Genomic DNA, 57,671 nt, shown 5'->3' with positions numbered 1-57,671 from the left:
AATCCATTTTTATTGTTCCAACAGGTGATGCCCAACGAATACCCAATCCTGTTCCAGTATAGAATTTAGTTTTATCAACTTTGTCTATAGCTTCACCAGTATCTACAAACGCAGCTCCCCACCATGATCCAGATAAATTATATTGATATTCAAGAGAACCTGTAATGAGCTTAGAGGCACCTTTTAACTTGTCTTTTTTATCCTTAGGTGAAATAGACTGATAACTGTAACCTCGAATGCTGCGTTCACCACCGGCAAAAAACCTGAATGAAGGTGGAACTCGGTCAAAATTGTTTGCTTGTATAATGCCAAAATTACCGCGGGCTATAAATCGATGCGATTTTTTTAGTGATCGAATCCAAGTCTGCTGTGCTTGAAAGCGTACAAAATTAATATCTGAACCTAATTCCTTTCCAGCTGCTTCAACAGAGTAACGCTGCGAATCGCCCCACATCGCTAATAATTCACCATCAGAACGGATTCTTGATAAGCTCAGCGAAGGATAATACAAAAATGTTTTAAAACTTGCATCACCTTGGGTAAAATCATCTTGCAACACATTGAAACCTAATGCTGTTTGCCATCCATAAAAATTATCCCAGTTGCGTAAAGCTCCGAACGTATAAGATCGCGAATAGGTATCATTATTATCAATCTTTTTATAACCACCTTGGATAGTGTAATATTGTTCTAAAGGCGATTTTTTTAACGGGATTTTGTAACTCATAGTGACCATTTGTTCTGGTGAGGATAGCGATAAGTTACTTTGAAAACTTTGTCCTCGGCTATTGATCCAAGGTTTATTCCAACCAATTTTACCATGCACACCGTTATCAGTTGAAAAGCCTAATCCTAAATCCATATTATTTTTTTTGCGGGGTGAGGTTTCTACATCGATGGGAAGTACTTTATCTTCTGTTACATGAGGAAAATCTGGGACAACCACCACTGAATTAAACCAGTTTGTTGAGGTAAGGCGTCTATTTAATAATGACAACTGTTCAGCAGTATATTCCTCACCTTCTTTAAATGGCACAATATTAGCTAAATAATCATCACGGATTTTGGCATTATGAAAAGTCACTTTACCTAATCGGTAGCGTCTACCTGTTGTATAATCAATATTCCAAAAGGCCTGATGTTTAGACATTAAGACAGCTAACTGATGTTTAGGCATATTGGCATCAAAGTAACCTTTTTTTAATGATAAATTTTGCAGACTTTTCTTAAATGATTCGTAAATACCATGATTTAATACATCGCCAATTTTAGGTAAGTTGTTTGTTATTAAATATTCAAAATCAGGATCTTTTTGTCCGTCACCGGTGATATTGACATTGAGTTGCTCGACTAATACGGGGTCGCCTGGTGATATGCTAACAATAAGCACTTTGGGATTTTGAGCGTTGTATTTAAAAGTAGGAGAGTAGTAACCTAAAGCGCGTAGTGCTTTTTGGGCTTCACTTTCAAAATAACGCTTAAAATTTGGGGTATCACTAACTTTGTCTGGTGTAATTAATGAAGTACGCGCCTCAACATTATCAGCAAGTTCTCCTGTTAATCCCTTAATGGATAATTTCATATCAGCATAACTTGCTGTAGCTGTCAGCACTAAGAGAAAACCTAATGAACAGGAAAATCGCGACACATACACCTCGTATAATATTAAGATTCAAGTAAAGTGACATGACCAATATAGGGTAAGTGACGATAGTGTTGAGCATAGTCAATACCATAACCCACAACAAACTCGTCAGGAATGGAAAATCCGATATATTTAACAGGAACGTTTACTTCACGCCGTGAAGGTTTATCTAGCAGTGTACAAATTTCAATACTACGTGGATGTCGCAATTTTAAAATAGCCATAACTTTGCTGAGTGTATTTCCCGTATCTATAATATCTTCGATAATCAATACATCTTTATCACGGATATCTTCGTCTAAGTCTTTTAATATTTTAACATCACGGTTACTAATAATAGCATTACCATAGCTTGATGCTGTCATAAAATCAACTTCGTGTCCGACCGTAATTGCCCTGCTCAAATCGGCCATAAAAATGAAAGAGCCACGCAAAAGGCCAACTAAAATAAGTTCATTTTGGCTATCTTTATAGTCTTGACTTATTTGTTGACCTAATTCGATTACGCGCTTTTGGATATCATCAGTAGATATCATCATGTCTAATTTGTGTTTTCTCATTAATAATACTCAAATTAACTTTTAAAAAATTAAATGAGATTCTAGCAATATTCCTTGATAAAAAGAATAAGCGAACTCATTTTTTATTAAACTAACATGGGAATGGATTTTAATATTTTATACTCAAACACCTAGTTACCTGAAACTTTTTGACAACTATTTTTAATCATTTTTTTGTGTAAACGTCGTTTTTTAAAAAACTCACTTAAAATAGCGCTACATTCGTTAGCTAGTACTCCGCCTTTAATTTCTGCATAATGGTTTATACCTTGCTGAGCAAGAATATCGATAAAAGAACCTGCCGCGCCAGTTTTGTAATCACTTGCACCATATACTACACGTTTAATACGGCTATGAATAATGGCGCCAGCACACATAATACAAGGTTCAAGAGTGACATATAAAGTTGTATTAATTATGCGATAGTTATTCAAAAATTTACCCGCTTGTTCAATAGCTATTATTTCAGCGTGAGCAGTGGGATTATGCTTACTAATGGATTGATTAAAACCTTCACCAATAATTTGATTATTTTCATCAACAATCACCGCACCGACCGGGATTTCTCCTATCGATTCGGCACGATTAGCAAGCATTAATGCACGGCGCATCCAAATTTCATCTGACATTTTCAAATTACAAATTATTGAGATTTAGAACATCACGCATGTCGTATAAACCAACGGGTTGTTTGGCAAGCCAGAGTGAAGCTCTTACAGCTCCATTAGCGAATGTCATACGGCTAGATGCTTTATGACTAATTTCAACACGTTCGCCAATATCGGCAAAGATAGCAGTATGTTCTCCTACTATGTCACCGGCCCTGATAGTTGCAAAGCCGATAGCGCCTTGTGGCCTTTCACCTGTATGACCTTCGCGACAGTAAATAGCGCGATCTTTTAAGTTACAATCAAGAGCCTCTGCAATTGCTTCACCCATGGCTAATGCTGTACCAGACGGCGCATCAACCTTGTGACGGTGATGCGCTTCAATAATTTCGATATCAGTATAATCGCCCATAATTTTGGTGGCTTTTTCCAATAATTTTAGCACTAAGTTAACACCGACACTGAAATTTGCGGCAAAAACAATAGCAATGTTTTTAGCTGCATCAGCAATAGCTTGTTTGCCTACCTCATCAAAACCAGTTGTGCCAATGATTATCATTTTTTTATTCTCAACACAAAAAGCTAAGTGTGCAAGGGTGCCTTCAGGTCTAGTAAAATCGATTAATACGTCAAATTGGTCTTTAGCTTGTTCTAGATTATCGGTGACTGTAATGCCACAAGTACCGATCCCTGCAAGTTCACCAGCATCACTACCAATTAATGATGAACCATCTCGTTCAAATGCTGCACCTAAGGTAACCCCTTCGATTTGCGAAACAGCTTGGATAAGTTGCCGTCCCATTTTGCCACCAGCGCCAGTGATCGCGATACGAATCATGTTTGTTGACATATAACTTTCCTTAACTTTTTGTGAATGTAGATAAATAAATATTATAACGGAAAATAAAGAACTTATACACATAAGCTAAACTTTAATGCTACAATTTTTGATCCGTTTTCTATAAAAAATAATCGGGAGTTATTATGCGATCTCCGTGGTATTTTGGTTGGAACATCGTTATTGCAGCTTCTTTTCTTACTTTACTTTCCAGTGGGTTGAGAATGAGTATGGGGGTCTTTTTTCTTCCCATTGCAAATGATCTCGGTTTTAGCCGTAGCGTCCTTTCTGGCATTATTGCTATAGGTATGCTTTTTTCAGGTATCGCAATGCCAATAGCCGGATATTTAGTGGGTAAATATAGCACTCGTTTTGTCCTAATATTAGGCACGATCATTATTATTCTCTCGACAGTTTGGTCAGCTAACTCAACTGATTATTGGAGCTTTTTACTATCTTTCGGTATTGCATTATCTTTTGGTACTTCTTTTGTAGGGTCAGTTAGCTTTACGCCCATTGTAGCGCGTTGGTTTATTAAACGCAGAGGATTGGCCTTATTTATTTTATCAACAGGAAGTATGGCAGGTATTGCGGTGATGTTACCTGTTTTTGCATTCTTCATTCCTATTTATGGATGGCAAACAACGCTAATTTCGTTTGCTGTGATTTTTATGATTATCGCCTTACCTATTGCTTTGTTTATTATGAAAGATAATCAATCTGAGATCGAAAATTCTAGTATAGAGCCTGTTATCAATCAAAAAATAGAGCCTAGTATCAAACTTATAGATGTGCTAAAAACACGTCCATTTTGGCAACTGAGTTTTGGGCTTTTTACCTGTGGTTTCAGTATGAATTTATTAGGGACACATGGTGTCCCAATGCTTATCGATCATGGTTTTGATCCTATCACCAGTTCTAATGGTATTGGTTTGATTGGTTTAGTCGCTATTTTTAGTACCTTAGTTTTGGGTTATCTATCTGATATAGTACAACGAAAAAACATTTTGATGATGGTCTATTTAATACGAGGCTTAGGTTTTATTACTCTTGTTTTAGCATCAACTAAATGGCAGCTTTTTACTATTGCAGCAGCAGGTGGTTTGGTTTGGGCTGGCGCTTTGTCAATGTCTGGCGCTATTACAGCAGATATTTATGGTGTAAAAATTGTGGGATTACTTTCTGGATTAACCTATTTGGGGCATCAAATTGGTGCGATGATGGGTTCATGGTTAGGTGGATGGGCTTACGATCACTTACACACTCATTTAGTTGCGTTTGGTACGGCGAGTATTTTATTATTACTGGCGGCATTTAGCGCCTATCTTCTTCCCAAACGATAATACTTAAAACAAATGGACGCCAAATAGCGTCCATTCTTGCTTATAAAACTTTTAATAATTCAACATCAAAAATTAATGCGCTGTATGGTGGAATTGATGCGCCAGCTCCCTGAGCACCATAGGCTAACTCTTGAGGAATATATAAACGCCATTTTGAACCTTCAGGCATCAGTTGTAGCGCTTCAACCCAGCCTTGAATTACACCATTGACAGGGAACTCAGCCGGTTGTCCACGCTCTACTGAGCTATCAAATACAGTACCATCAATCAATTGCCCCGTATAATGGACTTGAACACGATCTGTTGCTTTAGGTAAAGCACCATCACCTTGTTGGATGATTTCATACTGTAGACCAGATTCAGTCGATTTAATGCCATCTTTATCAAGGTTTTTGGCAAGAAAATCTTTACCTGCTTGAGCAATTTTTTCTGCTTGTTTGGCTTTTTCTTTTGTTGCTTGTTCGTGTACATGACGTAGTGCATCATGTAGTTCTTGCAAAGGTAGTGCAGGCGGATGACCGGCTAAAACATCTTCCATTGCTTGTTTTAACGCATTAAGTTCTAAATTATTTAAGCCTGATTCTTTCAATTGTTGTCCAATTTGTAATCCAATAGCATAACTTGCTTTTTGATCTATTGTTTCTAGTTTCATTTTGTACCTTAATTGTTTAAAAAAAGCGTCTATTATGACTATATTAAATTGGTGGATACAAGGATAAAAGTCAAGTGATAATTGGTATCATTGCTTGACGATAACTTGGTTATTAGTTATTTGTTAAAGAATTTATCAATTTGGCTAGCACTCAGGCAAAATATCAGCGATAATATAGCCTATTATTTTTTTAATGGATAAAATTGATGCTGTTTCGTAAATTTACCGCCTTTGCAATTGTAACGAGTGTTTTATTAACTGGTTGTTCGGTTGTTGAGCGTTGGGTATATAGACCTGATATCAACCAAGGTAATTATGTGACACAAGATGCCATTGAGCTATTACAAGTTGGTCAAAGTAAAGAACAGGTTGTATTTATTATGGGATCGCCAATGTTAACTTCCGTTTTTGGTGATAACGTTTGGTATTATGTTTTTCGTCAACAACCGCAGCATGAGGCTGTTAGCCAAAGAACTTATGCTGTATATTTTGATGAAATGGGCATTGTAAAGGATATCAAAAATTCAGAGTTAGCAGGATCTAAATCATTAGAAGAAATGAATAAACAAGGTATATCAGACCCAATTGATACTAAGACTGAAGATGATAATTCTGATTCTAATTCTGAATCTTAATCAAAACAAAAACCTCGCTTAAAAACGAGGTCAGATTGATGACAAAGAGCTCGCTTTTTGGCGAGTTCTTTGATCTAATAGAGAGGAGTCCATTATAAGAGAAGTTCTTCTATGCTAAAAAAAACAACTCCAGCGACACCAGAAAAAATAGAGCAAATCTCGCTAGATGCGCTTGTCCCCCAAAATCATCTTGTTCGTAAAATAGCTAAAGTCATTGATTTTGAATTTATTCGAGAAGCGGTAGCACCACTTTATTGCCCTAATAACGGTCGTCCGGCAGAAGATCCGGTCAGACTGTTTAAAATCATGCTATTGGGGTATCTTTTCGGTATCCCCAGTGAACGTCGTCTGGTTCAGGAAATTCAGGTCAATTTAGCTTACCGCTGGTTTCTGGGAGTGGGATTAACTGAAAAAGTGATTGACGCCTCAACACTTAGCCAAAATCGTCGCCGTCGGTTTAATGACAGTGAAATCTATCAACAGATTTTTGATAATATTGTTGAGCAGGCCATTGCCAAAGGGTTGATAAGTGGTCGGGTATTATATACGGACAGTACTCACCTAAAAGCAAATGCCAATAAAGGCAAAGCACGTAATGAGCAGCGTATTGTTGAGCCCAGTCAATATATTGATGCGCTTAATCAAGCCATCAACGCAGAAAGAGAATTAAACGGAAAAAAGTCTTAAAGCCATCGACGGTAGAGAAATACAAGGATGTTAAAGTCAGTACAACAGATCCAGACAGTGGCTTTATGCATCGGGAAGGCAAGCCTAAAGGATTCTTCTACTTAGATCACCGAACGGTTGATGGCAAACATAATTTAATTACCGATACCTATGTCACAGCTGGAAATATCCATGATTCCCAGCCTTACATGGCTCGATTAAAACGCCAGTTAGAGCGGTTTGGCTTTAATCCGGTTGGTGTCGGTCTTGATGCGGGTTATTTTACGGCTCCCATTTGCCATTTACTGCTGGCAGAGCAGATATATCCGGTGTTGGGTTATCGCCGCCCCACCCATGGTGCGAATCCCATCAGAAAAAAGCAGTTTATCTATAACGGTCAAAACGATACTTATACTTGCCCAAACAGGCAAACATTAATATATAAAACTACCAGCAGGGAAGGTTATCGTCATTATCATTCTGATGCAACAACCTGCAAAATCTGTCCGTTATTGTCACAGTGTACACAGAGTAAAAATACACAGAAAGTCATCACACGGCATATCTGGGAAGTAGATAAACAGAAAGCCAACGAGATTCGTTTAAGTCATTGAGGTAAAAAAGTCTATGCTCGGCGAAAAGAAACGATAGAGCGCAGCTTTGCTGATGCTAAACAACACCACGGACATCGCTATGCACGATTTAGAGGAAGAGCGCAGGTTCAAATGCAGTGTTTATTGGCCGCAACAGCTCAAAATATCAAGAAAATAGCGATAAAGCTATTTTTGTTACGTTTTTTTAAGCTATTTTTTAATTTATTTAATAAAATCCAAATTAAAAATCCTATTTATGGTTTAAATAAAAAAATAAACCCCGAATTATATCGAGGTTTGTCATCAATCTGAAGCCACCATTAGGTGGCTTTTTTAAATATTGATTTGTTATTAACGACCAGGTAGCTTTTTCCAAGTAACTTCATTTCGTAAGTAGGTTGGCTCGACATTTTCAACATTAATAACTTCATTTTTCTGCCATTTATTCTTAGCAATAACAACAAGATCTTGTGCATGAGGTAACAAGATATCGCTTTGTTTCATATCGTTAATCATATCAGGATAAGTTTGCCACCCCGTACCAGCACAATAATCATTTTGGCTAATATGCTTCACTTTTTCGATTACTTTTTCAGGCTTAATAACACACTCAGCAATAACCGCTTGCCATTGGTCCTTAACGTACTGGAATTGACCTAAATAGACTTCGTTCATTCTAGCATCAATTGCGGCAATAACGTTTGTTGCTTGCATTGTTCGAGAAACACCTTGAGCCAAAGTCATCAGCGTTGATACACCTATCATGGGTTTATCAATACCTAACGCTAAACCTTGAGCCACGCCAATACCAATTCTAACGCCAGTAAAACTACCTGGACCTTGGCCAAAAGCGATTGCATCAACTTGCGTAAGTGAACAGTCTGATTGTTTAAGAAGTCTATCAACCATCGGTAATATTTGTTTAGTATGATCACGAGCTGATACAATAAAATCGTGAGTGATTTCGTTACGGTAAAGTAAAGCAACCGAACAAGCTTCTGTTGAGGTATCAATGGCTAAAATAGTACTCATTTTTTTTCCAAAATATTTTATCTATTATCATTTAGCTTTTCGTTATTAAAAAGTTTATAACTTTATTTATGTCCCGTGTTCTTGGTGAAGGTGGTAAGCTATTAATAAATGTTGCACCATAAGGTCGCATTACTAAACGATTATCACAGATGATAACCGCTCCACGGTCATTGTGATGGCGAATTAGTCGCCCTACACCTTGTTTTAAGGTGATTACCGCCTCTGGTAATTGTACATCATTAAATGCGTCCCCACCTTGCATTTGACAATCTTCCATACGGGCTTTAATTAAAGGATCATCTGGTGACGTAAACGGTAATTTATCTATAATAACACATGATAAAGTATCGCCTCTAACATCAATCCCTTCCCAAAAGCTGCTCGTAGCAATAAGTAGCGCATTGCCCGTATGAATAAACTGTTCAAGCAATTTAACTTTACTGGTTTCACCTTGTACTAATACTGGCAATTTGGTTAATTCTCGAAATTGTTTAGCTAGTGCATTCATCATTGCATATGAGGTACACAAAAAGAAACAACGACCATTATTAGCTTCAATAACAGGCAATAAAATATTGGCTAATTTTTCAGCATTTCCTTGCTCATTTGGCGATGGAATATAACGTGGAACACAAAAAATCGTCTGGTTAATATAATCAAATGGGCTTTCTAATATTAGTGAATCGGCATTTGTCAGCCCTAAGCGTTTAGTAAAATAATCTAATTGATTATCAACCGATAACGTTGCTGATGTAAAAATCCAACTGCCTTTTCGCTGTGTTAATAGTTCAGTAAATTTATCGGCAACAGACAATGGCGTTAGCGCAAAAACAAAATAGTTATGGCTACTTTCATACCAATAACTAAAACCAGTTACATTTGTCTCCTGCAAGCGTTTTAATAGCGTATTATATTGATTAATGCGTTCAAAACAGTTATCTAATGTTGTCGAACGTCCAACCGTCAATAACAAAACTTCATGACAAAAGTCTAATGCTTCGACAAGATAAGAAATCTCTTTTTTAACCGCTTCTTGGTTAAATAAAAAACGTAAGTTACCTTTGGGTGGCTGTTGGTTAATAACAATTCGTAAGTCTTGCGTACATTTTTGTAGTTTATCCGCACATTGCTGTAGCTGAGACATATCTTTAACTTCGGTACGATAAGCTAAATTAATTTCTTTAGCAAGGTCAAAAAGTTGCCGACTGGTTAGCTGTTCTCCAAAATAGTGACAAGCAAGATCTGGTAGTTGATGAGCCTCGTCAAAAATCATGACATCTGCTTTAGGAATAAGTTCACCAAAACCAGTATCTTTTACTACAACATCAGCTAAAAATAAGTGGTGATTAACCACAACAACATCCGCATTTAAGGCTCGTTTACGCGCCTTGACGACATAACAATCACTATAGTGTTCACAGTCACTGCCTAAACAATTATCATTTGTGCTTGTTAATATTGGCCAAATTAGGTTTTCTTCTGTGACAGTAGTGCATTTGCTAATATCTCCATCTTTGGTTTTAATTGACCAATTTTTTACACGAACTAAATCAACACGTAAATCTTTATCAAGATCTCCTGCTGCTGCATATTGATGATACAGGCGTTCTAAACAAAGATAATTAGCTCGGCCTTTAAGCAAGGCTATTTTTCCTGTGTAATTTAATGCTTTTTTGATTATTGGTAAGTCTTTACTGAATAACTGTTCTTGTAAATTTTTAGAGCCAGTTGAAAGTATTACTTTTTTATCGCTACGTAATGCAGGGACTAAATAAGCAAAGGTCTTGCCAGTTCCTGTTCCCGCCTCAACCACAAGAGAACGCTGTTTTTTTATTGATTCAGAGACTTTACTTGCCATGTTCCGTTGTGGCTCTCTTGCTACAAAACCGTCAATAGCCTTAGCAAGCAAACCATTCTCAGCAAAATCATCAATCACTTAAAATACCTAATAAAAAATAAGTTTAAAATACCAATAAACTTGAAAACTAATTTTGGAATTACACAATGTTATAAAAACAACAAGCCGCTAGTTGGAATAACGACTTATTGTTGTAACAGAATTGAATCACTAATAACTTTTAAACTGTTAGAACTATTAACAATAACTAAGTAAAAAAGATATATGGAAATATTGTCCAGGTATTAAATTGTTTCATAAAAATAATAATATATACCAAGTATGAGAAATAAATTTAATTATTCAATTACATTCCTAGTTCATTAAATATTAATACAAAGTCATTAAGGGATACTGAACAGTATAACTTAAAAAAGTTACAGTATATAAACATAAATAAATACTTATTTATGATTTAACCATTTCATATACTCTGTTGTGCCTTCAGTAACAGTTTTAAATTTGATTGGACAACCAGTTTGTCTGAATTTTGTCAAATCTGCTTGTGTAAAACGCTGATATCGTCCTTCCAAATGCTCTGGAAATGGAATGTATTCAATTTGACCTTTTTGATGATAGCTAAGTACAGCTTCTGCAACAGTTTGAAATGATTCTGCTTTACCCGTTCCGCAATTATAAATACCTGAGATTTTATTTTCCCAAAACCACAAATTAACATCAACTACATCTTCAACATAAATAAAGTCACGTTTGAATGAGTCACTACCTGCAAATAATTTGAGCTTTTCTCCTTTATGCAATTGTTCATTCAAATGAAATGCTACACTAGCCATACTACCTTTGTGTGTTTCGCGAGGACCATAAACATTAAAATAACGAAAGCCACATACTTGTAAGTTAGTTTTTGGTAATATTTCTCGCACGTATTGATCGAATAAAAATTTAGAATACCCATAAACATTTAGTGGTTTTTCATAAACTCTATCTTCAATAAAATTATCGCTACGTCCACCATATGTTGCTGCAGATGAAGCATATAAGAATGGAATTTCCAAATCCAAGCAATAATGTAACAAATCTTTAGAATACTGGTAATTATTTTCCATCATAAATTTACCATCCCATTCAGTAGTGGATGAGCATGCTCCCTGATGAAAAATAACATCAATACCTAAATTTTCATTTGATAAAATAGCCGCAATGAATTCATCCTTATCCATGTAATCCGCGATATCTAAATCAACAAGGTTAGAGAATTTTGTCCCGTCAGTTAAATTATCAACAACAAGAATATCTTTATATCCTTTATTATTTAAGCCTTTGACAATGTTACTTCCAATAAATCCTGCACCGCCTGTTACAACAATCATAGTAATTATCCTTTTTTAATTAATAATTGAGTAATTATATTCGAGTATTCTCATTAAAACTAACTAAAATGTTACTAATAATTTTTATCAGTATTTGAAAAAGTAAGTTTATCTAAGTAATGTTTTATAAAAACAAAATTTGGTACAATAAATAGCATTAAAATAACTTTTTATTACCCAACATGTTAAAAAAAACTATTAATATTATCCGTAAACTAAACAGGAAGAGAAACTACTTTATTAAAGATCTAAAACTTTTAATTTTGTCTTTTAAAATAAAAAGAACTAAATTAGATTTAACAACAATAAATAAAATCACGATCCAAGCGTGTAAAAATGGACTAGGTGATGCAATCATTATATCTGGTTTACCAAAAATTCTAAAGTCCCAAGGCTACCAAGTTACAATATTGACCAAGGAAAAGAATGCCTTTTTATTTAAACATAATCCTCATGTACATCAAGTTATTTACCTTGATAGACCTTTAACAAAAGAACAGGTACAGATTTTGAAATCTTTAGAATGTGACCTTTTCATTGATCCAAATAATAAAACAAGTTACTCCAATTGGATTTTCAAAGTAATAAAAAAAATAAAACCCAAACACACTATCGGTTTTAACTACCCTAAAATGTACCGAATATATGATACCATCATAAATTATTCTGAATATAGCTCTCATTTTAGCAAAAGATTTATACATATTTTCAAAAAAATGAATATAAAAATACTAGAAAATGAATATAAATATGACCTTTATTATCCGAACAAATATGATTTACAAATTGAAAAAATTTTATCTAACTATAAAGATAAAAAAATTTGTATTTTTAATCCATATGCCTCATCTGAACGTAGAAGCTTTTCGGAACAACAAGTGCAAGATATACTTAATTTATTGTCAAACTATCACAATTTACTCACTATTGTTGTAGGTTTACCTGACAAAATAAATAGCTTATGTAACGCTCCTAATATATTAATAAGTTCATTTGAACATTTTTTTTACGCGACCTCATTTGTAAAACATTGTGACTTTGTCATTTCTGTTGATACTTCGATTGTTCATCTTTCAAATGCATACAATAAGCCCCTGATTAGTATTTATAGTTCGGAAATAGATGACTTTGATCCTAGGTATCAAAATAATGATGTATATAAACCGAATTATAATAACGCAATACAGCTGATTGCGCCGGGAGATACAGCTAAAAATTTAGATACACAAATTTTGGAACAATATATTATTAAATATTTAACGACTTTATAATAAAAACTGATATTCATAACAGCTTATTAAAAAATTCTTTGAAAGATTTATAGGATTAATCTAAACAAGTTAGGTAATATCATTGCAGATAGCTTCGAAATTAAAAAATTTCATCATATGCTTTTTTCTCAAATATATGTGAGTCAAGCGCACTATCTAAAGACATATTTTTAATTTCTACATTTAATTTGTTCATAACATCACTTGCATGTTCAAAAGCAGGAAGTATATTTTTTTCAAAATCTAATTCTAATTGAGAGTAAGTAATATTATCTGGTGTCTCGTAAAATCTAGGTAAGTGAAAATTATTTAAATCAACTCCAGCCAAATATAGTTGTTTAAAGCCAAGGTATGCCGCAATTTGGAGAGTCCAATAAACAACAGTTTTAGCTGGGAATACACCATGAGCAATATTTGTTTCAAAAGCCAATGACTCATGCTCTTTATTTTTATTGCTATAAAAATAGATACTTTTATTCCTTTGAGAATCATTTTCTATTTCAGATAATGTCCTTAAAGGCTCATAAGTGCGTTTAAAGGCATCTTCTATCAACGCTATCTTACAAAGAATAGATTTATATCCAAATAAATTTATTATTTTCACTAATCCGTCAACTTGTAAAAATAGTAAAAGTTCTTTATTAGATATAATTTGCTTAACTATATCAGGACGCTGAGAAAAAAAGTGAATATCTGTTATAACATACAAATTAAAGTTAACTTTGTCTTTTAAACAATATGAGCCATTAACGCCTAATGTAGGAACCAATTGAGAGTGTTTAAATGTTATGCGATTAATCGAAGGTCCAGAGGCTATGATAACTAATTTACCACTATATGAGTTTTCTAACGATTTGAGATCAATTATAGGAACTTGTTTTCCTTTATAAGAAAAATCTATAATTTGGCCACATACTCCACGAGAGATTTTTACATATGGCCAACGCTTTCGATTATGTTTATAACGTTTTGAATGAGTTAACCTATATATTAATTTAAAAAATTCATCTCTTAACTTCATTATCATTAACTTCTTTTATTAACTTTTAATTTCACGTATAAAAAAGTATATTTTATGGCCTTAAATACATGACCTTGTTTTAGAAATCTTTTTGCATATATTCTATAATCAGTCATTCTCATTTTATCTTTATAACTTTCAAGCCGACAAGATCTCCATGGAGTAAAATGTTTATAAAAAACATACCAATCCTGAGCTACACCTAAATGTTCTAGGTACCAAGGTTTTCTTGCGCCTGTAAAATGAATAAAATAAGGTATAACGCTTTCGGATTCTAAAAACTTATTTTGATTTTTATCTGCAACCCAAGTAAATAAAAAATTCCAATTTGGCTCTATGATTAATACGTTATTTTGCAATACTATATTAAGGGCATCTTGATCTGGATAAAGTAACTGTTCCCTATGCTCTAAAATAATATCATTAACTTTTTCTTCAGTATGAAAATCATTCCATCTCTTTATATTTATATATAAAAACCCAGAATTAAAATAATTAGTTGTAGATAAATTTAAACGTTTCACATTGCTATGTACATTTTCTTTATTTAAGGAATCAACGCTTGCAGCACAAATAACATTATCAATATTAATATTATTAATAGCTGAAATATCTTTAAAACAAAGTATATCGGCATCTAAATAAATTAATTTATCAACTTTTTCTTTCAGTAATCGAGGAACAAGAAGTCGAATGTACATTGAGCGGTTTAAATGTTTAATAGCATGCTCATTATCATACTTATCCAAAAACTCTTTAGGTATAGAATAAATACTAATATCCAAACACATCTGTTTCAATTTATCTATATCTTCTTGTAAAACGTCATAAAGAAAAACATGAAATTTTAAAGAATTATTCAAATTGTTAAAATAAATTGATTGAATAGCCATAGCTACGTATTTTAAATAGTTTCTATCCGAACAAAACGCAATATTAATGCTATCTTTTCCATCATTCATTTAAAGTTATTTCCATTATCTCTCATTTACTACCTATAGCAGTTTTATTTAGGCATAACATAATGGCTCTTTCCAGATAAAAAAAGTAAAGTTTATCTATTTTTAGATGATAGACAACCGCTATAATTAGACTATTTAAACTGTTTCCCAGTATATAAATTATAATATATCCCTTTTTTATTTAACAACGTATTATGGTTACCTTGTTCAACAATATGTCCATTATCAAGTACTAAAATTTCATCTGCATTCTCAATAGTTGATAACCGATGAGCAATAACTAGACAAGTTCTACCTTTTTGCAATTCATCTAATGCTGTTTGGATAGCACGTTCTGATTCTGTATCTAATGCTGATGTTGCCTCATCTAATATTAAAATTGGGCTATCGCGCAATAATGCTCTTGCGATTGCAATACGTTGACGCTGTCCTCCTGATAATAATACACCGCTTTCTCCTACTTTTGTATCAAATCCTTTTTCAAATTTCATGATAAAATCGTAAGCAAACGCTTTCTTTGCTGCCTCTTCTATCTGAGATTGCGAATAACGATCAAGTCGACCATATGCGATATTATTTGCAATAGTATCATTGAAAAGGTAAACATTTTGGGACACTAATCCAAGTTGATTTCTCAAACAAAATAAAGTTAGATCTTTAATATTACATCCATCTATCAGAATTTCACCTTCTGTAATATCATAAAAACGTGCGAGTAAACTTGTGATAGTTGTTTTGCCTGATCCTGAGCGACCAACAAAAGCAACTGTTTTTCCTGCAGTCACTGAAAAATTAATATCTTGTATAGCTGGTTGTTGCCTAGTTTCATAAGAAAAATTCACATGTTTGAATTCGATATTCCCCTTTACACGATCAATATTTATTTTTCCATTATCTTTTTCTGTAGGTTGTTCTAAAATAGCGAATAACGTCTGACAAGCAGCCATACCTTTTTGAAAACTAGCATTGACGCTTGTTAAGCTTTTAATAGGTTGCATAAGTGCCACTAATGATGAAAAAACAACAGTAAACTCACCAGGTGTAATATTCAAATCAGGATTACTTGCAGTTAGCAAAACAAAAGCGATAGCGAAAGAAATCACTAATTGGACGATGGGAGTTGATAAAGCAGAAATAGAAACTAATCGCATACCATCGCGACGAAATTTATTACTTATCTTTTCGAAGTTTTTTGATTCTTCATTTTGAGCACCAAATACAATTATTTCTCGATGTCCTTTCAACATTTGCTCCACTGACATAGTCACATTACCCATAGAGTTTTGCATATTCTTAGCTAATCGCCGAAACTTTACAGAAATAAAAGTAATTAAAGCTATTACAATAGGAGTAATAATAACAAGAGACAACGATAGCTGCCAACTATTGTAAAACATAGTATAAAATAGACCGCAAATAAATGCTGATTCTCTAATAATAACTATTAACGCATCAGATGACGATGACGCAACTTGATCTGTATCATAAGTTATGCGCGATAATAATCTTCCATTTGAATTTTGATCATAATAACTCACAGGCGAATCAACAAAATGATTAAAAAGCCTTTGTCTGATTCTCATCACGATTTTACCTGAAATCAATGAAAGAAAAACAGAATAGCCATAATTGGCAAGTCCTCGTAATAACACCAAACCAAAAATATATACTGGTGCTATTAATAAGAAACTCTTATCACCGTCACTAAACCCTCTATCCAATAAAGGTTTTAAAATTGCAATTAAAGATGTATCAGCAAAAGCACTTAAAAAAAGCAATATAATAGATAGAAATAAAACCAGTTTATGCTCAATAACATATGGCCACAATTTTAAAAAAGTGTTCCACGTAGACGAATCTTTATCTATATCATTAGGTGCTTTAAGATTATTTTTAGTCATATTTTTCTTTATAAATAAATTATTAATATTAAGAATTAAATTGCATTTTATACATTTGAGAATAAAGTCCCTTTTGAGTAATAAGCGATTCATGATTACCATCTTCAACAATTTTACCGTCATTAATAACAATAATCCGATCTGCTTTTTTTATTGTCGATAAACGATGTGCGATAATGATAGAAGTACGATCTTTTTGTAATGTCTCAATAGCTTCTTGAACCAACCGTTCAGATTCATTATCTAAGGCAGAAGTGGCTTCATCTAAAATTAATATTGGATTATTGCGTAAAAGAACCCGAGCAATTGCAATTCTTTGCCTTTGTCCACCAGATAATAAAACACCATTATCGCCAATTTCAGTATCTATACCATCTTGTAATTTATCAATAAACTCTAATGCATTTGCTAATTTAGCTGCCTTTATTATAGCCTCTCGAGAATGTAGTCCTTTTTCGCCATAAGCAATATTATCAGCAATACTACCATTGAATAAATGTACACGCTGCGATACATAACCAATTTGTTCTCGTAATGACTTTAACTTATAATCCTTGATATTAATAGAATCCAAGAGAATTTCTCCTTGTGAAACATCATAGAATCTAGGAATTAAACTTGCAATTGTTGATTTACCCGCACCCGATCGACCAACTAACGCAACCGTTTGCCCCTCTTTGATACTAAAACTAATATCAATAAGCGAAGGCATATTTCGTGTAGGATAAGTATAAGTAACATTTTTAAATTCAATACTTCCTTTTACTTTCTCTTTTACAATAGTGCCATTATCTTCTTCCTGTGGAGCATTTAAAATGCCAAATAAGGACTCACAAGCAATTGCACCTTTTTGTAATTCAACATGTAGGCTAGTTAGTTCTCGAAGTGGACGCATAACAGCTACCATTGCCGAAAAAACAACAGTAAATGATCCCGGTGTAATATCTAAGCTTTCACTCGCAACAAGATACAATATGAAACCCAATCCAAGAGTTGCGATTAACTGGATAATCGGTGTTGATAATCTTGATACTAATTCTATTTTTAACACACCTCTTCGAACAATATCTGTTATTTGGCCAAAATTGCGCTTCTCATAATCCTTTGCATTAAAAATTAAAACTTCTTTATGTCCATTTAACATTTCATCAGCCGCAGTAGTTATTTCACCCATACCTTTTTGCATAGATTTTATTGTTTCTCTAAATTTTTTAGCAATAAATTGTGCAATAAAAATAATTAAAGGTACGATAATAAATAAAACTAATGCCAATCTCCAACTACCATAAAACATAACACAACATAAACCAATAGCATATGTAATTTCACGGACTAATATTATTAAAGCATCAGAAGATGCTTTAGATAATAACTGAGTATTAAATGTAATAACAGAAACAAGATCGCCGACAGAACTTTTATCATGAAAACTAACTGGACTTCTAACTAAATGGTTGAAAATCAACTGTCTAAATTTAGTCACAACTTTACCAGATAACCAAGAAAGACAATATGTTGAAGCATAATTAGAAAGCCCTCTCAATGCGATTAAACCAATAATCAATAATGCAATTATCATTAAAAGAGAGTAATTCTTATCCATCAATCCATAATCTAGCAGCGGTTTAGTCAGAGATATAAGAGAGGCATCCGTAGCCGCATTTAATAATAAACCAAATATTGCAACAATTAATGCTTTCTTATATGGCGCGACAAAAGGCCAAAGCAACCGAAGTGTTTTCCAAGTAGTATATTTATCCGACATAGGGTTAACTAGTAGTTTATAAAATAAAGCCCATTATACTATAAATAAACATATCTCGTTAGTTTTATAGCTATTTTATGGATTATATTAATAAGCTTTTTATCGTTTAAGAATAAACTATTTACACAAAATTTTCATATATTTAAAATGCATAGTTTCACTTATTAATCTAAGCCTTTTCTTTACATTTAGCAACAAGCTGAGATGTTGAATAACCTTCGACTCGCTCAAGTATTATTGCTTTGCCACCATAACCAATTACTTTCTGTGCTTCTGGCCAATTATCTACAGAATATCCCTCTTTAGCAATGATATCTGGGCGAAGTTCATCAACTAAACAACTAGCATCATCATCGTTAAAAACGATAACATAATCAACAAACTCAAGAGATGCAAGTAATGTAGCTCTCGTATTTTGATCCTGAATAGGTCTATCATTACCTTTATACTTTTTTATCGACTCATCAGAATTAACACCAACGACTAAAATATCACATAGCTTTTTCGTTTGCGTAAGAGAACTTAAATGCCCTAAATGCAATAAGTCAAAGCACCCATTAGTAAAACCTATTTTTTTACCTTGTTTTTGTAAATTACGAATAATTGGTTTGACTTCTTTAAGGCTAATGTATTTATTTGTATCACAACAGTGATTTTGATATTTTTTTGCCGATAATTTATGTTTTAATTCTTCAAAAGACACTGTAGCTGTGCCTAATTTACCAACAACTATCCCTGATGCAATATTAGCTAATTGCATAGCTTGGGCTAAAGGTATTTTTGCCCCTAATGCAATACCTAAAGTAGCTAAAGATGTATCTCCAGCCCCAGAAACATCAAAAACTTCTTTAGCTTCAGTTGGTATTTTAACGATACAGTTTTTATCTTCACAAGATATATAAGCCATTCCATATTCACTCAACGTAACTATAATATTTTTTATACCATATCGTTGGAAAATAATATCTGCACCTCGTTTCAACTCGTCATCAAAATCAGCTTTTTCAGGATTAAGCCTAATACCAGTTGCATCAAAAAACTCTTTGATATTAGGTTTAATCAAAGTAGCGCCACGATATTTAGAATAATCGTTGCCCTTTGGATCAACAATAACGGGAATATTAAATTCATTACACAGGTTAATAATCATTTGTGTGGTTTCTTGATTCAAAATACCTTTATTATAATCGGATAATAGGACAATATCTGTCATCTTAATTGCCTGCATAACTAATTTATAAAACTTGGGCAATAATTCAGGTATAAAAGGTAATAACTTCTCTTCATCAGCACGAAGTAAATGATTATGATTTGCAATAAATCTTGTTTTGATAATGGTGGGATGATTTTTTAAACTATAAAGATGACTATGACTGCCTGCACTTTTTAATAGTGAAGCAACAAGTTTACCATTTACATCACAACCAACAAATCCTAAGAATGTTGGTTTACAACCTAGTTTTGCCAAATTAGCAGCAACATTACCTGCTCCACCTAACATGACTTCCTCACGATCCAATTTAAAAATTGGTACAGGTGCTTCAGGTGATATACGATCAACCGTCCCATATAGAAAGCGGTCTAGCATAATATCGCCAATAACCGTAACTTTTGTGTATTTAAATTTATCTAGGTAAGAATAAAATTCATTCATTTGCTATATCCCCCAATTTTACTATTTTAATATTTTTTTAATTTCTTCAAAGATAAGAATTGGTTTAATACTTTTCATACAAGTATGATTATTTTGTTTATTTATACAATACGATGCCCAATTATCATTTATCCATTCACAACTAACGGGACATGCATTGGAAGAAATATTTACATTATTTGAATAACCATAAAAATTTGATGATGTAGGTCCAAAAATGACTACTGAAACGCTTCCATTTAAAGATTTACGTAAATGAACCATTCCACCTTCTCCATCAATATGCAAAAATGAATTTTTTAAAATTGCTTTTAATTGATTTAATGAAGTTTTCCCTACTAAATTTAGATCAACATCATCGATGAACTGACATCTATCTGCTGAAACACCTAATTGCACAATTTTATATTCTTTAAATTCACTTTTTATTAGCTTAACAAGAGAATTGTAATAATCAAGTGGATAAAGTTTTGTTGATTCACAATGAGGATTTGTTCCGTCAACGCCTCGATTAAGAGTAATAAATTTTCCCTCATGTAAACCAAATGCTTTTAAAACCTCTTTATCGTTAAAAATAGAGGGTACAAATTTGTAATTATCACCAGAAATATTCAAATAACCATAAATATCAGGCTGCTGCATTCTATTTTGCCTATTTATAATAGAGTATTGAATACTTAAAGAATCAATTTGAGGTGGTTGATAAACAATTTTTTTATTTAATTGGTAGAATTCCTCATACAATTTAACTAATTCCCTTGTTTTCGGATTTGAATTAGCATCTATTAATGATAAATGGTTATTAACAATAAAAGGAAAACGATCGATTCTGAAGTCTAATAAATAAATACTTTCATCTTGGTTCCACTCTGTTACAGGATAAACATTAAAACAGGAATCTCCTATTAATTCTTGAACTAAAAATTGATTTTGTACAAAAATATCGATACATTTAATTTCATCTTTCAAAAATGCTAATAGATAAGAACAATAATTAAAACTAATCAATATATCACCGATGCCTCCAGTGACAAAAAATGATATTCTATCTAACCTATATTGAGTTTTACGTGATTTATTAAATTGTGAACCTAATTTAAACTCAAAAAGCTTGCAGAAATTCCACCATATCAATTTTATTGCAGCTTTTTTATGTTTATTAGAATAAAGCAATTTATATTTATTGACTTTTTGCTGTAATTTATCGAAGTAGCTCATAATTAATTTACTCATAACGTGCCAATGTTTTAAGCTATTATTATTAATAATAATAGTTATTAATACGCATTATATTGAGCCAACTTTGTTACTATTAATCTTTTTAGCAATTTTTATAATTAAAATCACATCCAATAACATGACAAAATCGCTCTTTCTATAAGGCGAGCCATTATAACTCAACGTGCAGAAAATTATTAGAAAAACTACTTAGTATTCAAACTAATTGCTTAAATTAAATCACTATATAAATTATAGCAAAATCATTAAAACATTATTTAACAAAACAATTAAAATTTAATAAATTATTATGAAACTATATACTAGTGCATCTTTTCATCATGATTTAAAACTTTTTTCACCTCTTTAAAAACTTCATAAGGGCTTATACTTTCCATACAAATATGTTTATTAGTACGGTTAATACAGGTTTTACTCCAAGTTTCATTTAGCCATTCACAGCTAAAAGGACAAGCTTTTGATGAAATATTTATATTAGTTACATATCCATAAAAATCTGATAATGTAGGGCCAAAAATAACAACTGATACGCCACCGTTAAGTGCTTTTCGCAAATGAACCATTCCACCTTCACTATCAATATGTAATATAGAGTTTTTAAGTAATACTTTCAGTCCATCCAGAGAAGTTTCTCCCACTAAATTTATATCAACATTCTTTATTAGTTCGCATCGCTCAGTAGAAGCACCTAATTGAATAATTTTAAAATTTTTAAAATTATTTTTAATCAATTCAACTAACTTATTGTAACAAGCTACATTCCATAATTTTGTCGATTCAATTACACTGCCTTGATTATCTACGCCTCTGTTGATAGTAATATAACTTCCAGGCTCTAATCCTAAGTTATTTAAAATTCTTTTTTCATGGGAAACTTTAGGTGAATATTTAAAATCACAACTAATATTTAAAATATGTCCTATATCAGGCTGTTGTATTCTTCTTTGCCCATTAATCAGGGAATACTGGTTTGTCATACCATCCATAAAAGGGAGATATTCAAAAAAGCGGGGATTATTTGCATAAAATTCTCTATAAACTTGAACTAACTTCAGCAATCTTTCATTTTTACGATATTTTGAATAAACAATGTTATCCTCTAATATCTGAGGATATCGGACCAATCCAATCTTTAATAAATATTTATGGGATTCCTCACTGGTATTTGAATAAATATTAAAATCAGCTCCTCCATCTAATGCTTTTACCATTCCGGCATTATTAACGTAAATATCAATACTAATATTGCATTTTTTTAAATATTCAAGCAAATAACAAGCATAGTTAAAGCCAATTAAAATATCGCCAATACCACCAGAGAAATATAATGCTATTTTATTAAAATTGTCCTTAGATATCTTTTCTTGTTTGTTTCTAAGACTAAATAGTTGAACTAAGTTCCACCAAATTAATTTAATGGCTATTTTTTTATTGTTAAAAAAATATTTATTTTTATATTTATTGACTTTTCTTTGCAACTCATCAAGATAACTCATACTAGATATTAACCTCTTGTATTACTTTAAATTTAAAATTAAAAACATATCTTAACTGAGAATCAGGTGGAGCTATGAAATAGCATATTGATTGTATACTACAGCTCATGTTAGAAATTTTATACTATAAACAACTAATTTGGAAAGAAAAATAGTTAATAATAGTTATTAAATTTATTTAATTATTTGTAGGAATTATTCCCGTTGTTTACAGTAATTAAGAAAAACTACGGTAATGAAGATACATAAAACAACAAAACTAACTTCTTATCACAAACAAGAGATATGGCACCTCTATCATAAAGAAGAAATAACCGTCACTGATTTGGCTAAACGCTTTGGTCAGTCGCCAGACCATTTATCACATACTAAAGAAAGCTCACTTAAAGCTTTTTGTCCCTTTAGCCAGTAAGAATGAACGTTATTGGTATTAAACATCTGGTTAAAGTTGAAAAATCTATTAAAGATAAATTAAGACGACAAGCTAAACCCTATAAAAAACCTATCTGGGCGAAATGCTACACGTTGACATCAAACGTTTATCATTACTTAAAAATAAAACGAAACAAAAGACACGAGAATATTTATTTGTTTGGCATTGATAATTTTCCACGGGAGTTTTATGCCGCCATTTATTCGGATAACGTAAATGAATATCAAGGAATAGGCAAACATCTATTTGTTAAAAGGTGTAATAATCATCTAATAGACCCAAAATTCACTAAACCAGTCATCCCACAAACAAATGGAAAAGTTGAAAGAGTGATACGCGCTTTAATGGTGATATAGCATAATCAACAAAAACTTAAAGATTCAAAAGATAGAAAAATTTAATCAATTTATTCAGTATATTACCTATAACCTAAATTACAATTTGGGGCATTAATCTATACTGTTTATCATCAATACTCCAAATTAACACTCAAAATTTTACTGATTTTTTCAATGATAAATTGAGTATCTAAATTAGAAACAGGATCCCCCAATTCGGTTCCTCTATTTTCATTTGTAAAAATTAATTCAAAATTATTACTTATCGGTGCCCAAACTTTGTTTAAGTCAAAGCATAAGTTATAACGATTATTATATACTGCTACCATAGGGATGTTATATGCAGATGCTACATGAACAATGGATGTATCAACAGTAATAACCAAATTAGATAAGGAAACTAAAGCAGACGTAACAATAAAAGAAGGATTCTTATTGATATAAACATTAGGTAATTCATATATAGACGCAATTTCTTTCTGCTCACCTACAACGATAGTAATACAATTTTTTTGTTGAGCTAAAAATTCAGTAATTTTTTCTATCTGCTGAAGTGAAAAACTTTTTGTTTTAGTTGATCCAAACGGATTAAAAACAATAATAAACTTGTTTAATCCATTACAAATTTTCTCTACAAACTTCTTAGCTACTTGTAATTCTGTATCTTGTACATTTAAATAATATTTAGTGATATCATAATCGATACTTAAAAAATTAAGGACCATGCAACTTCTTTCCGTTATATGAGCATCATAACCTGAATAGGAAATTGATGTGTCATATTGTTTATACTTTGGCTGATTGAAGCCTAAGGTATGCGCTGGCTTAAAAGAAGATATTATTTCCACTCTTCTTAGACTATTATTTCCCTCATCATATAAATCAATAGCAAGATCTATTTTTATTTTTTTTATACTTCTAATAAATTTTTTAATATTTTTCTTGTTAAAAAAAAACGCATTATCAACTTCTATGAAATGATCAAATAAAAAACTAAGCCGATCATCAGCTACAACACTAACATTGTAATTATTTTTTCTTAATTCATAAATGAGAAAAGATGTTACAATAGCATCACCGATACCATAATCGCACATAACGATCAAAATAGAGTGGCATTTATCAAGATCAAATAGACTTTTTACTTTTTTTTGCCTATTTAATTTAACTGTTCTAAAAATATTTTTAAGCTCCTTAAATTTATTATTTCTATATCTATTAAATCTTTTTAAGATTTCAATCATAAGCTGTATATCCTATATTCTTTGTATTATTTTAGCTTTCCAGATAAAACCTACCGCCCTATCCCATATTCCCGCAATTTATTCGCAATCGCCGTATGCGATACACCTAGTCTTTTAGCAAGTTTTCTTGAACTTGGGAATTGGCCATATAATTTTAATAAAATCTCTTTCTCAAATTGTTTAGTCATTTGATCTAAAGTTTTATTTTCAATATTGCTAACCCATGATAATTGCGATGTGCTTGAAGTTGGTAACACGATATCTTTGGCGGTTAACTTAGGCGCTTTCAATTGCGCCAATGCAGAATAAAGGATATTTTTAAGTTGCCGTACATTACCCGGCCATGAATAACCAGTTAAATAATCAATGACATTATCATCAACTGTTGGTGGAATGATGCCTTGTTTATTGGCAAACTCATTAACAAAAATGTGAACCAGTAGCGCAATATCATCTTTGCGCTCTTGTAAAGAAGGTAAATTAAGCGACAACACATTCAGTCTGTAGTAAAGATCTTTTCTAAATTTACCTTGTTCGACCAACTCAGCTAAATCGACTTTTGTAGCGCAAATAATTCTTACATCAACATAGACTTCATCATCATCACCCACACGGCGAAAATAACCATCATTAATAAAACGGAGTAATTTGGTTTGCATTTGAAAAGACATTTCATCAATGCCATCAAGCAATACAGATCCACCATTAGCTTGCTCAAAAAAGCCTTTTTTATTCTCAATAGCACCAGGGTAGGCGCCTGCTGCATGTCCATATAATTCACTTTCGACCACATCATCAGGCATGGCTGCACAGTTTAATGCTAGAAAGGTTTGATCACCGCGTGGACTATATTGATGGCAAGCATTAGCCAGTAAATCTTTACCTGTGCCAGTTTCACCAGATATTAATAATGGTTCGCGTTGTATAGAAAAGGCTTTAGCTTGAGCAATGAGTTTTTGCATAACCAAACTTTCGGTGGCAAAAATATCAAAAGCATGCCCACCCACTACTTTGATTTTTGATAATCGTTTTTTTAGATAATCAATTGATTGTAAAATAAATAGGGTTTTAGACGATCCCATTACTCTTTGCAATAAAAAATGCTGAGAGTTTAAAACTATGATCGTATCATCTTGTTCATCTATATTGATTATATTATCAAGATTGAAGATCTTTTGATAATCAAAAGGTTGATTTAATACTAAAGCATGCTCAGAAAATAACGCCTTAGCGACATGATTATACGCAACCAGAAGTTGGTTATTATCAATTTCAATGATTGCTACTTGCATAGTTTGCCCACTTTTCACTAAGTTTTACTAAATTATCACGTCGATATTGCCACTCAGAACTTTTCGTTAATTCTGAATAAGTCATTTTTGTATTGGTTAGTAAACGTTTTGCTTTATCTGATGTTAAAGGATGAACCTTATCTAACGCCGTCAATTGGTCTAAAATAGCTAACGTCCCTTGTCTATTGTTACAAGCCAAAAGCAGATCACAGCCTGCGGATAATGCCGCTTGCGCTCGCTCGGCATAATTGCCCATTATTGAAGCGCCTTCCATTGATAAATCATCAGAAAAGATGATACCATCAAAATGCAATTGCTTACGAAGTACTGTTTTAAGCCAATACGATGAACCACTAGCCGGTTTATTATTAAAAGCAGGATAGATAACATGAGCAGGCATAATCGCATCGAGTTTTTTATCGGCAATAAGCTTAGCAAATATTTGCATATCATGTTCAATCAACGATTTTTCACGATCATCAATGGGTGTTTCTTTATGTGAGTCAGCAATCACATGACCATGTCCCGGAAAATGTTTGCCCGTTGTTTTCATACCTGCTGCATGCATACCATCAATCATAGCAGAAGCAACTTGATAAGCGATATTAGCATCTTGATGAAACGAACGTGTACCAATAGCTAAGCAGTCATGACCTAAATCTAACACTGGCGCATAGCTAAGATCGATATCAAAGGCAATGAGTTCCATAGCAAGTACCCAGCCGGCATCAAAGGCTAATGACTTAGCTTGCTCTAGATTATTAAGCGCCGCAAACGATTGCGCAGGAGGAATCGCCGTAAACCCCTCTCTAAACCGCTGAACACGCCCACCTTCATGATCGACCGAAATTAATAAACGCTGTGAAGAAGCCGCTCGAATCTGTTTTATCAATGCCATTAATTGAGCTTGATCTTGATAATTACGACTAAATAAAATCACCCCTGCAATCAATGGATTTTTCAAAAGCACTTTATCTTCATCGGTTAATGAAGTACCTTCGACATCAATCAATAATGGTCCCATTTATTCATGTGCCTCTGAAACGTTATCTTTATTAGTATTTTGTTGTGAAGAGAAGTCTTTCGATGTCACTTTTGTTAAAATTTCTCCGCTTTGTGTTGATAGCAATTCGACTGAAAGATTAGCATCATTACTCTCAGTTGGTACTTTATATATAGTTGTAAATAGCACATATCCAGCATTGATTGATTTAGCTAACCCTATCATCTTACCACGTGACACAAACTTATCATCAGCCGAAATACCTAACGCTTGTTTAGCTTGGTTTGTTGACTGCCTATTGACGACTGTAAACATATTTTGTTTATTCATCAATTGATGTAATGCGTCATCAATTTGATTTGTTACAAGATAATCACCGCTACGATTTTGAATGTCACTAATTAAAATAATTTTATTGTCATTATTTGAAAGTGACACGTGTAATATTTTATTTACAAATGGTAATAATATTGTGTTCCAATCAGTTTGTTTAACGATCTGAGGCGGTGTTTCAACTACCCCAGTATCATCAGGTTCAGTGACATCAACGGGTGGTTTTACTTCAACTTTTGGGGTATGACTAATAAGATGACAACCTGCTAATACACAAGTCATTGCACTAATAACAAATAGGCGTTTTATCTGTTTCATATAATATTTAACCTATTAATCGACCTAAATTTTTACCACCTAATAGATGCATATGAATATGAAAAACTTCTTGCCCAGCATCTTTATTACAATTCATGATTAAACGATATCCGCTTTCATCAATGCCTTCTTGGTTTGCAATTTTAGCTGCGACAATCATCATATGCCCTAATAACGTTTCGTCTTGTTCAGTGATATCATTTATGGTTGGAATAAGTTTGTTAGGAATAATTAAAATATGTGTCGGCGCTTGAGGAGAAATATCTCGAAAAGCGGTCACTTTGTCATCTTGAAAAACGATATCGGCAGGGATTTCTCTTCGAATAATTTTGCTAAAAATAGTTTCCTGAGCCATCAAACTTCTCCTTTTATACAAACGTCTATGCGTAAAATTGATATATACTGACAAGCATAACATATTTTAATAGCAAAAATGTATAGAAATCGTTACATATTTAAAATACATTTTTATATAAAAAACGGTGCAAAACTGTGTAAATTTTATTTATCATTTAAATGATATTGATAGTTTGTAAAATAGTTAACCAACACCGTAAAAAACACTCAGATATATAACTGATTATATTTATCTTTTATATTTTACGTTTCAGATATAATATGAAGCTATATCTTCTGTTAAAAACTAAGATAAAACAGAAGTTTCCTTCATAAAAAAGTAATACAAGTCCTCAAGTCACCTTATTATATTCATTTGTCAAATATGATAAGTTGATATATAATGCCCCGTCGATTTCAACCGCCTATTTTCATGTTCCTTGCTTTCAATGGGTTGCGGTTGCCCCGACAGAAAGCTGATTAATCCGTAGGGAGCGATAATGCGTCATTACGAAATAGTATTTATGGTTCACCCAGACCAAAGTGAACAAGTGCCAAGTATGATTGAACGTTATACTGGTACGTTAACCACTGATGGTGGTAAAATCCATCGTCTAGAAGATTGGGGTCGTCGTCAATTAGCCTATCCTATCGAAAAACTGCACAAAGCACACTATGTGTTAATGAATGTTGAAGCAACTCAAGAAGCTATTAATGAGCTTGAAGATAACTTCCGTTTCAATGATGCAGTAATTCGCAGTTTAATTATGCGCACCAAACACGCTGTAACTGAAACTTCACCTATGTTAAAAGCGAAAGATGAGCGTCGTAGCTCTGAAGAAGATTTTAACGAAGCAAACATGGACGATGATTCCGACGAATAATCGTTTAGTGTTATCGGGTATTGTAAAAAAAACACCGATAAGAAAAATCAGTCCAAATGGGATTTCGCATTGTCAATTTTATTTAGAACATGTTTCTGAGCAGATTGAAGCAGAACTCACAAGGCAAGCATGGTGCATCATGCCAGTGATTGCTAGTGGACAACAAGAGTTAAGTTACGTAAAAAAAGGCAGTAGAGTTTTAGTTGGTGGATTTATAAGTACCCACACTAAACGTAACCAAACAAGCCAACTTGTTTTACATGCTGACCAAATTAAACTATTAGGAGAATAGCCAAATGGCACGTTATTTCCGTCGTCGCAAATTCTGCCGTTTTACTGCAGAAGGCGTTAAAGAAATTGATTATAAAGATGTTTCTTTATTAAAAAGCTATATCACAGAAAGTGGTAAAATTGTACCAAGCCGTATTACTGGTACAAGTGCAAAATATCAACGTCAATTAGCTCGCGCTATCAAACGCGCTCGTTACTTGGCATTATTACCATACACTGACAACCATCAGTAATTAGCAACAGAGGGAACATATAATGCAAATTATTCTACTCGATAAAGTTGCTAATTTAGGCAGCTTAGGTGATCAAGTTAATGTTAAAGCGGGTTATGCGCGTAACTTTTTGATTCCACAAGGTAAAGCAGTAGCAGCGACTAAAAAGAATATCGAATTTTTTGAAGCTCGTCGTGCTGAATTAGAAGCAAAACTTGCTGAGACATTAAAAGCCGCTGAACAACGCGTTGCTGAAATTAATGCACTTGGTAAAGTCACTATCACTTCTAAAGCTGGTGATGAAGGCAAATTATTTGGTTCAATCGGTACTCGTGATATCGCAGATGCAGTTAAAGCTCGTGGTATTCAAGTATCGAAAAGTGAAGTTCGCTTACCAAATGGTGTGTTACGTACAACGGGTGAACACGAAGTGTTCTTCCAAGTACACAGCGAAGCTTTTGCTAAAGTTATTGTTGAAATTATTTCTGAATAATTATCACTCAATACAGATAAAAAACCCGTTAATAAAACGGGTTTTTTATTATCTATTTTCAGTACAATAACAGGCTAAATAAAAAATCATTGAGTTATTGTACATCACTAGACGCTATTAAAAAGCAACTATTTAACAATAATTGATTTACCTCTACCTCGGATATCTGACACCGCTTCGGGTTTATTGTCGGTGATTTTTATGGCTTGAATATCACCGCTAAAATCTTGCTGCTTAAACTGATAACCCATCTGTTTGAGTTGATCTTTTAAATCTTCTGGTACTTTATTTTGAAAACGCTCAATAAAGATAAGATTAGTTGGTAATAATTGATGATGATAACGCGGAGCATCTATTGCTGCTTGTAATGACATATGGTTATCAAAGACATTCGTCACAACTTGAAAAATTGAAGTAAAAATCCTTGAACCGCCCGGTGTACCAATGACCATTTCAACATCATTATTTTTAATAAATATACTTGGCGTCATAGAAGATAAAGGACGTTTATTTGGCTCGATTGCATTAGCATCTTTGCTAACGACACCAAATTGATTAGCAACACCAGGTTTACTACTAAAATCATCCATCTCATTATTGAGTATAATACCTGTACCTTCTATTACAACCGCCGAACCAAACCAGCCATTGAGCGTATATGTATTAGATGCCGCATTGCCCCATTTATCCACAATAGAAAAATGCGTTGTCTGTAATTTTTCGCGATTATTGTCTAAACCAGGTTTAACTTGTTCAGTAATCGAAATAGCTTTTGGATTAACTTGCTTAGCTCTTTGCATCAAATAATTAGCATCAATTAACTGAGTAACAGGTACCCTGATAAAATCAGGATCCCCCATATATTCAGCCCGATCAGCAAAAACACGTTTTTCTATTTCTGCTAATAAGTGAATATATTGTGGCGAATTCACTTTCACCCCTCTGAACTCATTTGCAAGATCTTGTTTCATTAATAAGAGTTGAATTAAACCAACACCACCTGAACTTGGCGGAGGGGCGGTAACAATTTGCATATCTTGCCAGTTAGCAACTAAAGGATCTCGCCATTTAGCCTGATAATTAACTAAATCATTTTCAGTAATTAAACCATCATTTTTTTCCATCTGTTGTGCAATTAATTTAGCAGTTTCGCCTTTATAAAATCCATCACTACCTTGGTTTGCAATACGATCTAAAACTTTACCAAGCTCAGGTTGTTTAAATATTTTTCCTGCTTGCATAGCACCAAAGTATTGCTTAAAGTGACCATTAGCAGGTGCAAGCTCGGCTGCTTCTTGATAACGTTTAACTAGCTGTTTATCTACGGTGAACCCTTCATTAGCAAATCGAATAGCCGGTGCCATCACCTCTTTCCAAGATAATTTACCAAAACGCTGATGCACTGCCCACATACCGGCAACCGTTCCTGGCACGCCCGATGCTTTGTAAGAATATAAACTCAAATTAGGGATCACATTTTTATGTTCATCAAGATACATATCTTTATCAGCTTTGCTTGGTGCAACTTCACGATAATCAATAAAATAAGGCTTACCGTCCATCCAAAGGGTCATAAAGCCCCCACCACCAATATTACCCGCTTCAGGATAAGTAACAGCAAGAGCAAATGCGGTAGCCACAGCAGCATCAGCCGCATTTCCCCCTTTTTTTAAAATTTCTTGTGCAGCAGTGGCGCCATAATAATCGGGCGAAGCAACTGCGCCAGCTTCTAATTTTTGTGTTACGTTTTCGACAGCAAGTACTTGTTGGCTTATCAGTAAAAATACCATAAAGTAGCAATACTTTATCAACTTACGTTTAAGATAAAACATTTTGCACCTCCTAATAAAAGTATTATTTATCGTACCCACTTAACAGCAAAATACATGAATCGCATTAATAAATCATGCAATAATCGGTTAAGGGTAATCATCAATATAGCATAGAAAATAAAAATGTTGAGCAAATATTGATCAGCTAGCTGCAATACAATGGTTTACCCTTACTTGTCATTTACATGGAGTATCAATAATTGCTAATACCAAAAATAAGATGATCAGTTAGTTTTACTCAATAGAGGCTGATAATTTAATATGCAATCGATGATAATAAAACTTATCTACATAGAGCTGCCTATCCATCTTATTTGATGAACATAAGTGAGAAATAATTACACTTTGGTGGAAAATGTTATTAAGAGATGTCAAGGATGATGTATTTTCTTAACACAATTAGCGATAAAAAACATAATCCATTTAAATAAAGCTTATTTTTGTCAAAAAGTTTCAGGAAACACTACGTTTAAGTATAAAACAATAGTAAATTTAGTCGAAATGATTTCTTGACCCTCATAGACAATAGGCGCAATTGATCTTTATGATTATAAATAAAAAAGAGCGTAACCCATTTAATTAAAGTGTATACGCTCTTATCTAAATTATAAAAAAACTAAGCTATTTGAATTTGACTTTCTGATTTACCTTGCTCATCTTTATACAATTTATTGTCATATAATTTGACAAAAGGAATATAGATTAGCAAAGCTAAAATAGCCGAAAATATGGCAACAATAGCCGCTTTATAATCACCTCCAGTACTAATAAATGCCCCTAATCCCATTGGTGATGGCCAAGGAATTAATGCGATGATTGGATGAATAAAACCCGTATTAATAGCCAAATAACCTAATGTTCCGCAAGCCATAGGTGCTAAGAAAAAAGGCAGTGCTAAATAAGGATTGTATACAATCGGCATACCAAAAATAACCGGTTCGTTGATATTAAATATTGCTGGCACTGCAGACGCTCGTCCTAAGATTTTTAGTTGGCTAGACTTTGCAAAAAACGCAATAAAGAATGTCATTAATAAGGTAGAACCTGATCCCCCTAAAATCACGAGTGAATTATTAAATTCACCAGCAAAAGGAATATGTGCTCCCGCCGTATTTTCAGTCATATTAGTTAACATAATAGGGGTAATAAATGCACCAATAATACTCGCACCATGAATCCCAACCACCCATAATGCATGAATTAAAAATAGGATAACCATAATACCCAACCAACTTTTGGTGAGATTGGTCACAAAGGCAAATGGCACGGCAATAATATTGAAAATATCAGTGCCAAAATAGATCAAAATACCATTAAGAATGATCACAAAAAAGGCAATTACAAAAGTTGGGATCAGTGCGGTAAAGGATCGCGAAACACCTAATGGCACTGTTTCAGGCATTTTCACAACCCAGTTGCGTCTGATGCATAAAAAATAGAGATGAGTCGCCACAATAGCCATAACAATGGCAATAAATATCCCCGATGTCCCCAACCGAAAGACAAAGGGTTTTAAGCGTAGCCCATTAAAGACTAAATTACTTTGATCATTAAGTAAGGTAATCACACCATTTTGCATAATTAGTTCAGGTAGTGTCATGAAAAAAGCAAACACCGACAACATTGCACCATTAAGAGCGTTAACTTTAAGACCAGTTTCTTCCGCTTCGATTTTAGTCAGTTCATAACCAACGACAAAGTTAAAATAGAGCGCTAAAATACCGATTGTTGCCGTGTTAGCAATCATATAGAGATCACTCACTCTAAAAAACGTATTTTCAAAAAAGCCTTCTAAACCCGTAAATGTCATTGGCAACGTATTGAATACTAAAAACATAGAGCCAACAATAGAAAAAGGTACTGACGCCATTCCCGCCGCCATTACAGCTCGAACAATTTTAAATTGTGATATTTTCGCCATGGGCGTCATCAGGTATTTCTGTAAAATAACAAATCCCGTATTCATTTTGTTTTCCTCATCTAATTAATAAATTCTTCGTAAGTTTGGATTCTTTTGAAATGCAAATCCTGATTATGTTGAATTTTATTTAACTTGCTAAGCATTAAGGTGATAATGATTAGGCTTACCGTCAGTAACACCATTAATACATGTAAAGCATCTGACGTCTGTTTTAAAAATGGAAAGAAAAAGTGATACAAAGGGGTATAGAGCGTCATCATTAGTGTCACAAAAACTATCGCTAAGACACGATAAAATAACCGTGCATAAGGCAATTTATTGCAGTGATTTCGATAAAGTTTAATTTGTTCCCATGTGGTGAGTATACCTAACACAAAAAGAGCAAGCGGTAAAACCGCTACCATCGACAATGACCCCATTAAAAAGGTTGCCCAATAAAGATTCAAAAATAAAAAAAATGCGATGGTATAGCGAATCGCTAAAAATCGATTAAAATAGAGATTGGTTAGGCTGATTTTTTTATGCATGGTTAGCTTTTCTGTCATTATGCCACTCCTTATTTAGCCCTTTAATGTTGTTTCTAACTCATGATGTTTTTCATATAGGTGTAACATTTCAATCGCCATTTCTCGAAAGCTCATGGTTGTCATTAAATGATCTTGTGCATGCACCATAATAATTTCCATCGTGATTTTGGTGCCATTGGCATAATTTTGCAGTAATTGTGTTTGTGAATGGTGTGCTTGTAAAATCTCTTTATTTGCTTCTTCAAGCAATTGATTGGCGGTAATAAAATCGGCTTGTCTCATCGCTTTAAAAGCATCGTGAATTTTAGTTTTAGCATTACCACTATATAAAATAATATTAAAAGCGATAAGTTGAATATCCTCTGAGCTCATTTCCTGATTCATTGCTATACCCCTTTTTCAATAAGTTGGATAAAAAGTTGTTTAAATTGGTCAAAATTATGTGTTTTCAATAGTTTTGCTTGCATTTTTAAATCGTCAATCAAGTTAACAATCGCTTTTGTCATCATCGCTAGAGTTGGATTTTGATAAATAGACGGTGAAATCATAAAGATAAAGTGGACTTGTGGGTAATTATCATCCCAAAATACGCCATCAGGAATTATTGCAATGCCAATTTTAGGCAATTTTCCTACTGGCATTGCTGGATGTGGCACCACAATAGTTGGGCTAAAGAAAATATCACCTAATCGCATACGGTTTTCCATTTGCTTTATCATCTGTTGTTTATAATCGCTAGTTTCATTTAGCGCTAAAAGATCAAGTAAACAATTTAAAACTTGTTCTTTACTTTGTGGCTGTTCACATCGGTAAAAATAATCAGCGGATAAATCATCTACCATTTGCAAAGCATCAATAACATGATCTAAACAGCTTGACGTTACTGTTTGTTCTTTATTTGCCGAAATAAGCATATTAGGTGACAAAAGATGACGGCGAATTTTTTGTACATCATCTTCGGTAAAAAATACTGAAACATGAAAAACCGGGACTTTAAATACTTTTGATGAGAGATCCACTGACGAGATAATAAAATCAATCTTTTCTAATATCTTTGGCTCAATTTCATAATAGCCTTGTGTGGCAACAATTTTGATTCTTTCATTAAATTCACATTCAACGCGATTTTTTAGTAGTTGAGCACTTCCAAGACCTGTTGCACAAATAATTAATACTTTGGCTTTTTGTTCATTTTTCTGTTTTTCAATCGAAGCTAAAAAGTGCAAAGTTAAATAGCCCCATTCATCATCATGAATAGTAAATTTTTTAAGCTCAGGAAGCTGGCTAAGGTAATTTTTAACTAACTCAAACAATTCTGGAGAATTGGCTTTAATTTCATTAAGCAATGGATTTTTCAGTTTAATATGTTGCTTTAAACGAACAATCATTGGTTTTAAGTGTTGGATAATGCCGTTTTTCAATTGCTCATCATTTAAAAATAAATATCCTGTCTCTTGTTCTATCTTGATGAGTAAATTAGTCAAAGATGAATATAACTCTGCATCAAAATCATTTTGGCAAAAATTTGATTTACTCATTAAATGTAAAGTTAAATACATTTGTTCTTCTTTTGGAAAACAAAAACCTGTTACCTTTTCAATTCTATTGATAATCTTTTTAGCGACTTGATATTCCAAAGTATTTTTTGTCGACTGTGACATATCAAGATTTTGAATAGAAAGTCCTGACTGTAAGCGTTTAATGCTTAATGACAGATGTAACACGATATTTTGCATCATCACGTCGGATAATTTTATTTTTGCCTCACGGCATTCATCTAAAATAATAATGGTTAACGAATCAAAACTAATGACATCACTAAAGTTATTTAAATGCGTTAGGTGCTGCAAAAGATTAATCGATCCATCATGGAAAAAATAGCTCAAAATGAAATGTCGTTTTGCTTTTTCCTCGCCCTCAACATAAAACAAGGATTGACTTTTTTTGACTGTCAGACCATACGGTTTAAGTTGATGCTTAATCTCTAAAATATCTTTATTAAGTTGGGAAGAACTAATAAATAATCGCTCTGATAATGCCTCTATATCAATTTTTTGACATTCTAACAATAACAGATTAAGAATATGATGTTTTCTTTGAGTTGCTTCTCGACAATTCGCTTGTTCTTCATTGCGATCTAATAGATGATGTTCAATTAGAAATAAATTGAAAGCAGTTCTATCTTTAATTTGTAGTTGGTAGCCATAACCTTGTTTACTAACGATAGCTCCACCATGGCTTTCGACCAATGGTTTTAAATCATTAAGATAAGTGCGAACAGTGCGATCTGATAATGATAGCTCAGTTGCTAACCACGCACTACTTTTGAATAAGTTTTTAGAACGAACCAATAAACTAATAAGGTTACGTTGTTTATTTTTAATCACAATTATCCAAACCTGTGCCAACTAAAACCATATTGTTAATAATATAGTGACGGTTTTCACTTGTTAGGTAATCACGCCACAGCCCCAGCCAGATAATAAGGCGCTGCCATTTGGCAAACGCCAAACCTATATCTAAAACAAAAATTCATTGAAATTATTGGATATTATCCTCAATTAACTTGGCTAATTGTTCAATGCCCGATTGAATGGGTATATAGGCCTGAAAAGGAATACTGACAACAGGTTTACCCACTTCATCACCCAAACTTTTCAATTTATCAAACATCATCATCGTTTGAGGACTAATTAAAAAAAGTGAAAAATCACTATTTTTAATCATATTCGCCCCTTCAGTTGCTGATACCGCATCAACCGAAACCGCTTTATCTTTGCTAGCAAAATATTCTGTCACTTTTTTTGCCATTAATGATGATGACATCCCTGCGGCACAAATAATTAATGCTTTTTTCATAAATTCTCCTAAAAATAGTTATATGCTTTATAAAACTTCACCATTAGACTCAATGACTTTTTTAAACCATGCAAATGAGGCTTTGCGACTACGTTTTAGTGTGCCGTTGCCTTTGTTGTCTTTATCAACATAGATAAATCCATAACGTTTTTCCATTTCGCCAGTCCCCGCTGAAACAAGATCAATACATCCCCAAGGGGTATATCCCATCAAATCGACACCATCTTCTTCAACAGCTAGCTTCATTTGTTTTATGTGATCACGCAGATAATCAATACGGTAAGCATCGTGCACGCTACCATCAGCTTCGACTTTATCGTAGGCGCCAAAACCATTTTCAACTATGAAAAGCGGTAAACGATACATGTCAGTCAACCAATTAAGTGTATAACGAAGTCCCTCAGGATCGATTTGCCAACCCCAGTCTGATTTTTTAACATATTGATTGCCGATCAGATCGGTTTTTTCGTTATATTCATAGCTTTCATTATCTTCCTTTTTCCTAATTGCATTGGACATGTAATAGCTAAAGCCAATGTAATCAACGCTGCCATTTTTCAAGATCTCAAGATCTTGATTGGTGATATCAAGTTGAAAATCTTTACGTTGCCAATATTTTTTAATGTGGTTTGGATACTCGCCATGGACATGCACATCAGCAAAAAAGTATTTACGCTCCATCGCCTTTTGTGCCATTAGAATATCACCTGGTTTACTGGTCTCTGGATAGATTGGTATCATTGCTAACATACAACCTATTTCAAAATCAGGGTTAATGGCATGACCAATTTGCACCGCTTTAGCACTGGCAACTAATTCATAATGTGCAGCTTGATACATGATCTGCTCGCGATTATCGCCCGCTTTATAGTAAATCCCTGAATTAGTAAATGGTGCAAAATCTTCATTAAAGTTAGCTTGATTGTTGATTTCGTTGAAAGTCATCCAATATTTAACTTTATTTTTATAACGATCAAAACAGACTTCGGCAAAACGCACAAAAAAATCAATTAATTTACGATTACGAAATCCACCATACTCAGTAACAAGATAATAAGGCAATTCAAAATGAGAAAGTGTGACAACCGGCTCAATATTGTATTTTAAACATTCATCAAAAAGATCATCATAAAATTTTAATCCTTCTTCATTTGGCGCAAGTTCATCACCTTTTGGAAAGATACGAGTCCAAGCAATAGAAGTACGAAAACATTTAAAACCCATTTCAGCAAATAACTTAATATCATCTTTATAATGATGATAAAAATCAATAGCATCGTGATTTGGATAATATTCACCTTCAATCACACCTTCAGTAATTTTTCTATAACTTTTAGGTGAGCCCACCGTCATCACATCAGCAACACTCACTCCTTTACCGCCAACTTGCCAAGCCCCTTCTAATTGGTGAGCAGCAACAGCCCCCCCCCACAAAAAATCTTTTGGTAAACCTTTATTATTCATAATCAAGTACCTGTGTTTATTGAGAATTCAACTTTAGTATAAAAGGAAAAAAATAGAATTACTAACCAACTTTTTCCGTATTGATCAGGAAAAATATAAGTATATTTTGGAGGAAAGTTATGAATTAATATTAGTAAGGTGAGTTACTTTTTTTGATATTTAGAACTTTATCGACACACGATAAAAATAATTTTAAATTTTAAATAGTTAAAGCAAAATTTTAAATAAATTCTTCAAACTCATCAGCCTATTTCGAGGGAACAAACTCGATAATATGGTATTGAGCAATGTAATGAATATAAAATGGATCTTCCTTTATGATTAAAATTGCTATTTCTTGCTTTCTACTTAGCAAAGAATCATTCCGCTTGTGCGCGGAACTTTTCGACCTGATGCTATAAAATGTCCCAACTCGTAATGGCTTTACAGATAACTAATATATTGCTGTTAATTACGTTTTACTTCGTTAATAAGTTTAACGTAAGTCAGAGAAAAATAAACAGCGTTTATTTCTAACTAGGATAAAAAAGAAAACCAATATAATAAATCCGTTTTTACTTGTGATAGAAATAACCTAATCCTAACTTATTTTATTCTCATAAAAGTAATGATTAGTAAAAAAATTAGGATGATATAAATTATTTCTATCGAATTATTATTTAACTGGGTTGCCTAATGATTATTTACGTTGCCATTTACCATCTTCACCCTTGTGGTAAACCTTTTCGACTGCTGCCCAAGCCACTTTAAAAGCAATCGTTTCGGGATCACTATTATCACGTCGCTTATGCGGATCTTGATATTCCTTAATCGCGCTATTGAATGCTTCTTTAAAAATATCTTGCGCATGCTCAGGCAAAACATGGCGTACTGAATCGGGTAAATCTTCACGAGTTTTATATGGCATATTACATTCCCTCATAAATTAATCTTAGATGACTGAAAATTTAAAATGGTAATGGTAATGGTAATGGTAAAAATAGCACTCCAATGAATGTATTCCCATTTATAAAATAATACAAGCGCTAATTTCATTTAAGAACCCGCTGATGTGGTCTAACGAGTCGGAATACCTCACATTGTTGATAGTAATTTCAGCAATGGCAGTAATGCATATATCTAACGCCGTATCCCAGATAAGCGATATGGCGTCTATATCATAAAAAATCACCGTTATCGATTGGCTAAATATTTATGGTCAGTCGTCCGATCATTTATAATCAGCTAACAAAGAACAAAGCTAGATTGAAGATAAATTAAAACAGCAAGCTAAATTTTTGTAAAAAATATTCAGGATTCTATACCGTTTTGTGGTTAATTAATACTTCACCGTATCTATTCGTTAAAACATGTAATAACCATCGTATCAATCAATGCTAGAATTATTACGAATAATTGAGCATAAACATCGCAATTCATTGTTTCAACTTTATATTTTATTAGAAATAATCATTAAAAGATAATAAAGTATTAACACAATGAATTTATAATGCCAAAATTAAGGAAATAAATAATGAAAAAAAAATTTTTAACCGTATTGATTGCTGGATTTTTGATGATTGGCTGTGATGACAAACCAACCGAAAACAAAACGCAACAACCCACAGCTGCTTCAGAAGTTAAATCTTCTGAGTCTAAAACTACTGAAGATGTTTCACAACAATTCGCCCTGAAAGCACGTAAAGGTAATATATGGCTAGACGTTTTTAATACTAATGTTTCCCAAGCTGCAGAAGCATTAAGAGGACGAGGCAATATGACTTCTTCTCTTTATCATCTTGATAGCAGAGTTGAGGATTTTTTAAGAGGTATCAGTGATAAAAACGGTAAAATTGATGTCAATTATGCGAAAAAAAATTCAATAAAACTTTTTATCGGTTCTCACCCAACACCAGAGGTTCTTGATAAATATAAACAATTGATTACTGAGTTATTAGCATTTAAACCAGAGTTACCCGAACTTGATGCCGCAGGCAAAGCATTAAGTGATAAATATATTGAAATAGGATTAGCTTATGACCAGATAGCTAAATATTATTTAAATAATGAGTACAAATTGGATGACTTTGCCAAATTACCTGAACTGTTAAATAATCTTGACACGCTTTATAACCAATATGTTGAAGCAAAAAGTGTTGCTTTAGCGGCTTACGGAAAATTATACAAAGAAATCCATGCATTTCAAAAATCAGAAATAAAAAACAAAGGGTTAACACTTAACTACAATTGCATGGAAATCATGGATTTATCTGAAGATATTGTTGCGTTGATCAATGAAAGCTTTACCGAAAACAACCAGTTTAAAAATCTCGATAAATCTGACCTTGAACAAAAAATTCAGCAAATAGAATCCATAACCAATGAATTAATGACGAATAAAGGCAAGAGTAAATTAATTAAACAACAAGGTTTAAACGATATGTATTATGACCGTTTTGTTGATCGTTTACCTGGATTAATTAATCAAATGAAAGTAGTTTTAAAAAATTTACAGACCAACACAGCGGAAAGAGAAGTTGAATCTTTGAATAGGGAACTTGAAAGTGTAATTGACGGCTATAATCAAATAATCAATTAAAAATGGATAAAAACCGTTTCATTGCTAACATTTTAGATATTATCAATGACAATAAATAGTGTTATAAAAAAACGGTATAAATATTACACCGTTTTTTTTATAACTTTATAGTAAATGAGCGAATCAAGATACCACTGTTTAGCAATACCTAGATTCATTTGTTTACATCAACAACAAAGCGCCCTTTTATTTTTCCTGCGATCATTTTATTTGCCACTTCCACACACTCATTTAATGTGATTGTTCTGCCGACATAAGATAAGATCTCTTCATCCAGATGCTGCGCTAATAAATTCCATGCCAATACACGTTTATCATAACTTGCCATGACACTATCCACACCAGCCAAAGTTATGCCACGTAAAATAAATGGCGCAACGGTAGCGGGAAAGTCCATGCCTTGGGCAAGCCCACAACAAGCAACAATTCCGCCATATTGGGTCTGTGCACAAACATTGGCTAAAGTGTACGAACCAACCGCCTCAACAACAGCTGACCATAGTTCTTTTTGTAATGGTTTACCCGTTTCTTTTAAGGTTTGGCTATCAATGACATTAGCCGCCCCCAGTTTTTGTAAATAATGTGCTTCATCAGTTTTACTGGTCGACGCCGTAACTTGATAACCTAATTTAGTTAGTAAAGTGATGGCAATCGAACCCACTCCGCCACTTGCTCCCGTTACTAACACCATACCATCTTGTGGTTTTACACCAAAATCAACAATACGCTGGACGCATAAAGCTGCAGTATAACCTGCGGTGCCAATGATCATTGATTGATAAGCGGTGAGATTGTTGGGTAGCGGAATCAGCCAGTCAGATTGTAAATAAGCATATTGCGTCAAGCACCCCCAATGCGTTTCGCCACAGCCCCAACCATTTAAAATTACTTGTTCGCCTTTTTGATAACGGCCACTGGCACATTCAATAATCGTACCAACACCATCAATCCCTGGCACCATTGGCCATTGTCTTACAACTGGGCTTTTGTTGGTTATGGCTAATGCATCTTTATAGTTAATACTTGAATACGCCACTTGGATTAATGTATCACCTTGTTGTGCTAATAATTGTTGTTTATTAACATTTTTTAGTGAACAGGTAACCCCCTTCGCATCTTCTTTTTCTAGAATAATGGCATTGAATGACATAATGTCTCCTTATAGCTTAAGGTACTCAAGTAAAGTGAGTATTTACCTTAAATACAAGTTTCCAATAATAAGTAGTCATTCAAGAAAAAGCAACGTGATATGTTACATATGACAACGATCAAACTGGTAGTGCTTTCGAAAAGTAGGATTAATCCTAATGCTACCAAGCTTTAGAGGTGAAAGAGGCAATTTTTGAAGATGAAAACACTACGACAAAGACTTCGATAGCCTATGGTCTATAGCAAAGAATAAAGAGATAAATGAAAAGACAAACACTACTTTTACTAAAGATAACATTAAACAGATAGAAGATTCACTGTAAATTAAAAAATTTAATATCGCAAAAGTATCGAATAAAAAATAGATAAATTCTAGTAATTACTCGCGTTGTTGATAGTAATTTCAGAAATTACAGTAATGCATATACCTAACGCCGTATCCCAGACAAGCGATATGGCGTCTATATCATAAAAAAACACCGCCATCGATTGGCTAAATATTTTATGGTCAGTCGTCCGATCATTTATAATCAACTAACAAAGCCCGATTGAAGATAAATTAAGACAGCAAGCTAAATTTTTGTAAAAAATATTCAGGATTCTATACCGTTTCGTGATTAATTAATCCTTCACCGTATCTCATTTGTTAAAACATGTAATAACCATCATATCAATCAATGCCAGAATTATTATAAAAATTGAGCATAAACATGGCAATTCATCGTTCCAACTTCATATTTTATTAGAAATAATCATTAAAAGATAATAAAGTATTAACACACTGAATTTATAATGCCAAAATTAAGGAAATAAATAATGAAAAAAAAATTTTTAACCGTATTGATTGCTGGATTTTTGATGATTGGCTGTGATGACAAACCAACCGAAAACAAAACGCAACAACCCACAGCAACTTCAGAGGCTAAACCTTCTGATTCTAAAAAGACTGAAGATGTTTCACGGCAATTTGCACTGAAAGCACGTAAAGGTAATATATGGCTAGAGGTTTTTAATGCTAATGTCGCCCAAGCTGCAGATGAATTAAGAGGGAATGGGCATGGCAAGATGACTTCTTCTCTTTATTATCTTGATAGCAGAGTTGAGGGTTTTTTAAGAGGTATTAGTGATAAAAGCGGTAAAATTGATGTCAATTATGTGAAAAAAAATCCAACGAAACTTTTTATCGGCTATCACCCAGAACCAAAGGAGCTTGATGAATATAAACAATTGATTACTGAGTTATTAGCATTAAAACCAGAGTTACCCGAACTTGATGCCGCAGGCAAAGCATTAAGTGATAAATACGTTGAAATAGGATTAGCTTATGACCAGATAGCTAAATATTATTTAGATAATGAGTACAAATTGGATGACTTTGCCAAATTACCTGAACTGTTAAATAATCTTGACACGCTTTATAACCAATATGTTGAAGCAAAAAGTGTGGCTTTAGCAGCTTATGGTAAATTATACAAAGAAATCCATGCATTTCAAAAATCAGAAATAAAAAACAAAGGGTTAACACTTAACTACAATTGCATGGAAATCATGGATTTATCTGAAGATGTTATCGATTTAATCAATGAAAGTTTTAACGAAGACAACCAGTTTAAAAATCTCGATAAATCAGCCCTTGAACAAAAAATTCAGCAAATAGAATCCATAACCAATGAATTAATGACGAATAAAGGCAAAAATAAATTGATTAAACAACAAGGTTTAAACGATATGTATTATGACCGTTTTGTTGATGGTTTACCTGGATTGATTAATCAAATGAAAGTAGTTTTAAAAAATTTACAGACCAATACTGTAGAAAGAGAAGTTGATTCTTTGAATGGGGAACTTAAAAGTGTAATTAAAGGCTATAATCAAGTAATCAATTAAAAATAGATAAACATCGTTTCATTGCTAACATTTTAGTCATTATCAATGACAATAAATAGTGGTATAAATAACAACGGTGTAAATATTACACCGTTTGCAATGCATGAATTTTAGTTAAATAACCATCTGCATATCATTATGTAGTTGGTTATGTAGATGAATGCAAATAGAACTCAATATTTAATATGCGTTGATATTTATTTTTTATTTTGCGCTGCCGACGAAACTGCGCCAATAAAAACCACATCACTTGACGAATTTAATGCAGTTTCAACCGAATCTTGAATCACGCCGATAGCAATCCCAATGCCAATCACTTTAGCTGAAATTTCGTTAGGAATACCAAACATACTACACGCGACAGGGATAAGCAGTAAAGATCCTCCCGCAATTCCCGATGCCCCACAAGCACATACTGAAGTTACAATACAAAGTAATACCGCAGAATAGATATCAACATGTATACCAGCACTAGCCGGCATTGAATTAACTGTGGCTAAAGTTAACACCGTTATAGTAACAGCCGCTCCCGACATATTAATTGCAGCGCCTAATGGCACAGCAACGGTATAGGTATCTTCATCCATATTATATTTTTTACAGATTTCCATATTGACAGGAATATTTGCTGCTGAGCTACGTGTAAAAAAAGCAGGAATCGCACTTTCTTTTAAAGCAGTGAATACAAGTGGATATGGATTTTTTCGCATAACTAGATAAGCAAGTAATGGATTGATAACCAATGCAACAATCACCATGCAAGAAACTAATACAATTAATAAATGAGCATATTTTTTCAGCTCATCAAAACCTGTTTCGGCTAATGTTGAAGCGATAAGTCCAAAGACTCCCAAAGGCGCAAATCGGATAATAATTCTGACAATAAATGAGATAGCATAAGACAGATCATTCATCATTGTTTTAGTGCTTTCACTAGCGTGCCTTAGTGCTAAACCAATACCAACTCCCCATACAATAAGACCAATATAATTTGCATTTATCAGCGCATTGACTGGATTGTCGATCATTTTGCCTAATAACGTTTTTAACACCTCGGTAATGCCATTAGGCGGAGAAAGCTCAAGGTTATTTAGTGTGTCACCAAATGAAATTTGCGATGGAAATAAAAAACTAGCAATAGTTGCTAATAGTGCAGCTAACATCATTCCAACAAGATAAAGGGTAATTAACGATCTCATATTCGCCTGTTTACCATGCTGATGGTTGGATATTGATGCAATCACTAAAATGAGCACAAGTATAGGAGCTACCGATTTTAAGGCATTAATAAATAGTCCACCTATAAGAGACATTCCTAATGCGGTATCTTTCGATACTGCGGCGAGAATAATACCAAATATTAAGCCCAATAAAATCTGCGGTATCAACCCTACTTTTAAGTAAAAACGAACCAACGGATGAGAAGAATGAGTCATAATATTCCTTGTTTATTAAAATAAAGGCAAAACAATAACATAATTCAACATTATGTTTATAGAAAATAATCATCATCATAACGTTTTTTTATATATCACTTTACATAATGATTAAATTTAATTATTCATTGCTTTTATATTAGACATATTTTAGGTGTTCTAATCAATTTTCCAAAAATAACCATCTTACTTAAGTAATTCAAGTAGTTGTTTTGCTTTGTTTACTGCTACTGATTTTGCTTTTGCTTGGGCAATATCCGCTAATCCTTGCCATTGAGAATCAAGTTCAGTTAGATAACCGCGCCTAGTTGCCTCTTTCAAATAAGAGGCATAGGTTAATGACATATCTAAAATCCGATTGATCCAAGCAGGTATTTTTTCACCTTGTTTTACTAGATTTCCAACAAACTTAATGCATTCAATTAATACTGGACAAAATATTGGCAACAAACTTGGCTTTTTTTCTAGTAATCGAATTAATTTAGCTGGGCTTAAATCAGGATAATCGAGAAACAACATAATAGCTTTACGCATGGTATCTGCATCAATGATTCCTTTTTTAACATTTTTTTCAAAAATAAAATTTGCTTTATAAGTATCACTGTCTTGAGCCAACAATCCGATAATCACTGTCACTAACGATTTTGAAAAAATCAGATTATCTATACTTGATAATGGCCCATCTTTATTTTCTTGCCAATTACGTGTTTTTTCAACAACAAGTAACCGTTTGTTAATACACCAATGTAACCAAACTCTTGATTGAAAATTAGATATAACTTGTTGATCTTTTGATAATGCTGGGTAAGCTTCGCATTGGAATTCGTATTCTAAATCATAATACCAATCATTTTTTACTATGTGGAAAACTTGGTTAGACACATTGGGGAGTTTTAAAGTAAACATTAACGATTTAGCCAATGATTTAGAAAAGCGTGATGATTGATCTATTACAGGCTTACTAATAGTAATTGAAACATTATCTTCAGGCACAACTTTAGCCTTTTGCGGTTTTGACCATACTTGGTCAAAATCATCAGGAGCTTGCATCGATACGTCTTGTGTTAAAGGGGCGATTTTAGGTAGTTTTTCAACTATGGCTTTTGCTTTCTTAATCGCATTAGCACTACCCTCTTTACTGGCTAACATTCTGATGCCAAGTAATTGCAATTGATTGGCATCGGCTATGCCTTGATCGACAGCATATTGAACTTCTGGTAAAAACTCAGCTATCGCATCAACAGTTTCAAGCGTGCCAGATAACAGTCTCGGCGCTTTACATGATGCGATGATTAATTGATCCAAAATAGGCCAAACCACCGAAAGAATGCCTTGTTTTGCAATATCGGTTAATACTGACACCAAACTAGCTATACGACAAGGAACCTGACTAAATCGCTCCAGTAACAAAACATCCGCCACACCAGGAATAAGCAAACCTCTTTGCCATGCATCATTCACGGCTTGAGCCATATTGCCAGCCACATAAGGCGAATTAGCGCGTTGCATAGCTAACAATGTCATTGCAGAACGTGCATCAAAAGGAGAACGTCTGTTAACAATTTGCTGGAACTCAAAACCTTGATGGTAATATGTTGCCCAATCAATATCTGACGGTATTGCACTATCGTTCCATAACGGGAAAATAGCAAGAATTTTTGTAAACCCGTTATTTCCAATACGTTTAGGAAAATAATTTAATGATTGTGGCAGGGACAGTACGTCTTCAATATAAGTATTTAACGCTAATTTAGGTTCGATTACTGGATCGTCCAGATACTGTAATACTAAAGAGCCAGCATCAATTGGCATTTTTTGTCCTGATTGCAAAACGACTGCAACATTTAACTTCTTGAGTTTTTCTATCGTTGATGATGTTTGTGTCGAAACATCAAGACGAGTCAAGGCTAAAAACAGATCCGCCTCTAATGCATCAATTTTCAACTGTTGATAAATCGCTAATCGTTGACTAAGATCATCCACTGTTATTGAAAGATCACTCATGCTTGGTGTCGACAGTAAACAAGGTATTTTGCCTAAGTTTTTACAAACAATATAATCACGTGCTTTCAATAAATCAGACAAGTATTTATGATACGGAATTTCTTCGCCTTTACGCCAATAAAATAGAAAACCAAGAAGCTGGTCAACCCGCAATTTTATACCCGCTAAACTCGCTTTTGCTGCTTGAGGATCGTGATAAGCAATAATATTGGCTACAGCTAAAAATCTTTCCGTCACACTATCATGACCCGATATGTTTCTTTTTACTAATTCAGAGGCTAACTCAGTTAATACATCAGGGGAAACAGGTTCTAATTCAAAAGGCGGTAATTGCCAAAGTGGCGGTGTTGGTTGCCAAAGTTGTTGTAATTCGGTTGGATGAGATTGTACGGTATGATTATCAAGATGCCACTGTGTAATTAGTTTGCTAGTTAAAGCCATAATTGACTCATCAGTTTGATCAAGTAATAGGTTTAACAAAGGCATAAACAAATCAGCATTTTTGGGCTTTTTGCGATTTAGAGCAATCTTTAACACTAATTTTTTGACCGATTTTATTTTAGATGATAAGCATGCCGTCATCACTTCGATTAATAATTCATCATCAACAAAGGGGATTAAAACGGGCGCTAATCGATTAATGATTGCTGATTCACCCATAGCTAGTAATGGAATTAAAACAGGTACTCGCTGACACAATTCAGCATCGGTAACACCTAAATCATAAAGTGTATCTAACCATACTTTACGATCTATAGGACGAATAGCGATATCTAAGGCTAAAAAAATTAACTCTTTTGCTTGCTCTCGGTCAAGCCAACCTAATGTTACCCCCAAGCGAAACACTTCACTAAAAGATCCTGTAGCAGGTGTATTTAACGCAATAGCAATATGAATATGTTCGATAAATCGACGCTGACATTGAGCTATATTTGGAGGGATTTTATCGTAAAAAGGGTCGACTACATCAGTATCATGAATAGCAACTGAAAAATGCTTTACAACATCACAACCACGCATAGCAACCGCCGCATACAACGCCCAATCGCCGATATAATTTTTATTTTCAGGAATAATCAAATTTAAACGATCTACCAACTGAACAGCAAGATCTGTAGGCGCAGACGCTTGTTGCACAAAATTTTGTGCATAATTCTCACCACGTTCAATAATAACCGGCAATAACAAAGATGAATAAGTATAATGAGCAAGTTTTAACGCTCGGCTCACTGATACCCCAATCCGAATGGCGTACAAAGCTAAATATGCTTTATTACACTTAACATAATCTTGCCATTGAAAAGCGTTACCAACTTTGACATAGTCACCCCATTTGCCACTTTTTAATCCTAAAAGTGCAATCTTTTGCTGCTCTTTGCTACCTAGCGGTTGTTGTAAAATATTGTCAGCTGTGACATTGTTCCAATTCAAAGAAGTAAAAATCGCTTCGGCTTTCGCTAAGTTAGCATTCATAAATATTTTCCTTAATTTGCACTGCTAAAATATGTTTACACGGTCCTTTTTTGAGTTGATGATTCAGATACCATGAGCAAGTACATTGTGATATCATTTTACTATTCTGCCTAACAAAACGGACACGATAGTCTTCGTTATTCGAGTGAACCATCCATGTGTTTTCATCAACCCGATCAATACATTCAAGCAATTTATAGGCCGATTTTAAACGCGGATTATCTTTGATAAGTCGATTAGGATCTTCAGGCAATTGACGATGAAAATAGCCATTTTGGTGTACATCAAAACCCAATTTACCTGAAACAGCCAGATACGCCAGCGAACTATTAATGTGCTGAGTATCTAACCCTGTTTTTATCGCTAGCTGAGTCAGATCAATTAGTGAATCAAATTGTAAAATAGATTGAATAAGTTGAGCATTTTGTAATTGCTGTTTTGGTGCAAGCAACTCAAGTAATGCGCCTTCGCCAGAATAACCTTGCCATGGCTGTGCAGTTAAGCTCAAAGTAAGCCTTGCACCGTCGAGTTCAACTTCAACCATGCAGGGTCCTTGTTCGCCACTTGCTAACCGATAAAAAGTTAAACGTTTAATATTGGTCATTAATCGCTTAAGTGCGCTTAACCGGTGTAGCCCCGAAATATACACACTATTGATATCGCCTTGAGCCATCAATTTAATACCGGTATTGGATGGCACTAGCCAGCTTGATTGTTGTTTACTAGTCACGGTTGGCAATCCCGCAATAAACGTTTGTGCTTGTATTCCCGTTACCGTAAAAACAGCAACCATTTTGGTATGAATTTCAGCTACATTACCAAGTGCTCGAATCCACCTATCTGGCATTGCAACAGGGCGCTCAATAATGGCTTTTATACCAATCACATCTCTATCTTGTTTTTGGATATGGTGCGTTGCCAAACCTTGATTGCCAATATTGAGATAAAGTTTATCTTTATTATTAACCTGAGTTAGCGCTTTCCTTAAGCTAATACCAATATCTACATTGGTTGTGCCTCGTGATATTTGCCCATCAAATCCTTGTTGTAGCAAATCTAAACGGGCATAAACACTGTTGCAGGCAGAAAAAACTTCTGCTCTTAATTGATTCCCTTGCGCAGATAAAACAGGATCACGCAAAGTCACCGGCACTGGTTTAAAATATCGGGTCGCAGTAATATCAGCCAGAACCAGTAAAGATCTAGCAAGAATCTGTGGGTAAAGAGCATAACCAGCAAAAAATTGAGGGTTGTCAATAATTCCATCTGGTGTTAAGGCTGGCGATAACGCTAAGGCTAATACGTCATTAGTGAGTTTTGATTGCTGAGAAAACTTCAATATAAATCATCCTAACACATTAAAAATAGACAAAATATCATGCTCATGAGTATAAAATAAGCAAAATATATTGTCTATATTTGATGTTTTTTTACTATTTTGATGAAAAATATTCTTGTTTTATCAACGCTATCTAAATGATTTCTGCAACAGGTGATCCCGCGTTGACATAATTGCCTTCTTTGATTGTTTGTTTTAAAACGCCGTTTCGATGTGCAATAACTTGAACTTCCATTTTCATGGCTTCCATAATAGCAATAACATCGCCTGCGTTTACGCTTTGATTATCATTCATCACCCATTTAAAAAGACTACCCGACACAGGTGACTGGACAATCAATTCAGAGATTTCTTCTTTCACGCTGGAAGATGTATCTAAATTAGCTTCCGTTTGCAAGGATAACCCAGCAAAGAGTTGTGCTGGAAAACCCAGTTTACAACGTTTACCGTCAATCTCGATAAATGTGTGAGTCAGCGCTATTTCTTTTTGTGGTATTTGCCTTTTGGCCGGCGTTATTGTTGCAGTCAATTCAGTTTCGATCCAACGCGTATGCATTTTAAAATCATCACAAAAATCTGGATGTTCAATAACCGCACGTGCAAATGGTAATACACTTGCCACCCCCTCAATCGAAAACTCCGCTAAAGCACGACGGGCCCTTGCAATGGCCTGTTCACGATTATTTCCAACAATAATCAGTTTTGCTATGAGCGAATCAAACATGGGCGGAATAACCGAACCAGCGAATACCCCACTATCTAAGCGTACTCCTGGCCCTGATGGTGCATCAAACCGCGTAATTGTACCAGCTACGGGTAAAAAGCCATTAGCTACATCCTCAGCATTAATACGAAACTCAATGGCGTGACCTCGTGGTTTAGGCGTTTGGTTAATACTAAGCGGTAAACCTTGGGCAATGCGCAATTGCTCGATAACAAGATCGACACCCGTTGTTTCTTCTGTAACTGGGTGTTCAACTTGCAATCTTGTGTTTACTTCAAGGAAGGATAACTTGCCATCCTGACTAAGCAAAAATTCAACTGTACCCACGCCGACATAATTTGCTTTAGTACAAATATCAATCGAAGCTTGAATAATTTGTTGCTCTAATGGTTCGGTTAAAAACGGTGCAGGTGACTCTTCAATTAATTTTTGGTTACGACGTTGCAGTGAACAGTCACGGGTTCCAACCACAACAACATGACCTAATGTATCAGCAATGATTTGTGCTTCAATATGCCGAGGATTATGTAAAAATTGTTCTAAAAAACATTCACCACGACCAAAAGCAGTAGTCGCTTCGCGTACAGCAGAATGATAAAGTTCTTCAACTTCCTCCATTTGCCAAGCAACCTTTAATCCCCGACCGCCGCCACCGAATGCAGCTTTAATCGCTATCGGTAAACCATGAGCATGCGCAAATTCAACGACTCCTTTAACATCTTGCACTGGTTGTTTAGTTCCAGCAACTAAAGGCGCGCCAACTTGCAATGCAAGTTGTCTGGCTCTGACTTTATCGCCTAATATTTCGATCGTTTCTGGATTTGGCCCAATCCATATTAAACCAGCATTTTGCACTGCTTTAGCAAATTCAACACGTTCTGATAAAAAACCATAACCTGGGTGCACCATTGTAGCGCCTGATTTTTTGGCTATAGCAATGATTTTATCAATATCAAGATAAGTTTCACTCGGTAAGTTGCCTGATAATCCATAAGCTTCATCAGCCATTTGTACATGAAGTGCATCAATATCCGCATCGGCATAAATTGCAATAGACAAAAAGCCCATATCACGACAAGCACGTATAATACGTACTGCAATCTCGCCTCGGTTAGCGATCAATACTTTGTGAGTTATTTTTTGATTATTTTCAGACATGATCAATATCACTCCCTTCAAATTCTTTAAACATCCCTATAGGATTAAATTTTATTTTGGCATTGACTGGAATTTGACCGGCCAAATCTAAATGGTATGTACACACAGCCCCGATAACAGGGTAGCCCCCTGTTAAAGGGTGATCATTCAAAAATAGTACCGGTTGCCCATTCGCTGGAATTTGTATTGCTCCAATGCAGGTGCCTTCACTGGGTAATTCTTGCCCTTTGTCACGGCTTAAAGGCATGTCACCAGACAAACGCAAACCAATGCGATTAGAAGCAGGTGTCACCTGCCATAGTTGAGAAGAAAGTAATTCTACTGCTTGCTTTGTAAACCAATCAGTACGCGGCCCAAGCACAATATCGAGTACAATAACATCATTACAAGTCGGATAGCGTATCATTGGTGTTTCGGTTAACGACACCGCATTTAAGGTTTGAATTTTCTTAATAGCTAGCGTTTGACCAATTTTAAGTGGCGATGGTCCGACTTGGGCGAGTGTATCAAAAGAGCAACTGGTTAAAACAGGTGACACTTGAAAACCACCACGCACAGCGAAATAGCTACGCACACCACATTTTACGCTTCCCAAGCTAATCATATCGCCTTTTTCCAATTGAATCGGCTGATACATGGCAACATTATACTTTTCACCATCTGATGTTGTAATGTGTATATCACACTCAGCCCCTGTGACAGCGACCAACATACCACAATTTACCTGCGCTTTAAAACCACCTTGCGTTATTTCTAATACGGCTTCATTAATTGGATTGCCCACAATGCGGTTACCACTATGTAGTGCCCCTTTATCCATCGCTCCAGATTCAGAGATACCTAATGCCGCCTGACCAATGCGCCCTGCGTCTTGTAAAAGTGTTTGTAATCCTGTTGCTAATATTTTGATATCCTGTTGTTGATTGCTGTTGCTATCGCCTTTTTTAGCGGTAGGCAAATGATACTTTTTAATGGATTTGCTAGCATCAACAAAATTAACTCGGCTACCGGGTTTCAATAGTGCAGGTTGATCGCGATTTAAATCCCATACAGCGGTATCAGTTATACCAATAAGTTGCCAACCGCCAGGACTTGCTTGAGGATAAATACTACTAAACTCGCCTGCTAAAGCAACTGAACCAGCTGGAATACGAACTCGTGGTGATTGACGACGCGGTACATTAAGCTGAGCATTTTTAGATACCATATAAGCAAAGCCAGGCGCAAAGCCACAAAAAGCCACTTGATATTCATTATTGGTGTGTCTTGCAATGACTTCAGCAACAGTTATACCTAGATATTCAGCCACTTGGGCTAAATCCTCGCCATTATAATGCACAGGTATTATCACCAATTCACCAGATTGCATAATACTTGCTGAAATATCCAATTTAGCGATATGCTTAATGAGCGTATTAGCATTCGTCGCAATGGGATTATAACGAATCAATATAGTGCGCGCTGCGGGGATTATCTCTTCTATATGCCAATGCATAAATACACTTTGCAGTGCATTGGTAAGCGCCATTGTTTGCTCAAGAGTTGTTAATTCAACAATAAACGCATCAACATTAACGGGTAAAAATCGCATTAAGCACCTCTATATATGGTAAATATCCAATCCCTAACTATAACTATTTTATAGCGTTGTATCATATCTGAGACTAAATTTATTGCCGCTTAACAAATTCGTGTCTAATCATAGTTCTATTTTTCGTTAACTTAATTAATTTTCCAAAATTTAACTAATCTAATGATTATTTACCTTAGCAAATGAGACAATATTAATGCCATTTTTTTGTAATTTTTCACGAACTTTTTGCGCCATTGCTAAGGCACCAGCACTATCGCCATGAACACAAATTGATCCTGCCTCAATATCGACAAACTGCCCGTCTATAGAAGTTACACCGCCATCACTCACTAACTGTAGCATGCGGTCTGCAACTAGATCGGGATCATGCAATACTGCGCCCGCTTTTGTACGCGAAACTAAAGTGCCATCAGCATGATAAGCTCTATCAGCAAAAGCTTCTGAAACTACCCTCAAACCACTCTCTTTAGCCCAACTGATGAGTTCTGAACCGGCCAGTGCAACCAAAATAAGCGTTGGATCAACAAGGCAAATTGCATCAATTACCGCCATCGCCTGACGCTTATCATAAGCAATTGTATTATATAATGCCCCATGTGGCTTAACATAGTGGACTTTTGCACTAATGGAAGTTGCTAAGCCTTTTAAAGCACCAATCTGATAAATCACATCCGCAGTTAACTCATCGGTTGCAATATCCATATTACGACGACCAAAGCCAACTAAGTCAGGGTAACCAACATGAGCACCAATCTCAACATTATTAGCCTTGGCAGCTTTTAAGGTTGTTAAAATACCTTCTGGTGAGCCGGCATGAAAACCACAAGCAATATTAGCGCTACTAACAACTTTTAGCATTGCGTCGTCATTACCCATTTTCCATAGTCCAAAACTCTCACCCAAATCACTATTTAAATCAATAAATTTAGTTTTCGTCATTGTGTCCTTCTATCTTAAATAATTAAAAATAGTCGCCACCGACATAGCGCCCATATACCAAGTAATAGCACACACAATCATACCTAGCAACAATAGCCATCTTGGGTAATAATAGCCAGACATAAGATCAGCACGTCGCCAACCAATATAAACAAAAATAGTTAAACCAAGTGGTAAAACTAAGCCATTAAAACCACCCGCAAAGACTAATAATGATACAGGAGCGGTTCCCATGATTAAATAAATAGCAAGCGAAATCGCAATAAAAACAATAGTGGCAAACTGACGTTGCTTTTCTGTAATTGCCCGTTTAAAAGGAGTAATAAAAGTCATTGAAGTATAAGCTGCGCCAATAATACTGGTTATCGCAGCCGCCCATAAAATCAAACCAAAAATACGTAATCCTAATTCACCTAAAGCGGCCTGAAAGGCTTGTGATGCGGGATTGGCAGCATAGCTTGAAATATCAATTGTTACACCACTTGCCACCACACCTAAAATGGCTAAAAATAAGATGTAACGCATCAATCCAACAACCATAATGCCTTTAGTTGCAGCACCAGACACATAATCAATATGCTCAGCACCAACCATACCTTTATCAAGTAACCGGTGAGCACCAGCGTAAGAGATATAACCGCCAACGGTTCCACCAACAATAGTCGTAATAGAGGCAAAATCAACACTGCTTGGAAAAACCGTTTCCTTTAAAGCTTGCCCAACAGGTGGTTGAGAAGCAAATACCACAAACAAGGTCAAAATAATCATGAGCAAACCAAAACCAATCATTAAACGATCAATAAAATGACTGGCTTTACGGGATGAAAATATATAAACCGCTAAGAGCGCACTAATTGCCCCACCCCATTTAGGATCAAGCCCAACAAGTGCGTTTAAACCTAAACCAGCACCGGCTATATTACCAATATTAAACACCAATCCACCAAATATGATCAGCATAGCAAGTACATAGCCACTAAATGGAATCGTCGCATTAGCAATATCTGAAGAATGCATTTTGGTTAACGCAACAATTCGCCAAATATTTTGCTGAACGACAAAATCAATAATAATAGAGGCTAAAATACCAAAACCAAAAGCGGTACCAAGGGTGACGGTAAAAGTGGCTGTTTGGGTAATAAAGCCCGGACCAATTGCTGAAGTCGCCATTAAAAAAATGGCACTGATTAATGAGGCACGCCGATTTTTAACAAAAGCAACGGTGCTACCGCTATTATATTCCATATGCATGTTTCCTCTAAACTTATTTCTAGAATTATGACTATAGTTATACCGAATAGTATTTACAGGCAATGACTATGCCATCGCTCTAGCAAATTTTGATAAATAGGGATAAATATAATTACTGTTTTTAAAGTAAAAAACTAATAAAAAATAATTATAATGATTCATCAACAAAGAATAACTAACTTATTAATGATAAAGGAGATAACTCAATTTTTAATTTACACTTTATTAATGTGCAAAAATGCCCCTACGTAGGGTAAATATCTTTAATTAACATTACTAAAAATAATAATTTTTGTAAAGAAGTTTCAGATAACCCTACATTTCAGTATAAAAACCAAAGAAATTTATCTTATACCAACTTAAATATAAGGTGAGTTTTTTTTCATAAATTTGCGTTATGTTTTACATAAAACAAAAATAGCATTACCCGTAAAGATATTTTCAATCGTTTTTAATGATATCTGTATAATATGTTTACATAACTTACAATTCAGAAATGATAATACTGCTCTACGAAACGCACCATTCACGATAGAACCCTTCTCTATTAATAATACATGTCCATTTGTTGAATATACATCATCATTTATGATACATCCGATTCCTCCGCTCACTTGAGAAATTAGATCTGTGGTCAAAGCTGACAACGGAGTTTGTCGGCGTCTTGTGCGGGGTGGTCACGCTTTAGCGTGACGGGGCAGGGTGAATTTTATTATAAATTTGGCGTTCAGCAAATTTATAATAAAAGAGGGCAATCTTTCCCATCACGATTCGTCCAGAATCGAGATGGGAAAAGGAACAGCCCTGTAATTCGATTAGCGTCCAGCGTTTCGAATTACTTTATTATATTGAGCTAAACGCTCAATATAATAATAGGGAATTAAATAGGTTTCGCAAAACCTATTTAATTCCCTATACATGCGCCCTATACAAATTCATTATAAATCAAAAAAAGGCACATTTATTTTTTTTGATAGAATCATTCAACTTTTTAATAAGTTTTGAGTGTACATTTTTAGTTAATGAACAAAACATATATTTGCTTTGGATTTCTCTTATAACGAAATATTTTTCGTTATAAGAGGATTTTTCATCACTAACTACAGAATATAATTTTATCTTTAAATGATTTGGCAACTTATCAAGTATTAATGTGACATTAGAAAAATTGAAATCATCAATTATAAATTTTTCTTCAAAATGATTTAATTCAAAAAATGTAAACCAATCAGAATTGGTATAGAATAAAT

48 protein-coding genes and 1 pseudogene (1 of these 49 running past the window's edge) are annotated in these 57,671 nt (G+C 34.1%); 12 read left to right on the top strand and 37 right to left on the bottom strand.

Annotated elements, in window-relative coordinates; all coding sequences use genetic code 11:
- From tamA to dapB, 4 genes are all read right to left on the bottom strand, one after another.
- On the bottom strand, positions 1–1,648 hold the 5' portion of the coding sequence (gene tamA, locus A9G24_RS11785) for an autotransporter assembly complex protein TamA (RefSeq protein WP_065639192.1). The gene continues 68 nt to the left of window position 1, outside the view; only the first 1,648 of its 1,716 coding nucleotides appear in the window; its start codon is at positions 1,646–1,648; its stop codon lies beyond the left edge, outside the window.
- 17 nt (positions 1,649–1,665) lie between these two features.
- Complete coding sequence (gene hpt, locus A9G24_RS11780; protein WP_065639191.1) at positions 1,666–2,205, bottom strand: hypoxanthine phosphoribosyltransferase; 540 nt, start codon at positions 2,203–2,205, stop codon at positions 1,666–1,668.
- Between the two features lie 131 nt (positions 2,206–2,336).
- Positions 2,337–2,834, bottom strand: a complete 498-nt coding sequence (tadA, locus tag A9G24_RS11775; protein ID WP_065639190.1) for a tRNA adenosine(34) deaminase TadA — start codon at positions 2,832–2,834, stop codon at positions 2,337–2,339.
- A 7-nt stretch (positions 2,835–2,841) separates the two neighbouring features.
- Complete coding sequence (gene dapB / locus A9G24_RS11770) at positions 2,842–3,663, bottom strand: 4-hydroxy-tetrahydrodipicolinate reductase (protein WP_065639189.1); 822 nt, start codon at positions 3,661–3,663, stop codon at positions 2,842–2,844.
- Between the two features lie 134 nt (positions 3,664–3,797).
- Here dapB and A9G24_RS11765 point away from each other — a divergent pair, with 134 nt between their 5' ends.
- Positions 3,798–4,994 carry an MFS transporter gene (locus A9G24_RS11765; RefSeq protein WP_065639188.1) on the top strand — a complete coding sequence of 399 codons (1,197 nt, stop codon included), beginning with the start codon at positions 3,798–3,800 and terminating at the stop codon, positions 4,992–4,994.
- Positions 4,995–5,034: 40 nt separating this feature from the next.
- Here the strand turns inward: A9G24_RS11765 and A9G24_RS11760 are convergent, their stop codons facing one another.
- Positions 5,035–5,646 carry an FKBP-type peptidyl-prolyl cis-trans isomerase gene (locus A9G24_RS11760; RefSeq protein ID WP_065639187.1) on the bottom strand — a complete coding sequence of 204 codons (612 nt, stop codon included), beginning with the start codon at positions 5,644–5,646 and terminating at the stop codon, positions 5,035–5,037.
- 206 nt (positions 5,647–5,852) lie between these two features.
- On the opposite strand from A9G24_RS11760, the gene bamE reads away from it, so the two are divergent.
- Together bamE and A9G24_RS11750 are read left to right on the top strand one after the other, a co-directional pair.
- Complete coding sequence (bamE, locus tag A9G24_RS11755; protein ID WP_065639186.1) at positions 5,853–6,281, top strand: outer membrane protein assembly factor BamE; 429 nt, start codon at positions 5,853–5,855, stop codon at positions 6,279–6,281.
- Positions 6,282–6,392: 111 nt separating this feature from the next.
- Positions 6,393–7,852, top strand: a pseudogene (locus A9G24_RS11750) (IS1182 family transposase).
- Positions 7,853–7,891: 39 nt separating this feature from the next.
- On the opposite strand, the gene tsaB reads toward A9G24_RS11750, so the two are convergent.
- The 3 genes from tsaB to rfaD all read right to left on the bottom strand — a co-directional run bounded on the left by tsaB (position 7,892) and on the right by rfaD (position 11,800).
- Positions 7,892–8,572: a tRNA (adenosine(37)-N6)-threonylcarbamoyltransferase complex dimerization subunit type 1 TsaB gene (gene tsaB, locus A9G24_RS11745; protein ID WP_065639185.1), complete on the bottom strand. Its 681-nt coding sequence runs from the start codon at positions 8,570–8,572 to the stop codon at positions 7,892–7,894.
- 31 nt (positions 8,573–8,603) lie between these two features.
- Positions 8,604–10,508 carry an ATP-dependent DNA helicase gene (locus A9G24_RS11740; RefSeq protein ID WP_065639184.1) on the bottom strand — a complete coding sequence of 635 codons (1,905 nt, stop codon included), beginning with the start codon at positions 10,506–10,508 and terminating at the stop codon, positions 8,604–8,606.
- A gap of 365 nt (positions 10,509–10,873) precedes the next feature.
- Complete coding sequence (gene rfaD / locus A9G24_RS11735; RefSeq protein ID WP_065639183.1) at positions 10,874–11,800, bottom strand: ADP-glyceromanno-heptose 6-epimerase; 927 nt, start codon at positions 11,798–11,800, stop codon at positions 10,874–10,876.
- Between the two features lie 182 nt (positions 11,801–11,982).
- On the opposite strand from rfaD, the gene A9G24_RS11730 reads away from it, so the two are divergent.
- A complete protein-coding gene (locus A9G24_RS11730; protein ID WP_065639182.1) occupies positions 11,983–13,071 on the top strand; it encodes a glycosyltransferase family 9 protein in 1,089 nt (362 codons plus the stop codon).
- Between the two features lie 100 nt (positions 13,072–13,171).
- On the opposite strand, the gene A9G24_RS11725 is transcribed toward A9G24_RS11730, so the two are convergent.
- The 7 genes from A9G24_RS11725 to A9G24_RS11695 all read right to left on the bottom strand — a co-directional run bounded on the left by A9G24_RS11725 (position 13,172) and on the right by A9G24_RS11695 (position 23,109).
- The gene (locus A9G24_RS11725; RefSeq protein ID WP_141673159.1) at positions 13,172–14,092 is read right to left on the bottom strand and encodes a sugar glycosyltransferase; all 921 of its coding nucleotides are present in this window, start codon (positions 14,090–14,092) and stop codon (positions 13,172–13,174) included.
- Positions 14,093–14,097: 5 nt separating this feature from the next.
- Complete coding sequence (locus tag A9G24_RS11720) at positions 14,098–15,054, bottom strand: glycosyltransferase family 8 protein (RefSeq protein ID WP_065639180.1); 957 nt, start codon at positions 15,052–15,054, stop codon at positions 14,098–14,100.
- Positions 15,055–15,185: 131 nt separating this feature from the next.
- Entirely contained in the window at positions 15,186–16,955 is a 1,770-nt protein-coding gene (gene msbA, locus A9G24_RS11715; protein ID WP_065639179.1) for a lipid A ABC transporter ATP-binding protein/permease MsbA, read from the bottom strand.
- 28 nt (positions 16,956–16,983) lie between these two features.
- On the bottom strand, positions 16,984–18,720 hold the full coding sequence (gene msbA, locus A9G24_RS11710) for a lipid A export permease/ATP-binding protein MsbA (protein WP_065639178.1): 1,737 nt from the start codon (positions 18,718–18,720) through the stop codon (positions 16,984–16,986).
- Between the two features lie 169 nt (positions 18,721–18,889).
- A complete protein-coding gene (rfaE1, locus tag A9G24_RS11705; protein WP_065639177.1) occupies positions 18,890–20,374 on the bottom strand; it encodes a D-glycero-beta-D-manno-heptose-7-phosphate kinase in 1,485 nt (494 codons plus the stop codon).
- A 21-nt stretch (positions 20,375–20,395) separates the two neighbouring features.
- Positions 20,396–21,607, bottom strand: a complete 1,212-nt coding sequence (locus A9G24_RS11700) for a glycosyltransferase family 9 protein (protein ID WP_065639176.1) — start codon at positions 21,605–21,607, stop codon at positions 20,396–20,398.
- 308 nt (positions 21,608–21,915) lie between these two features.
- Positions 21,916–23,109, bottom strand: coding sequence for a glycosyltransferase family 9 protein (locus tag A9G24_RS11695; protein ID WP_065639175.1), 1,194 nt, complete (start codon positions 23,107–23,109; stop codon positions 21,916–21,918).
- A gap of 235 nt (positions 23,110–23,344) precedes the next feature.
- Between A9G24_RS11695 and A9G24_RS12965 the strand changes: the two genes are divergently transcribed.
- Positions 23,345–23,521 (top strand): hypothetical protein, encoded by a 177-nt coding sequence (locus A9G24_RS12965; RefSeq protein WP_176701209.1) that lies wholly within the window; start codon positions 23,345–23,347, stop codon positions 23,519–23,521.
- Between the two features lie 2 nt (positions 23,522–23,523).
- Entirely contained in the window at positions 23,524–23,898 is a 375-nt protein-coding gene (locus tag A9G24_RS11690; protein ID WP_065639174.1) for a DDE-type integrase/transposase/recombinase, read from the top strand.
- A gap of 113 nt (positions 23,899–24,011) precedes the next feature.
- On the opposite strand, the gene A9G24_RS11685 is transcribed toward A9G24_RS11690, so the two are convergent.
- The 5 genes from A9G24_RS11685 to A9G24_RS11665 are packed head-to-tail and all read right to left on the bottom strand — an operon-like array spanning position 24,012 to position 28,425.
- Positions 24,012–25,124 (bottom strand): glycosyltransferase family 9 protein, encoded by a 1,113-nt coding sequence (locus A9G24_RS11685; protein WP_065639173.1) that lies wholly within the window; start codon positions 25,122–25,124, stop codon positions 24,012–24,014.
- Positions 25,125–25,174: 50 nt separating this feature from the next.
- Positions 25,175–26,434, bottom strand: a complete 1,260-nt coding sequence (locus A9G24_RS11680) for a sigma 54-interacting transcriptional regulator (protein ID WP_218056303.1) — start codon at positions 26,432–26,434, stop codon at positions 25,175–25,177.
- Positions 26,397–27,440 (bottom strand): beta-N-acetylhexosaminidase, encoded by a 1,044-nt coding sequence (gene nagZ, locus A9G24_RS11675; protein WP_065639171.1) that lies wholly within the window; start codon positions 27,438–27,440, stop codon positions 26,397–26,399. Before nagZ ends, A9G24_RS11680 begins: the two co-directional genes overlap by 38 nt.
- Positions 27,441–28,070, bottom strand: coding sequence for a hypothetical protein (locus A9G24_RS11670; protein WP_065639170.1), 630 nt, complete (start codon positions 28,068–28,070; stop codon positions 27,441–27,443).
- A gap of 7 nt (positions 28,071–28,077) precedes the next feature.
- Positions 28,078–28,425, bottom strand: coding sequence for an HIT domain-containing protein (locus A9G24_RS11665; protein WP_065639169.1), 348 nt, complete (start codon positions 28,423–28,425; stop codon positions 28,078–28,080).
- Between the two features lie 481 nt (positions 28,426–28,906).
- On the opposite strand from A9G24_RS11665, the gene rpsF reads away from it, so the two are divergent.
- From rpsF to rplI, 4 genes are read left to right on the top strand one after another with little or no spacing between them, the layout of a single operon-like run.
- Positions 28,907–29,290: a 30S ribosomal protein S6 gene (gene rpsF, locus A9G24_RS11660; RefSeq protein ID WP_065639168.1), complete on the top strand. Its 384-nt coding sequence runs from the start codon at positions 28,907–28,909 to the stop codon at positions 29,288–29,290.
- Positions 29,274–29,582 (top strand): primosomal replication protein N, encoded by a 309-nt coding sequence (gene priB / locus A9G24_RS11655; RefSeq protein WP_065639167.1) that lies wholly within the window; start codon positions 29,274–29,276, stop codon positions 29,580–29,582. Before rpsF ends, priB begins: the two co-directional genes overlap by 17 nt.
- 4 nt (positions 29,583–29,586) lie before the next feature.
- Positions 29,587–29,814, top strand: coding sequence for a 30S ribosomal protein S18 (gene rpsR, locus A9G24_RS11650; RefSeq protein WP_025314965.1), 228 nt, complete (start codon positions 29,587–29,589; stop codon positions 29,812–29,814).
- 22 nt (positions 29,815–29,836) lie between these two features.
- Positions 29,837–30,286 (top strand): 50S ribosomal protein L9, encoded by a 450-nt coding sequence (rplI, locus tag A9G24_RS11645; protein ID WP_065639166.1) that lies wholly within the window; start codon positions 29,837–29,839, stop codon positions 30,284–30,286.
- A 128-nt stretch (positions 30,287–30,414) separates the two neighbouring features.
- Here the strand turns inward: rplI and ggt are convergent, their stop codons facing one another.
- The 8 genes from ggt to A9G24_RS11605 form a co-directional block, all read right to left on the bottom strand.
- The gene (gene ggt / locus A9G24_RS11640; protein WP_442902769.1) at positions 30,415–32,076 is read right to left on the bottom strand and encodes a gamma-glutamyltransferase; all 1,662 of its coding nucleotides are present in this window, start codon (positions 32,074–32,076) and stop codon (positions 30,415–30,417) included.
- 658 nt (positions 32,077–32,734) lie between these two features.
- Positions 32,735–34,084: a PTS cellobiose transporter subunit IIC gene (gene celB, locus A9G24_RS11635; protein WP_065639164.1), complete on the bottom strand. Its 1,350-nt coding sequence runs from the start codon at positions 34,082–34,084 to the stop codon at positions 32,735–32,737.
- 14 nt (positions 34,085–34,098) lie between these two features.
- A complete protein-coding gene (locus tag A9G24_RS11630; protein WP_065639163.1) occupies positions 34,099–34,584 on the bottom strand; it encodes a hypothetical protein in 486 nt (161 codons plus the stop codon).
- A gap of 15 nt (positions 34,585–34,599) precedes the next feature.
- Positions 34,600–34,938, bottom strand: coding sequence for a PTS cellobiose transporter subunit IIA (locus A9G24_RS11625; RefSeq protein WP_065639215.1), 339 nt, complete (start codon positions 34,936–34,938; stop codon positions 34,600–34,602).
- A gap of 14 nt (positions 34,939–34,952) precedes the next feature.
- Positions 34,953–36,953, bottom strand: a complete 2,001-nt coding sequence (locus tag A9G24_RS11620) for a BglG family transcription antiterminator (RefSeq protein WP_065639162.1) — start codon at positions 36,951–36,953, stop codon at positions 34,953–34,955.
- 154 nt (positions 36,954–37,107) lie between these two features.
- Positions 37,108–37,425, bottom strand: coding sequence for a PTS cellobiose transporter subunit IIB (locus A9G24_RS11615; RefSeq protein ID WP_065639161.1), 318 nt, complete (start codon positions 37,423–37,425; stop codon positions 37,108–37,110).
- Positions 37,426–37,452: 27 nt separating this feature from the next.
- The gene (locus A9G24_RS11610; RefSeq protein WP_065639160.1) at positions 37,453–38,889 is read right to left on the bottom strand and encodes a 6-phospho-beta-glucosidase; all 1,437 of its coding nucleotides are present in this window, start codon (positions 38,887–38,889) and stop codon (positions 37,453–37,455) included.
- A gap of 679 nt (positions 38,890–39,568) precedes the next feature.
- Entirely contained in the window at positions 39,569–39,796 is a 228-nt protein-coding gene (locus A9G24_RS11605; protein WP_065639159.1) for a ChaB family protein, read from the bottom strand.
- Between the two features lie 606 nt (positions 39,797–40,402).
- Between A9G24_RS11605 and A9G24_RS11600 the strand changes: the two genes are divergently transcribed.
- Positions 40,403–41,467 carry a DUF3829 domain-containing protein gene (locus A9G24_RS11600; RefSeq protein ID WP_065639158.1) on the top strand — a complete coding sequence of 355 codons (1,065 nt, stop codon included), beginning with the start codon at positions 40,403–40,405 and terminating at the stop codon, positions 41,465–41,467.
- A gap of 154 nt (positions 41,468–41,621) precedes the next feature.
- On the opposite strand, the gene acuI is transcribed toward A9G24_RS11600, so the two are convergent.
- The gene (gene acuI / locus A9G24_RS11595; protein ID WP_065639157.1) at positions 41,622–42,617 is read right to left on the bottom strand and encodes an acrylyl-CoA reductase (NADPH); all 996 of its coding nucleotides are present in this window, start codon (positions 42,615–42,617) and stop codon (positions 41,622–41,624) included.
- An 815-nt stretch (positions 42,618–43,432) separates the two neighbouring features.
- Here acuI and A9G24_RS11590 point away from each other — a divergent pair.
- On the top strand, positions 43,433–44,503 hold the full coding sequence (locus A9G24_RS11590; protein ID WP_065639156.1) for a DUF3829 domain-containing protein: 1,071 nt from the start codon (positions 43,433–43,435) through the stop codon (positions 44,501–44,503).
- A gap of 197 nt (positions 44,504–44,700) precedes the next feature.
- On the opposite strand, the gene sstT is transcribed toward A9G24_RS11590, so the two are convergent.
- The 8 genes from sstT to A9G24_RS13115 all read right to left on the bottom strand — a co-directional run.
- Complete coding sequence (gene sstT / locus A9G24_RS11585) at positions 44,701–45,942, bottom strand: serine/threonine transporter SstT (protein WP_442902768.1); 1,242 nt, start codon at positions 45,940–45,942, stop codon at positions 44,701–44,703.
- 183 nt (positions 45,943–46,125) lie between these two features.
- Complete coding sequence (locus tag A9G24_RS11580; protein WP_065639154.1) at positions 46,126–49,416, bottom strand: hypothetical protein; 3,291 nt, start codon at positions 49,414–49,416, stop codon at positions 46,126–46,128.
- Complete coding sequence (locus A9G24_RS11575; protein ID WP_218056302.1) at positions 49,406–50,755, bottom strand: SWIM zinc finger family protein; 1,350 nt, start codon at positions 50,753–50,755, stop codon at positions 49,406–49,408. The genes A9G24_RS11580 and A9G24_RS11575 overlap by 11 nt, the downstream gene beginning before the upstream one ends.
- 133 nt (positions 50,756–50,888) lie before the next feature.
- Positions 50,889–52,637 carry an acetyl/propionyl/methylcrotonyl-CoA carboxylase subunit alpha gene (locus A9G24_RS11570; protein WP_065639152.1) on the bottom strand — a complete coding sequence of 583 codons (1,749 nt, stop codon included), beginning with the start codon at positions 52,635–52,637 and terminating at the stop codon, positions 50,889–50,891.
- Entirely contained in the window at positions 52,630–54,228 is a 1,599-nt protein-coding gene (locus A9G24_RS11565; protein ID WP_065639151.1) for a 5-oxoprolinase/urea amidolyase family protein, read from the bottom strand. The genes A9G24_RS11570 and A9G24_RS11565 overlap by 8 nt, the downstream gene beginning before the upstream one ends.
- A 159-nt stretch (positions 54,229–54,387) precedes the next feature.
- Entirely contained in the window at positions 54,388–55,170 is a 783-nt protein-coding gene (locus tag A9G24_RS11560; RefSeq protein WP_065639150.1) for a LamB/YcsF family protein, read from the bottom strand.
- 9 nt (positions 55,171–55,179) lie between these two features.
- Positions 55,180–56,421 carry an NRAMP family divalent metal transporter gene (locus A9G24_RS11555; protein ID WP_065639149.1) on the bottom strand — a complete coding sequence of 414 codons (1,242 nt, stop codon included), beginning with the start codon at positions 56,419–56,421 and terminating at the stop codon, positions 55,180–55,182.
- Between the two features lie 945 nt (positions 56,422–57,366).
- Positions 57,367–57,671, bottom strand: a 305-nt coding sequence (locus A9G24_RS13115; RefSeq protein WP_218056301.1) for a hypothetical protein, incomplete at its 5' end; no start/stop codon positions are given.

This window comes from Gilliamella sp. App6-5 (genome assembly GCF_001690525.1).
Classification (GTDB): Bacteria; Pseudomonadota; Gammaproteobacteria; order Enterobacterales; family Orbaceae; genus Gilliamella; species Gilliamella apicola_H.
The sequence above is the reverse complement of the archived record's forward strand: the minus strand, read 5'-3'. Positions and strand labels throughout refer to the sequence as shown.

Excerpts from the sequence above, each read along its gene's own strand:
- hpt (WP_065639191.1), bottom strand. The coding sequence starts at position 2,205 with ATGAGAAAACACAAATTAGACATGATGATATCTACTGATGATATCCAA.
- tadA (WP_065639190.1), bottom strand. The coding sequence starts at position 2,834 with ATGTCAGATGAAATTTGGATGCGCCGTGCATTAATGCTTGCTAATCGT.
- dapB (WP_065639189.1), bottom strand. The coding sequence starts at position 3,663 with ATGTCAACAAACATGATTCGTATCGCGATCACTGGCGCTGGTGGCAAA.
- A9G24_RS11765 (WP_065639188.1), top strand. The coding sequence starts at position 3,798 with ATGCGATCTCCGTGGTATTTTGGTTGGAACATCGTTATTGCAGCTTCT.
- A9G24_RS11760 (WP_065639187.1), bottom strand. The coding sequence starts at position 5,646 with ATGAAACTAGAAACAATAGATCAAAAAGCAAGTTATGCTATTGGATTA.
- bamE (WP_065639186.1), top strand. The coding sequence starts at position 5,853 with ATGCTGTTTCGTAAATTTACCGCCTTTGCAATTGTAACGAGTGTTTTA.
- tsaB (WP_065639185.1), bottom strand. The coding sequence starts at position 8,572 with ATGAGTACTATTTTAGCCATTGATACCTCAACAGAAGCTTGTTCGGTT.
- rfaD (WP_065639183.1), bottom strand. The coding sequence starts at position 11,800 with ATGATTGTTGTAACAGGCGGTGCAGGATTTATTGGAAGTAACATTGTC.
- A9G24_RS11730 (WP_065639182.1), top strand. The coding sequence starts at position 11,983 with ATGTTAAAAAAAACTATTAATATTATCCGTAAACTAAACAGGAAGAGA.
- A9G24_RS11725 (WP_141673159.1), bottom strand. The coding sequence starts at position 14,092 with ATGAAGTTAAGAGATGAATTTTTTAAATTAATATATAGGTTAACTCAT.
- A9G24_RS11720 (WP_065639180.1), bottom strand. The coding sequence starts at position 15,054 with ATGAATGATGGAAAAGATAGCATTAATATTGCGTTTTGTTCGGATAGA.
- msbA (WP_065639179.1), bottom strand. The coding sequence starts at position 16,955 with ATGACTAAAAATAATCTTAAAGCACCTAATGATATAGATAAAGATTCG.
- msbA (WP_065639178.1), bottom strand. The coding sequence starts at position 18,720 with ATGTCGGATAAATATACTACTTGGAAAACACTTCGGTTGCTTTGGCCT.
- rfaE1 (WP_065639177.1), bottom strand. The coding sequence starts at position 20,374 with ATGAATGAATTTTATTCTTACCTAGATAAATTTAAATACACAAAAGTT.
- A9G24_RS11700 (WP_065639176.1), bottom strand. The coding sequence starts at position 21,607 with ATGAGTAAATTAATTATGAGCTACTTCGATAAATTACAGCAAAAAGTC.
- A9G24_RS11695 (WP_065639175.1), bottom strand. The coding sequence starts at position 23,109 with ATGAGTTATCTTGATGAGTTGCAAAGAAAAGTCAATAAATATAAAAAT.
- A9G24_RS12965 (WP_176701209.1), top strand. The coding sequence starts at position 23,345 with ATGAAGATACATAAAACAACAAAACTAACTTCTTATCACAAACAAGAG.
- A9G24_RS11690 (WP_065639174.1), top strand. The coding sequence starts at position 23,524 with ATGAACGTTATTGGTATTAAACATCTGGTTAAAGTTGAAAAATCTATT.
- A9G24_RS11685 (WP_065639173.1), bottom strand. The coding sequence starts at position 25,124 with ATGATTGAAATCTTAAAAAGATTTAATAGATATAGAAATAATAAATTT.
- nagZ (WP_065639171.1), bottom strand. The coding sequence starts at position 27,440 with ATGGGACCATTATTGATTGATGTCGAAGGTACTTCATTAACCGATGAA.
- A9G24_RS11670 (WP_065639170.1), bottom strand. The coding sequence starts at position 28,070 with ATGAAACAGATAAAACGCCTATTTGTTATTAGTGCAATGACTTGTGTA.
- A9G24_RS11665 (WP_065639169.1), bottom strand. The coding sequence starts at position 28,425 with ATGGCTCAGGAAACTATTTTTAGCAAAATTATTCGAAGAGAAATCCCT.
- rpsF (WP_065639168.1), top strand. The coding sequence starts at position 28,907 with ATGCGTCATTACGAAATAGTATTTATGGTTCACCCAGACCAAAGTGAA.
- priB (WP_065639167.1), top strand. The coding sequence starts at position 29,274 with ATGATTCCGACGAATAATCGTTTAGTGTTATCGGGTATTGTAAAAAAA.
- rpsR (WP_025314965.1), top strand. The coding sequence starts at position 29,587 with ATGGCACGTTATTTCCGTCGTCGCAAATTCTGCCGTTTTACTGCAGAA.
- rplI (WP_065639166.1), top strand. The coding sequence starts at position 29,837 with ATGCAAATTATTCTACTCGATAAAGTTGCTAATTTAGGCAGCTTAGGT.
- ggt (WP_442902769.1), bottom strand. The coding sequence starts at position 32,076 with ATGGTATTTTTACTGATAAGCCAACAAGTACTTGCTGTCGAAAACGTA.
- celB (WP_065639164.1), bottom strand. The coding sequence starts at position 34,084 with ATGAATACGGGATTTGTTATTTTACAGAAATACCTGATGACGCCCATG.
- A9G24_RS11630 (WP_065639163.1), bottom strand. The coding sequence starts at position 34,584 with ATGACAGAAAAGCTAACCATGCATAAAAAAATCAGCCTAACCAATCTC.
- A9G24_RS11625 (WP_065639215.1), bottom strand. The coding sequence starts at position 34,938 with ATGAGCTCAGAGGATATTCAACTTATCGCTTTTAATATTATTTTATAT.
- A9G24_RS11615 (WP_065639161.1), bottom strand. The coding sequence starts at position 37,425 with ATGAAAAAAGCATTAATTATTTGTGCCGCAGGGATGTCATCATCATTA.
- A9G24_RS11610 (WP_065639160.1), bottom strand. The coding sequence starts at position 38,889 with ATGAATAATAAAGGTTTACCAAAAGATTTTTTGTGGGGGGGGGCTGTT.
- A9G24_RS11605 (WP_065639159.1), bottom strand. The coding sequence starts at position 39,796 with ATGCCATATAAAACTCGTGAAGATTTACCCGATTCAGTACGCCATGTT.
- A9G24_RS11600 (WP_065639158.1), top strand. The coding sequence starts at position 40,403 with ATGAAAAAAAAATTTTTAACCGTATTGATTGCTGGATTTTTGATGATT.
- acuI (WP_065639157.1), bottom strand. The coding sequence starts at position 42,617 with ATGTCATTCAATGCCATTATTCTAGAAAAAGAAGATGCGAAGGGGGTT.
- A9G24_RS11590 (WP_065639156.1), top strand. The coding sequence starts at position 43,433 with ATGAAAAAAAAATTTTTAACCGTATTGATTGCTGGATTTTTGATGATT.
- A9G24_RS11580 (WP_065639154.1), bottom strand. The coding sequence starts at position 49,416 with ATGAATGCTAACTTAGCGAAAGCCGAAGCGATTTTTACTTCTTTGAAT.
- A9G24_RS11570 (WP_065639152.1), bottom strand. The coding sequence starts at position 52,637 with ATGTCTGAAAATAATCAAAAAATAACTCACAAAGTATTGATCGCTAAC.
- A9G24_RS11565 (WP_065639151.1), bottom strand. The coding sequence starts at position 54,228 with ATGCGATTTTTACCCGTTAATGTTGATGCGTTTATTGTTGAATTAACA.
- A9G24_RS11560 (WP_065639150.1), bottom strand. The coding sequence starts at position 55,170 with ATGACGAAAACTAAATTTATTGATTTAAATAGTGATTTGGGTGAGAGT.
- A9G24_RS11555 (WP_065639149.1), bottom strand. The coding sequence starts at position 56,421 with ATGCATATGGAATATAATAGCGGTAGCACCGTTGCTTTTGTTAAAAAT.